The organism is Streptomyces sp. NPDC058796 (genome assembly GCF_042745235.1).
In the GTDB taxonomy this organism is placed as follows: Bacteria; Actinomycetota; Actinomycetes; order Streptomycetales; family Streptomycetaceae; genus Streptomyces.
On record NZ_JBHYOP010000013.1, the window covers coordinates 179,323 to 235,929 of the forward strand.

Annotated in this window: 48 protein-coding genes (2 of these 48 cut by a window edge); 24 read left to right on the forward strand and 24 right to left on the reverse strand. The window is 72.7% G+C overall.

Annotated features, from left to right (window positions below):
• The 4 genes in view from ACFW47_RS29670 to ACFW47_RS29685 are tightly spaced (at most 10 nt apart) and all read right to left on the reverse strand, a layout consistent with a single transcriptional unit that may run on beyond the window.
• On the reverse strand, positions 1-1,365 hold the 5' portion of the coding sequence (locus ACFW47_RS29670; RefSeq protein WP_386307635.1) for a beta-glucosidase. 1,017 nt of this gene lie to the left of the window's left edge; only the first 1,365 of its 2,382 coding nucleotides appear in the window; it begins with the start codon at positions 1,363-1,365; its stop codon lies beyond the left edge, outside the window.
• On the reverse strand, positions 1,362-2,180 hold the full coding sequence (locus ACFW47_RS29675) for a carbohydrate ABC transporter permease (protein ID WP_386286553.1): 819 nt from the start codon (positions 2,178-2,180) through the stop codon (positions 1,362-1,364). Before ACFW47_RS29675 ends, ACFW47_RS29670 begins: the two co-directional genes overlap by 4 nt.
• Positions 2,177-3,133 (reverse strand): carbohydrate ABC transporter permease, encoded by a 957-nt coding sequence (locus ACFW47_RS29680; protein ID WP_386286554.1) that lies wholly within the window; start codon positions 3,131-3,133, stop codon positions 2,177-2,179. The genes ACFW47_RS29675 and ACFW47_RS29680 overlap by 4 nt, the downstream gene beginning before the upstream one ends.
• 10 nt (positions 3,134-3,143) lie before the next feature.
• On the reverse strand, positions 3,144-4,448 hold the full coding sequence (locus tag ACFW47_RS29685; RefSeq protein WP_386286556.1) for an ABC transporter substrate-binding protein: 1,305 nt from the start codon (positions 4,446-4,448) through the stop codon (positions 3,144-3,146).
• Between the two features lie 137 nt (positions 4,449-4,585).
• On the opposite strand from ACFW47_RS29685, the gene ACFW47_RS29690 reads away from it, so the two are divergent.
• Entirely contained in the window at positions 4,586-5,635 is a 1,050-nt protein-coding gene (locus ACFW47_RS29690; RefSeq protein WP_386307636.1) for a LacI family DNA-binding transcriptional regulator, read from the forward strand.
• Positions 5,636-5,665: 30 nt separating this feature from the next.
• On the opposite strand, the gene ACFW47_RS29695 is transcribed toward ACFW47_RS29690, so the two are convergent.
• The 3 genes from ACFW47_RS29695 to ACFW47_RS29705 all read right to left on the reverse strand — a co-directional run bounded on the left by ACFW47_RS29695 (position 5,666) and on the right by ACFW47_RS29705 (position 8,936).
• The gene (locus tag ACFW47_RS29695; protein ID WP_386307670.1) at positions 5,666-6,826 is read right to left on the reverse strand and encodes a TolB family protein; all 1,161 of its coding nucleotides are present in this window, start codon (positions 6,824-6,826) and stop codon (positions 5,666-5,668) included.
• 143 nt (positions 6,827-6,969) lie between these two features.
• Complete coding sequence (locus ACFW47_RS29700; protein WP_386286560.1) at positions 6,970-7,404, reverse strand: DUF2809 domain-containing protein; 435 nt, start codon at positions 7,402-7,404, stop codon at positions 6,970-6,972.
• On the reverse strand, positions 7,401-8,936 hold the full coding sequence (locus tag ACFW47_RS29705) for a fused MFS/spermidine synthase (RefSeq protein WP_386286561.1): 1,536 nt from the start codon (positions 8,934-8,936) through the stop codon (positions 7,401-7,403). Before ACFW47_RS29705 ends, ACFW47_RS29700 begins: the two co-directional genes overlap by 4 nt.
• Before the next feature lie 325 nt (positions 8,937-9,261).
• On the opposite strand from ACFW47_RS29705, the gene ACFW47_RS29710 reads away from it, so the two are divergent.
• The 6 genes from ACFW47_RS29710 (at position 9,262) to ACFW47_RS29735 (ending at position 18,343) form a co-directional block, all read left to right on the forward strand.
• Positions 9,262-9,726, forward strand: a complete 465-nt coding sequence (locus ACFW47_RS29710; protein WP_386307637.1) for a DUF6232 family protein — start codon at positions 9,262-9,264, stop codon at positions 9,724-9,726.
• Complete coding sequence (locus tag ACFW47_RS29715; RefSeq protein WP_386307638.1) at positions 9,723-10,064, forward strand: hypothetical protein; 342 nt, start codon at positions 9,723-9,725, stop codon at positions 10,062-10,064. The genes ACFW47_RS29710 and ACFW47_RS29715 overlap by 4 nt, the downstream gene beginning before the upstream one ends.
• A gap of 294 nt (positions 10,065-10,358) precedes the next feature.
• A complete protein-coding gene (locus ACFW47_RS29720) occupies positions 10,359-12,554 on the forward strand; it encodes a discoidin domain-containing protein (RefSeq protein WP_386307639.1) in 2,196 nt (731 codons plus the stop codon).
• Positions 12,555-12,591: 37 nt separating this feature from the next.
• Positions 12,592-14,757, forward strand: coding sequence for a discoidin domain-containing protein (locus tag ACFW47_RS29725; RefSeq protein WP_386307640.1), 2,166 nt, complete (start codon positions 12,592-12,594; stop codon positions 14,755-14,757).
• Positions 14,758-14,825: 68 nt separating this feature from the next.
• The gene (locus tag ACFW47_RS29730; protein ID WP_386307641.1) at positions 14,826-15,905 is read left to right on the forward strand and encodes a DUF1996 domain-containing protein; all 1,080 of its coding nucleotides are present in this window, start codon (positions 14,826-14,828) and stop codon (positions 15,903-15,905) included.
• Entirely contained in the window at positions 15,905-18,343 is a 2,439-nt protein-coding gene (locus tag ACFW47_RS29735) for a glycoside hydrolase family 3 C-terminal domain-containing protein (protein ID WP_386307642.1), read from the forward strand. The genes ACFW47_RS29730 and ACFW47_RS29735 overlap by 1 nt, the downstream gene beginning before the upstream one ends.
• Before the next feature lie 277 nt (positions 18,344-18,620).
• On the opposite strand, the gene ACFW47_RS29740 is transcribed toward ACFW47_RS29735, so the two are convergent.
• Positions 18,621-19,940, reverse strand: a complete 1,320-nt coding sequence (locus tag ACFW47_RS29740) for an ROK family protein (protein ID WP_386307644.1) — start codon at positions 19,938-19,940, stop codon at positions 18,621-18,623.
• A 180-nt stretch (positions 19,941-20,120) separates the two neighbouring features.
• Between ACFW47_RS29740 and ACFW47_RS29745 the strand changes: the two genes are divergently transcribed.
• Genes ACFW47_RS29745 through ACFW47_RS29760 form a run of 4 tightly spaced genes read left to right on the forward strand, consistent with a single transcriptional unit; the run spans position 20,121 to position 24,737 of the window.
• The gene (locus ACFW47_RS29745; RefSeq protein ID WP_386286573.1) at positions 20,121-21,437 is read left to right on the forward strand and encodes an ABC transporter substrate-binding protein; all 1,317 of its coding nucleotides are present in this window, start codon (positions 20,121-20,123) and stop codon (positions 21,435-21,437) included.
• 14 nt (positions 21,438-21,451) lie between these two features.
• Positions 21,452-22,456 (forward strand): carbohydrate ABC transporter permease, encoded by a 1,005-nt coding sequence (locus tag ACFW47_RS29750; RefSeq protein ID WP_386307646.1) that lies wholly within the window; start codon positions 21,452-21,454, stop codon positions 22,454-22,456.
• A gap of 28 nt (positions 22,457-22,484) precedes the next feature.
• A complete protein-coding gene (locus tag ACFW47_RS29755; protein WP_386307672.1) occupies positions 22,485-23,324 on the forward strand; it encodes a carbohydrate ABC transporter permease in 840 nt (279 codons plus the stop codon).
• Between the two features lie 57 nt (positions 23,325-23,381).
• Positions 23,382-24,737 carry a GH1 family beta-glucosidase gene (locus ACFW47_RS29760; protein WP_386286577.1) on the forward strand — a complete coding sequence of 452 codons (1,356 nt, stop codon included), beginning with the start codon at positions 23,382-23,384 and terminating at the stop codon, positions 24,735-24,737.
• A 21-nt stretch (positions 24,738-24,758) separates the two neighbouring features.
• On the opposite strand, the gene ACFW47_RS29765 is transcribed toward ACFW47_RS29760, so the two are convergent.
• Entirely contained in the window at positions 24,759-25,778 is a 1,020-nt protein-coding gene (locus tag ACFW47_RS29765; RefSeq protein ID WP_386307648.1) for a LacI family DNA-binding transcriptional regulator, read from the reverse strand.
• Positions 25,779-26,424: 646 nt separating this feature from the next.
• Here ACFW47_RS29765 and ACFW47_RS29770 point away from each other — a divergent pair.
• Positions 26,425-27,816: an MFS transporter gene (locus ACFW47_RS29770; RefSeq protein ID WP_386307649.1), complete on the forward strand. Its 1,392-nt coding sequence runs from the start codon at positions 26,425-26,427 to the stop codon at positions 27,814-27,816.
• 42 nt (positions 27,817-27,858) lie between these two features.
• On the opposite strand, the gene ACFW47_RS29775 is transcribed toward ACFW47_RS29770, so the two are convergent.
• From ACFW47_RS29775 to ACFW47_RS29800, 6 genes are all read right to left on the reverse strand, one after another.
• A complete protein-coding gene (locus ACFW47_RS29775; protein WP_386286582.1) occupies positions 27,859-29,829 on the reverse strand; it encodes a helix-turn-helix domain-containing protein in 1,971 nt (656 codons plus the stop codon).
• Positions 29,830-29,929: 100 nt separating this feature from the next.
• Positions 29,930-30,730, reverse strand: a complete 801-nt coding sequence (locus ACFW47_RS29780) for a 3-hydroxybutyrate dehydrogenase (RefSeq protein WP_386307650.1) — start codon at positions 30,728-30,730, stop codon at positions 29,930-29,932.
• 54 nt (positions 30,731-30,784) lie between these two features.
• On the reverse strand, positions 30,785-31,264 hold the full coding sequence (locus ACFW47_RS29785) for an NUDIX domain-containing protein (RefSeq protein WP_386307651.1): 480 nt from the start codon (positions 31,262-31,264) through the stop codon (positions 30,785-30,787).
• Positions 31,265-31,331: 67 nt separating this feature from the next.
• Positions 31,332-32,945: an apolipoprotein N-acyltransferase gene (gene lnt / locus ACFW47_RS29790; RefSeq protein WP_386307652.1), complete on the reverse strand. Its 1,614-nt coding sequence runs from the start codon at positions 32,943-32,945 to the stop codon at positions 31,332-31,334.
• 83 nt (positions 32,946-33,028) lie between these two features.
• Positions 33,029-33,571: a hypothetical protein gene (locus tag ACFW47_RS29795; protein ID WP_386286590.1), complete on the reverse strand. Its 543-nt coding sequence runs from the start codon at positions 33,569-33,571 to the stop codon at positions 33,029-33,031.
• Between the two features lie 78 nt (positions 33,572-33,649).
• Positions 33,650-34,435 (reverse strand): glutamate racemase, encoded by a 786-nt coding sequence (locus ACFW47_RS29800; RefSeq protein WP_386286592.1) that lies wholly within the window; start codon positions 34,433-34,435, stop codon positions 33,650-33,652.
• A 39-nt stretch (positions 34,436-34,474) separates the two neighbouring features.
• On the opposite strand from ACFW47_RS29800, the gene ACFW47_RS29805 reads away from it, so the two are divergent.
• Positions 34,475-35,719 (forward strand): glycosyltransferase, encoded by a 1,245-nt coding sequence (locus tag ACFW47_RS29805; RefSeq protein WP_386286594.1) that lies wholly within the window; start codon positions 34,475-34,477, stop codon positions 35,717-35,719.
• Between the two features lie 40 nt (positions 35,720-35,759).
• Here ACFW47_RS29805 and ACFW47_RS29810 read toward each other — a convergent pair whose 3' ends face one another.
• Complete coding sequence (locus ACFW47_RS29810) at positions 35,760-37,022, reverse strand: TerD family protein (RefSeq protein WP_386286638.1); 1,263 nt, start codon at positions 37,020-37,022, stop codon at positions 35,760-35,762.
• 296 nt (positions 37,023-37,318) lie between these two features.
• Between ACFW47_RS29810 and ACFW47_RS29815 the strand changes: the two genes are divergently transcribed.
• The 4 genes from ACFW47_RS29815 (at position 37,319) to ACFW47_RS29830 (ending at position 41,922) form a co-directional block, all read left to right on the forward strand.
• Positions 37,319-37,765, forward strand: a complete 447-nt coding sequence (locus tag ACFW47_RS29815) for a DUF6643 family protein (protein ID WP_386286595.1) — start codon at positions 37,319-37,321, stop codon at positions 37,763-37,765.
• 42 nt (positions 37,766-37,807) lie between these two features.
• Positions 37,808-38,635, forward strand: a complete 828-nt coding sequence (locus ACFW47_RS29820; RefSeq protein ID WP_386307654.1) for an MOSC domain-containing protein — start codon at positions 37,808-37,810, stop codon at positions 38,633-38,635.
• A gap of 131 nt (positions 38,636-38,766) precedes the next feature.
• Positions 38,767-39,372 carry a hypothetical protein gene (locus tag ACFW47_RS29825; RefSeq protein ID WP_386286599.1) on the forward strand — a complete coding sequence of 202 codons (606 nt, stop codon included), beginning with the start codon at positions 38,767-38,769 and terminating at the stop codon, positions 39,370-39,372.
• A gap of 108 nt (positions 39,373-39,480) precedes the next feature.
• The gene (locus ACFW47_RS29830) at positions 39,481-41,922 is read left to right on the forward strand and encodes a right-handed parallel beta-helix repeat-containing protein (protein ID WP_386286600.1); all 2,442 of its coding nucleotides are present in this window, start codon (positions 39,481-39,483) and stop codon (positions 41,920-41,922) included.
• Here the strand turns inward: ACFW47_RS29830 and ACFW47_RS29835 are convergent.
• Positions 41,919-44,348: a hypothetical protein gene (locus tag ACFW47_RS29835; protein WP_386307656.1), complete on the reverse strand. Its 2,430-nt coding sequence runs from the start codon at positions 44,346-44,348 to the stop codon at positions 41,919-41,921. The genes ACFW47_RS29830 and ACFW47_RS29835 overlap by 4 nt on opposite strands.
• A 288-nt stretch (positions 44,349-44,636) precedes the next feature.
• On the opposite strand from ACFW47_RS29835, the gene ACFW47_RS29840 reads away from it, so the two are divergent.
• Together ACFW47_RS29840 and ACFW47_RS29845 are read left to right on the forward strand one after the other, a co-directional pair.
• Positions 44,637-45,464 carry a DeoR/GlpR family DNA-binding transcription regulator gene (locus ACFW47_RS29840; RefSeq protein ID WP_386286603.1) on the forward strand — a complete coding sequence of 276 codons (828 nt, stop codon included), beginning with the start codon at positions 44,637-44,639 and terminating at the stop codon, positions 45,462-45,464.
• A gap of 240 nt (positions 45,465-45,704) precedes the next feature.
• Positions 45,705-46,178, forward strand: a complete 474-nt coding sequence (locus tag ACFW47_RS29845) for an SRPBCC family protein (RefSeq protein ID WP_386286605.1) — start codon at positions 45,705-45,707, stop codon at positions 46,176-46,178.
• Between the two features lie 21 nt (positions 46,179-46,199).
• Here ACFW47_RS29845 and ACFW47_RS29850 read toward each other — a convergent pair whose 3' ends face one another.
• The gene (locus ACFW47_RS29850; protein WP_386286606.1) at positions 46,200-47,324 is read right to left on the reverse strand and encodes a PLP-dependent cysteine synthase family protein; all 1,125 of its coding nucleotides are present in this window, start codon (positions 47,322-47,324) and stop codon (positions 46,200-46,202) included.
• A gap of 351 nt (positions 47,325-47,675) precedes the next feature.
• Between ACFW47_RS29850 and ACFW47_RS29855 the strand changes: the two genes are divergently transcribed.
• Together ACFW47_RS29855 and ACFW47_RS29860 are read left to right on the forward strand one after the other, a co-directional pair.
• A complete protein-coding gene (locus ACFW47_RS29855) occupies positions 47,676-47,999 on the forward strand; it encodes a hypothetical protein (RefSeq protein WP_073731154.1) in 324 nt (107 codons plus the stop codon).
• A gap of 183 nt (positions 48,000-48,182) precedes the next feature.
• The gene (locus ACFW47_RS29860; protein WP_386286608.1) at positions 48,183-48,731 is read left to right on the forward strand and encodes an ATP-binding protein; all 549 of its coding nucleotides are present in this window, start codon (positions 48,183-48,185) and stop codon (positions 48,729-48,731) included.
• A gap of 113 nt (positions 48,732-48,844) precedes the next feature.
• Here ACFW47_RS29860 and ACFW47_RS29865 read toward each other — a convergent pair whose 3' ends face one another.
• Positions 48,845-49,129 carry an SHOCT domain-containing protein gene (locus ACFW47_RS29865; RefSeq protein ID WP_386286610.1) on the reverse strand — a complete coding sequence of 95 codons (285 nt, stop codon included), beginning with the start codon at positions 49,127-49,129 and terminating at the stop codon, positions 48,845-48,847.
• 207 nt (positions 49,130-49,336) lie between these two features.
• On the opposite strand from ACFW47_RS29865, the gene ACFW47_RS29870 reads away from it, so the two are divergent.
• Positions 49,337-49,735, forward strand: coding sequence for a VOC family protein (locus ACFW47_RS29870; RefSeq protein ID WP_386286612.1), 399 nt, complete (start codon positions 49,337-49,339; stop codon positions 49,733-49,735).
• Between the two features lie 18 nt (positions 49,736-49,753).
• Here the strand turns inward: ACFW47_RS29870 and ACFW47_RS29875 are convergent, their stop codons facing one another.
• Both ACFW47_RS29875 and ACFW47_RS29880 read right to left on the reverse strand, forming a co-directional pair.
• Positions 49,754-50,992, reverse strand: coding sequence for an ROK family protein (locus tag ACFW47_RS29875; protein WP_386286614.1), 1,239 nt, complete (start codon positions 50,990-50,992; stop codon positions 49,754-49,756).
• A 37-nt stretch (positions 50,993-51,029) separates the two neighbouring features.
• On the reverse strand, positions 51,030-51,680 hold the full coding sequence (locus tag ACFW47_RS29880; RefSeq protein WP_386286615.1) for an alpha-ketoglutarate-dependent dioxygenase AlkB family protein: 651 nt from the start codon (positions 51,678-51,680) through the stop codon (positions 51,030-51,032).
• A gap of 77 nt (positions 51,681-51,757) precedes the next feature.
• Here ACFW47_RS29880 and ACFW47_RS29885 point away from each other — a divergent pair, with 77 nt between their 5' ends.
• Positions 51,758-52,891: a methyltransferase gene (locus ACFW47_RS29885; protein WP_386286640.1), complete on the forward strand. Its 1,134-nt coding sequence runs from the start codon at positions 51,758-51,760 to the stop codon at positions 52,889-52,891.
• 29 nt (positions 52,892-52,920) lie between these two features.
• Here ACFW47_RS29885 and ACFW47_RS29890 read toward each other — a convergent pair whose 3' ends face one another.
• Complete coding sequence (locus tag ACFW47_RS29890) at positions 52,921-53,805, reverse strand: ketose-bisphosphate aldolase (RefSeq protein WP_386307658.1); 885 nt, start codon at positions 53,803-53,805, stop codon at positions 52,921-52,923.
• 59 nt (positions 53,806-53,864) lie between these two features.
• The gene (locus ACFW47_RS29895) at positions 53,865-54,746 is read right to left on the reverse strand and encodes an SIS domain-containing protein (RefSeq protein WP_386307659.1); all 882 of its coding nucleotides are present in this window, start codon (positions 54,744-54,746) and stop codon (positions 53,865-53,867) included.
• Positions 54,747-54,878: 132 nt separating this feature from the next.
• Here ACFW47_RS29895 and ACFW47_RS29900 point away from each other — a divergent pair, with 132 nt between their 5' ends.
• Positions 54,879-55,658: a DeoR/GlpR family DNA-binding transcription regulator gene (locus ACFW47_RS29900; protein ID WP_386286621.1), complete on the forward strand. Its 780-nt coding sequence runs from the start codon at positions 54,879-54,881 to the stop codon at positions 55,656-55,658.
• A 234-nt stretch (positions 55,659-55,892) separates the two neighbouring features.
• Here the strand turns inward: ACFW47_RS29900 and ACFW47_RS29905 are convergent, their stop codons facing one another.
• Positions 55,893-56,607, reverse strand: partial view of a hypothetical protein gene (locus tag ACFW47_RS29905; protein ID WP_386307660.1) — the 3' portion only. 260 nt of this gene lie beyond the right edge of the window; 715 of the gene's 975 nt are visible here — the last part of the coding sequence; its start codon lies beyond the right edge, outside the window — the gene reads right to left on this strand; the stop codon is at positions 55,893-55,895.

Genomic DNA, 56,607 nt, shown 5'->3' on the forward strand with positions numbered 1-56,607 from the left:
GATGTGCTGCGGGAAGGAGTAGCAGCCCAGTACGGCGGTGGGCTCGTCGGCGTTGGGGCCGACCAGCGCGATGCGGCGCGGCCGGTCGAGCGGCAGGGTGCCGTCGTTGCTCAGGAGGACGACCGCCTCCTCGGCGACCGTGCGGGCCAGCTCCCGGTTCTCCGGGCCGTCGAGGTCGATCCGGCCGCGCAGGGCTTCCGGGTCGTCCAGGGCGGCGCCGTCGAGCGCGGACGGCACGGGGTCCCAGTCCCGGTCGAGCAGGCCGAGTTCGGCCTTCTGCGTGAGCACCCGGCGCAGGGCGCGGTCGATCACCTCCTCGGGGACGCGGCCGGCCGTCACCGCCTCGGCCAGGGGAGCGCCGAAGGTCTTGACGGTGGGCAGTTCGACGTCGACGCCCGCCCCGAGCGCGGCCGAGGCGGCGTCCGCCCAGTCGGCGGCGACGCCGTGCAGGGTCTTGAGGAAGGCGATGCCGAAGTAGTCGGCGACGACGGTGCCCTCGAAGCCCCAGGTGTCCCTGAGCAGTCCGGTCAGCAGTTCCCCGTCGGCCGCGGCGGGCACCCCGTCCATGTCCGTGTAGGCGTGCATCACGGACCGGGCGCCGCTCTCGCGGACCGCCATCTCGAAGGGCGGCAGCAGGACGTCGGCGCGCTCGCGCGGGCCCACCGGGGCGGGCGCGAGGTTGCGTCCGGCGCGGGAGGCGGAGTAGCCGACGAAATGCTTGAGGGTGGCGACGATCCCGGCGGACTCCAGGCCTCGGACGTAGGCCGTGCCGATGGTGCCGACGAGGTACGGGTCCTCGCCGATGGTCTCCTCGACCCGGCCCCAGCGGGCGTCGCGCACCACGTCCAGGACGGGCGCGAGGCCCTGGTGGACGCCGACGGAGCGCATGTCGCGTCCGATCGCGGCGGCCATGCGGTGGACCAGGGACGGGTCGAAGGTGGCGCCCCAGGACAGCGGGACGGGGTAGGCGGTCGCGCCCCAGGTGGCGAAGCCGGCCAGGCACTCCTCGTGCGCGAGGGCGGGGATGCCGAAGCGGTTCGCGGCGGCGATGCGTGCCTGGGTGCGCAGCAGGGAGAGCGCGCCGAGTGCCGGGTCGACGGGCGCGGTGCCGAACGGGCGGGTCAACTGGCCCAGTCCGGTGGGCAGGAGTGCGTCGAGGTCGACGGCCTCCTCCATGTCGTGCTGGTGGGGGGCGACGTCTCCGCCCTCGTCGGACGCGCCGACCCAGACGCCGTACAGCTGGGCGATCTTCTCCTCCACGGTCATCGCCTTGATCAGCGCGGACACCCGGGTGGAGACGGAGTGGGCGGGGTCGTTCCAGAGGGGGACTTCGGGGGTGGTCTCAACGGCCACGTCGGCGATCACTTTCCTCCGACGCCCATCAGGCCCTGGACCAGGGCGCGACGGGCGAACAGGTAGACGAGCAGGATGGGCGTCATGGACAGCACCACGGCCCCCAGCAGACCGGGGATGTCGATGCCGTGCGCGGTCTGGAAGTTGTACAGGCCCAGCGTGACCACCTTGGTGGAGTCGGACTGGGTCAGCACGAGCGGGAACAGGAAGCCGTTCCACGCCTGCAGCGCGGAGAACACCACGATCGTGGAGAGCCCGCCTCGGGACAGCGGCAGGACGAGCTGGAAGAACATGCGCCGTGGGCTGGCGCCGTCCATCGCCATGGCCTCGTACAGCTCCGGGGAGATGTCGCGCATCGCTCCGCTGAGGATCAGGGCGGACATCGGCAGGCAGAACGCGGCCGTGGGCAGGATGACGCCGAGCAGGTTGTCGTACAGCCCGGCTTCACTGATCAGGTAGAACATCGGCACGATCACGGCCTGGGCCGGGATGGCGAGGCCGAGCAGGAACAGCCGGAAGATCGCCGACGTGGCCCGGCCGCGGCTGCGGACGATCGCGTAGGCGAGCGGCGGGACCAGCAGCAGCACGATGCCGATCACGCAGGCGGTGACGACGAGCGTGTTGAAGAAGTACTGGCCGAAGCCCGAGTCGAAGGCGCCGGTGTAGTTGTCCAGCGTGAAGCTGTCCGGGAAGGAGACCGGGCCGTTGTCGGCGTAGTCCTGGCGGGTGCGCAGGGTCGCGGCGAGCATCACGTACAGCGGCAGGCCGACCAGGACCAGCCAGACGAGCGAGCCGGCGCCTGCCACGTAGTTCGGTCGGCGCCTCATGACACACCCTCCATGGAGCTGCGCATCTTGTCGTAGCCGGAGACCCGGACGACGATCAGCGAGATGATCGTGGCCGCGACGACCAGCGCCAGGGCGATCGCGGAACCGGCGCCGTAGTCGAAGCTCTTGAAGGCCTTGTCGTACATGTAGTAGGCGCTGATGGTGGTGTCGGTACCGGGTCCGCCCTGGGTCAGGATGAGGACCGTCTCGAACGTGGTCAGACCGCCGACGATCATCAGGATCATCGAGGTGATCATGGAGGTGCGCAGCTGCGGCAGGGTGATGTGGAAGAACTGCCGGTAGCGGCCCGCCCCGTCGATCTCGGCCGCCTGGTACAGCACCGGCGGGATCGCGCGCGCGGCGCCCTGGTAGATCAGCGTGTGGAACGGCGTGAACTGCCAGGTGCTGACGAACGCCAGCACCCCGATGGCGGTGGCCTGTTCACCGAACAGGTTGCCGTCGCCGAACAGCCAGGTCGCCTCGGCGGGGATGCCGAAGTTCGGATCGAGCAGCGCCCGCCACAGCACGGACACGGCCGTCGCGGACAGCAGCAGCGGGATGAAGTAGACGACCGACAGGACGGCGCGGTTGCGCTGGTGACCGGCGGCCCAGACGCCGAGCAGGATACTCAGCGGCGTCTGGAGGACCACGCCGAGCGCGGTCAGCAGCAGGGTCAGCCAGACGCTCTTGAGCATGACCGGGTCGTCGATGAGGCGCGACCAGTTGTCCGTGCCGACGAACTCGGGCGAGCTGAGCCCGTCCCAGCTCATGAAGGACAGCACCGCCACCATGATCAGCGGCACGATGGCGAAGAGGGCGAAGAACACTGCGGCGGGCAGCGCCCAGGCGAAGCCGGGGCGGCCCACCTTCGTCGTGGACGAGGCGGGCGGCCGCCGCCGGGACTCCTTGCGGGGTCCGGCGGCGGGCCGGGCGCTCGTGATCTGTGTGGTCATGAGCCGTTCGTCACTCGGTCGGGAGGGCCTGCATGGCCTGGATGAAGCCGTCCGTGTCGAGCTGTCCGTTGAAGAACTGCTGGACGGCCTTGTGCATGTCCGAGCTCGCCTTCTGCGGGTACGCCTGGTCCCATGACAGCTGGAACGACGGGGCGTCGGCGACGAGGTCGTACTGGAAGCGCGAGTACTCGGGGGTGCCCGAGGTGTCGATGAACTGGTCGGTGTTGGTCGTGGTCGGCAGGTTCCCGATCTCCAGCTGCGCCTTGACGAACTCGTCGGAGTACATGAGCTTCAGGAACTCGGCGACGGCCTCGGGGTGCTTGGTCTTCTTCATCACCGAGTAGTAGTTGTTGGTGTTGCCGGCGACCGCGGCCGGGTCGCCCTTGCCGCCCTCGACGGCCGGGAAGGCGGTGTAGCCGAGGTCCTGCTCGGCGAAGTCCGGGTGGTCCGTGAGCTGCTGGGAGTAGTACCAGGAGCCCATCAGCTCGAAGCCGGCCTTGCCGGAGGCCACCAGCTGGACCGAGCCGCCGTTGGTGTACTTGACGGAGTCGTAGTTCTTGCCGAAGGCGCCGGAGTCGACGAGCTCCCTGATCATGTCGAGGGCCTTCTTGCTGTCCGGGCTCTCCCAGGCGCTCTTGTCGCCCCCGATGGCCTTCGCGAACAGCTCCGGTCCGGCTATGCGGTCGTAGAGGTACTGGAACCACATCTGGGTGGGCCAGACGTCGCCGCCGCCGAGTGCGATCGGCGTGACGCCCGCGTCCTTGAGCTTGTCCACCGCGTCGAGCAGTTCGTCCCAGGTCTTCGGCGGCTGGACGCCCGCCTCTTCGAGGACCTTCTTGTTGTGGAAGAGCAGGACGGGCTGGGTGCCGCGCATCGGGATGCCGTACGGCTTGCCGTCGACGACGGCGTTCTCGAAGACCGTCGGCAGGAACTTCTTCTCCAGGTCCGGGTTCTTCTTGATCATGTCGTCCAGCGGCATCAGCAGGTCCGCCTTGACGAACGGCTTGATGCTGCCGCCGCCCCAGTTGAAGAAGACGTCCGGAGCCTGGGGGGTGTTGATGATCGTCTGGAGCTTCTTCTGGTAGTCGGCACCGGGGATGGTGTCGAGCACCGCCTTGACGTCGGACGTCTTGTTGAAGGTGTCGACGATCTGCTGCTCGACCTTGTTGGTGGCGTCCCCGTAGACCAGGACATGGATCTTGCCGTCGTCCGACGACGCCCCGCCGTTCCCGTCACCGCAGGCCGCAAGGCTCAGCGCCAGGGCGAGCGTCGCGCCGGTGGCGACCAGTCTGGGCAAGCGCGCACGTGTCTTCATCGTTCGCCTTTCGAAAGTTTCGGCTCCATCACCGAAAGTCCATGCCGTCGGACAGTAAAGTCAGTCGGGATTTACGGTCAATGGCCGTGCGCGGGACGACCCAAAACGTTATCGATCGCATGACCTATCCTCCTTGCATGCACGGTGAAGTTGGGGTGGGCGCCAGGGTGACGCTGGCCGAGGTGGCGAAAGAGGCGGGGGTATCCCCTCCGACAGTTTCGAAGGTCCTCAACGGTCGTTCGGATGTCTCACGCGACACCCGGTCGCGGGTCGAGCGGCTGCTGGAGGTGCACGGCTACCGCCGGCGGACCTCGGACCGGCCGCGCTTCCCGCTCGTCGAACTCGTCTTCCACGAGCTGGACAGCGTCTGGGCGGTGGAGCTCGTGAAGGGGGTGGAAAACGTTGCCAAGGCCAACGGGGCGACCGTCGTGCTCACCAGGAGCGGCACGCGGCACGCGCCCGCCGCCGACTGGATGGAGGGGGTGCTCCGGCGCAGGCCGCTGGGGGTCGTGCTGGTCTTCTCCTCGCTCCCGGCGGAGGTGAAGCACCGGCTCCGCTCGCGTGGCATCCCGTTCGTCATCGTCGATCCGGCCGGCGACCCCGATCCCGACGTGCCGTCCGTGGGCTCCGCCAACTGGGCCGGGGGGCTGGCGGCGACCCGCCATCTCACCGACCACGGGCACGAACGCGTCGCCATCGTCACCGGCCCCGAGGACATGCTGTGCTCACGGGCCCGCCTCGACGGCTACCGTTCGGCGATGACCATGGCGGGCCTGCCGATCGATCCCCGTCTGATCCGCTTCGGCGACTTCCAGGTGCGCGGCGGCTTCGAGCACGCCATGGACCTGCTGGACGGCCCCGGCCGGCCCACCGCCGTCTTCGCGGGAAGCGACCTCCACGCCCTCGGCGTGCTGGAGGCGGCCCGGCTGCGGGGCCTGAGCGTCCCCGCGGACCTCTCGGTGGTCGGCTACGACGACGTTCCTCTGGCCCAGTGGTCGAGCCCGCCGCTGACCACGGTCCACCAGCCCCTCCAGCACATGGCCGAGGAGGCGACCCGCATGCTCTTCGGCCCGGACGGCGCCGGCGGGGCGGCCCGGCGCATCGAACTGGCCACGCGCCTGGTCGTACGGCAGAGCACCGCGCCACCCGGAGGAGCCGTCGGCGCCGCCGCACCGGGGACCGGGTGAGGTGCCAAAGTGCCCGTGCCGGGACCCGGGTCAGCGCGGGCGCGTGACGAGGACCTGCCGCTCGGTCGCGGTGGACGACTCCCCCAGCAGGTCGAGCGGTTCGGCGTCGTACGCCACCGCCCGGCCGTGCGCGTCCGTGGACGGGCCGGACGCCGGCCGCTGGTTCACGGTGCCGTCGGGCCGGGCGGTGACCGTCGTGGTGCGGCCGGTCCGCAGCTCCATCAGGTAGATCACTTGGAGCGGACCACGGGGCGCCCGCTCCTCGGCCGCCACGTACACGACGTGCCGGCCGTCGGCGCTCAGCCGCCCGGAGTGCGTGGCGAACTGCGGCCTGGGCCCCAGGACATGGCGCAGCGACCCGTTCCTCAGGTCCTTGACGAAGACGTCACCGGTGGCGTTGGTGCCCCGGGGCGGCAAGGTCCGGCAGTTGAGGCGGAACGACACGTGCCGGCCGTCCGCCCCCATCACCGGGTCGGTGACCCAGTGCTCGGACGGATCGTCCACGCACTCGGGGTCGACGCGGGTCCGCCGGTCGGCCCGCCGGTCGAGCACGTAGACGTGAGTGGCAGAGTCGGCCGCCGCGGGGTCGGAGGCGAGGTAGGCGAGGTGCCGGCCGTCGTGGCTCAGGGTGGGTCGCGCGACCTGCTGTCCGTCCCCGGCCTTCGGGTCGTCGGCCCACTCGCCGGTCCCCCGCCGAAGGTCGCGCACGCGGATGCGGGGATTCGCGTCCGGCTCCCGCTCCGCCCGCGCCGTGAAGGTGACGTACCGTCCGTTCCCGCTGATCGCGGGAGTGTTGGCACTGCTGAACCGTGCGTCGGTGCCGTCACTGACCAGTTCGGTGCGGCCCGTGCGGACGTCGTAGACGTGCGCTTCGGTCCCGTCGAGCGTCGGGTAGGCGACCCGGGTGCCGTCGGCGCTGATGGACGGGGCGACGGCCGGCGCACCCCGGCTTATGCCCTCGGCCAGGTCACTGGCCCAGTGCACCCGTCCGGTCCGCAGGTCCTTCACGTAGACGTCAGCGGCTTCGTCGGTGTCGCCGGGCGCCAGGTTCGAGGCGTACGACCAGAAGGCCACGTAGCGGCCGTTGGCGCTGATCGCGGCGTACCGGCTCCGCTCGTTCCCCATCACGTCGCCGGACGTGACGTTCACGTGGTCCGTGCCGGGCTTCAGTTCCAACGCCCCCGCGGGCATCGTCTGCACGGCGGCGCACACCGCTGCCACAGCGGCGACGGCGGCCGCTCTTCCCCCAAGACGCATGCTTCCCCCCGGTCGACACGTCTCCCCGGCCCCGCAGCCGGGACCACCAGCCATGGAAGCCGCTCGCGGAGGTCCGGTCAATGCGCTCGACGGCGTACGAGCGACGCGGAACGCCCACCACCGACCGCTGCCGAGGACGTGACGACGAGCCACCCGGCCAGCGCACCGACCGCGTACCAGAACAGGTCCGGCGCGTTGAAGGTCGAACCGAGCACCAGGCGGGCGGCGGTGCTGTGCCGGGAGAGCTCCGCCGGCACGCCACTGAGCTGCAGGAACTCGACGCCCCAGCTCACGGCCAGCGCGAGCGCGGCGGCCTTCGCGGCCGACGTGCGCGGCGCCACCAGGAGGACGAGGGTGAAGATGAGCAGGGTGTACAGGCTGTCCCCGCCGTACTTGGCCACGTCTCCCGCCGCCACGGAACGCAGCCCCAGTCCCGCGCCGACGACCGAAAGGGCGGCCACGGCCGCCGGCAGACGGATCCGGCTCGCCCCGCCGCCGCGTGTGCCCGTCACCGGCCGCCCCGCGAGTCGTAGGGCTGGAGGAGCTGGTCGACGGGGGCGTGGTCGTCGGTGAGCGGCCGGGCGTCGCCGATCCAGGAGCTGAGGTCGTCGCCGGTCGCGAGCTGCCATCCGACGTCCCGGACGTCGAGTGCTTCCTGGGTCGCACGCAGGTCGACCGGCCGGTCGGAGGCGAGCACCACCAGGTTGCCGCCGTCGGGGGCGGCGGACCGGTCCGAGCCGATGTCGACGGGGTCGCCGACGAGGACGACGTGCTCGAACGTCTCGTCGAGCGTGGCGACTTCAGCGCGCGCGAAGGCCAGGTCACCGTGGTCGATCAGGTTGGCGGCGTACAGGCCGTCCTCGTCCAGCACCCGCCGTACGTCCCTCATCGCCTCCGCCGTCGTGAGGTGCCACGGCACGCTGACGCCCCCGAAGGCGTCACCTACGACCAGGTCGCGACTGTCCGTCTCCAGCCGCCGCAGACCGAGCCGGCCGTCCTCCGTGCGCACCTCGATCCCGGAATCCGGGCTCAGCCCGAACCGCTGGCGGTCGATGCGCACGACCCCGCCGTCGATCTCGGACACCGAGCTGCGCGTGCCCGGCCGGGTCGCCGCGAGGTAGCGCGGAAAGGTGAGCCCTCCGCCGCCCAGGTGATGGGCGGTGATCGGCTCGCCCTCGGGAAAGGCGGTGTCGGCCACCGACGCCAGGGCGCGCACATAGGTGAACTTCAGGAATGCCGGGTCGTCGACGTCGACGTAGGAGTGCCGCACGCCGTCCAGCACCAGCGTGTGCCCGCCGTCCCGGTCCGGGTCCGCCACGACCCGTGCGCAGTGGTACTTGGTCTCCGCGTCGCAACCGCCGGGCGCGGGTACGGTGGCGAGTCCGCCGGCCACGACCATCAAGGTGAGGGCGGGCGTGCCGGTCCACCCGCGCGCTCGCCAACCCACGAGAGCCGAGCCGGCCATCAGCAGTGCGCCGAGGCCGATGAGGATGCCGCTGACCGGCAGCCGCGAGATGAGGACGAAACCGGTGAGGACGGTGCCGACGATGGCGCCGACGGTCCCGACGCCGGACAGCCGGCCGACGACCGTCCCGGTCTCGGCGAGGCTCGTGAGGCGCAGCTTGGTCACCATCGGCGTCACGGCGGAGAGCAGCGCGCCCGGGACGAGGATGGTCAGGCCCGCGACGATCAGAAGCAGCACGGGGGCCCACTCGGCGGTGCTGCGCAGCACGGCGGGGGTGAGCGCCACGACCGCGCCCGACACCCCGAGCGAGGGGCCGATGAGCCGGCGCGGGTCGACCTGGTCCGCGAGGCGCCCGCCCAGCCAGGAGCCGAGGGCGATCGCGGTGAGGGCGATACCGATCACCATGGTGCTGGTTTCCAGGGTGAGGCCGAGGTAGGGAGCGAGCAGCCGCAGGGCGACGATCTCGACGACCAGGACCGCGGCCGAGGACCCGAAGACCAGCGCGGCGGCGGAGCGGGACCCCAGGCCGCGGTGGCGGGGAGCGTCTCCGGCGGCGGGCGAGGAAAGCGGTCCGGTCACGGACGACATCCTCGCACGGGGCTCGTCGGCCGTGTCGCGGCTGACGCGGCGGCGTGGGGTCGCCCACCGGCCATCAGCCGGTGAGTTGGCCATTTCTCGTCTGCCTCACGACCATCTCCCGGCGCTTAACGGTGCTCCCGCGTCATTCGGGTGGCAGCGACGGCATGGGGGAGCGATGGACCGCACGGAAGGCACCGGCGCGTCACCGCCCGAGCCGCCGCTCCGGCCTCCCGCGCCTTCGCAGCCGCCCGCGTCACACCTGCCTCCTCCGCTTCCGCCGGCGCCTGCCAAGGGAGACCCCCTGGTCCTCCGCGTCAGCCGCCGGATGCTCTGGGTGGGGTCGGTCGCCATCCCGCTGCACAACATCACCTGGGTGGACGCCTTCCGGCTCAAGCCCGCCTGGGGTGTGGCCGCCGCCCGCGTCCTGGCGTTGCTGATCGGCGCCGTCCTGGTCTACGCCGCGCTCAACTCCGCGGGTGACGGCGAACCACGCGCCGGGGAGAACGGCAACCTCGTGGTCGTCATCGTCGTGATCGGCCTGGCCGTCGTCTGCAAGGGCCTGTTCACGTCGGCCAAGCCGGTCCTGGCGGTCGAGATGGCGAGCGGCTCCAAGGTGATCGTGACGCTGCCGAGCATGGACGAGCTGCGCCAGATCGCCGGACGGATCGTGCACGCGATCGACAACCCGGAAGCCGAGTTCACCGCCCTGGTGCAGCAGTACAACACGAACAACTACGGTCCGGTCGTCAACATGAGGGACGGCCGGGGGAACACGGGGTTCAAGCTGTGAGCGACGCGACGAACCACTACGGGCCCACGGTCAACATGAACGGCGGCAGGGGCAACGTAGGCATCAACTACGGCACCGTCGGCGGTGCTTCCCAGGATGCCGAGCTCCGCGCCGCCGTCGGGGACCTCACCCGTCTCCTCCGGGAGCTGCGCCCCCACCTCAGCGCGGAGCAGGCCCGGACCGTCGACGACGCACTGCCCGAGCTCACTCCCGACGGAGGCGCCCTGCGCGAGCGCGGCCTCGTGCTGGCGTCCGTCGCGCAGATCGCGGCCGCCGTCGGCGCGGTGGGCCGGCCTGCGACGGAGGCGGCCGGGCGTCTGCTGGCGCTGCTGGGCTAGGGACCGTCCCCTCCGAGGCCGAGCAGGGACCGGCCTCGGCGATGCGGGCAGTGTGACGGAGTCCGCGGTTTCGAAGGGCGGGCACCAGCCGTAGGCCGGGGCAGGTATGCCGCGCGGGGCACAGGTTCCCGCGCCGTCGGCGGCCCAACACCGGGGCACGGGCGGCAGCGCACTCCAACCGCCCCTTAATGCAAGTCGAAAGAAAAGCCGTGCGCAGAACCTTGACCGCGACTTGCACCACGGGCAAGGTGCCGGAGAGCGCTCTCCCATCCCTCCCGCACCCAGGAGTTCCCCATGCCCACTGTCGGCACAGCCCCTGCGGCGCCGGCGCCCCGCAGACCCGGTCGCCGCGGCCTCGTCGGCGTCCTGGTCACCGCCCTGGCCGCCGCCCTGCTCGCCGTCGTCCCCGCCACACGGGCCCAGGCCGCGCCCGTGCTGCTGTCCCAGGGCAAGCCGGTCACCGCCTCCAGCCAGGAGCACTACGGCACCCCGGCGACCGCGGCCGTCGACGGCGACGACAACACCCGCTGGTCCAGCGCCGCCGCCGACCCTCAGTGGCTCCGCGTCGACCTCGGCGCCCCCGCCTCCCTCAACCGTGTCGAGCTGCGCTGGGAGGCCGCCTACGCCAGGTCCTACCGGATCGAGACCTCCCGGAACGGCACTGACTGGTCGACTGCCTACTCCACCACCAACGGCACCGGCGGCACGGAGACGTTGGAAGTCTCCGGCACCGCCCGCTACGTCCGCATGCTCGGCACCGCCCGCGCCACCGGATACGGCTACTCCCTGTGGGAGTTCAAGGTCTACGGCACCTCCGGCGACGACCCCGGCCCGGTCATCCCCGGCGGCGGCGACCTCGGCCCGAACGTGCACGTCTTCGACCCGTCCACGCCCGGCATCCAGGCCAAACTGGACCAGGTCTTCCAGGAGCAGGAATCGGCGCAGTTCGGCTCCGGCCGACACGCCTTCCTCTTCAAGCCGGGCACCTACGACGGCCTCAACGCCCAGATCGGCTTCTACACCCAGGTCCTCGGTCTCGGCCTGCGTCCCGACGACACGACGATCAACGGTGACATCACCGTCGACGCCGGCTGGTTCAACGGCAACGCCACCCAGAACTTCTGGCGCGGGGCGGAGAACCTCGCCGTGAATCCGGTCAACGGCACCAACCGGTGGGCGGTCTCGCAGGCCGCCTCGTTCCGCCGGATGCACGTCAAGGGCGGCCTCAACCTCGCGCCCAACGGATACGGCTGGGCCAGCGGCGGCTACATCGCCGACAGCAAGATCGACGGCCAGGTCGGCAACTACTCGCAGCAGCAGTGGTACACCCGCGACAGCTCCATCGGCGGCTGGTCCAACAGCGTGTGGAACCAGGTCTTCTCAGGTGTCGAGGGCGCTCCCGCCACCAGCTTCCCCGAGCCCCGCTACACCACACTCGGCACGACGCCGATCTCCCGCGAGAAGCCCTTCCTCTACCTGGACGGCGACGAGTACAAGGTCTTCGCCCCCGCCAAGCGGACCAACGCCCGCGGCACCACCTGGGCGAACGGCACCCCGCAGGGCGAGTCGATCCCGCTGGACAGGTTCTACGTCGTCAAGCCCGGCGCCACCGCCGCCACCATCAACGCCGCCGTCGACCAAGGTCTGCACCTGCTGTTCACCCCCGGCGTCTACCACGTCGACCAGACCATCGACGTCGACCGGGCGAACACCATCGTGCTGGGCCTCGGCCTCGCCACGATCATCCCGGACAACGGGGTGACCGCCATGAAGGTCGCCGACGTGGACGGCGTGCGCCTCGCCGGCTTCCTCATCGACGCCGGACCGGTCAACTCCCCCACCCTGCTGGAGATCGGCGCGCAGGGCGCGTCCGCCGACCACGCGGCCAACCCCACCACCGTGCAGGACGTCTACATCCGCATCGGCGGCGCGGGCGCGGGCAAGGCGACCACCAGCATGGTGGTCAACAGCCACGACACGATCATCGACCACACCTGGGTGTGGCGGGCCGACCACGGCGAGGGCGTCGGCTGGGAGACCAACCGGGCCGACTACGGCGTCCGCGTCAACGGTGACGACGTCCTGGCCACCGGGCTGTTCGTCGAGCACTTCAACAAGTACGACGTCGAGTGGTACGGCGAGCGCGGACGGACGATCTTCTACCAGAACGAGAAGGCGTACGACGCCCCGAACCAGGCCGCCATCCAGAACGGCTCGGCCAAGGGGTACGCCGCCTACCGGGTCGACGACTCGGTCGACACCCACGAGGCATGGGGTCTGGGCAGCTACTGCAACTACAACGTCGACCCGAACATCCGCCAGGACCGCGGCTTCAAGGCGCCCGTCAAACCGGGGGTGAAGTTCCACAGCCTCCTCGTGGTCTCCCTGGGTGGCATGGGCCACTACAACCACGTCATCAACGACACCGGTGCCTCCACGGTGCCCGCCGGCACCACAACCGTGCCGTCCACCGTCGTGTCCTACCCCTGACCGGTCCGCCCATCGCCTCACCCCGCCAGGAGCAGACATGTTCCCAGCACTCCCGTACCGCGGACCGGCCGGCCGCCGCGCCGCCCCCCTGCTCGCCCTCGGCGCGCTGGTGGCGTCCTCGCTCGCCCTCGCCGGCCCGCGCGCCGAGGCCGCGGAGTCGCTGCTCTCCCAGGGCAGGCCCGTCACCGCCTCGTCCCAGGAAGGCGACGGCTACGCCCCCTCGGCGGCCGTCGACGGCGATCTCACCGGCACCCGCTGGGCCAGTCAGTGGAGCGACCCGCAGTGGTTCCAGGTGGACCTCGGACAGCGGGTCGATCTCAGTCGGGCCGTACTGACCTGGGAGGGCGCGTACGGCAAGAGTTATCAGATCCAGGCGTCCGACAACGGCACGGAATGGCGGACCCTCAAGACCGTGACCGGCGGTGACGGCGGCAGGGACGAGGTCGCCGTCACCGGTTCCGGCCGCTATGTGCGCATGCTGGGCACCGAGCGCTCCGGCGGCTACGGCTACTCCCTGTGGGAGTTCCAGGTGTACGGGAACACGGACGGCACCCCGCCCGCCTCGGGAGCGGTCGAGGTCACCGGCTCCCAGGGGGACTGGCAACTGACCGTCGGCGGCCAGCCGTACACCGTCAAGGGCCTGACCTGGGGCCCTGCCGTCGCGGACGCCCCGAAGTACATGCCCGACGTGAAGTCCATGGGCGTCAACACCATCCGCACCTGGGGCACCGACGGCTCCACCGAGCCGCTGCTCGACAGCGCCGCCGCCAACGGCATCCGCGTCGTCAACGGCTTCTGGCTGCAGCCCGGCGGCGGCCCGGGCTCCGGCGGCTGCGTCGACTACGTCACCGACACCACGTACAAGAACAACATGCTCACCGAGTTCGCCAAGTGGGTGGAGGCGTACAAGAGCCACCCGGCCACGCTCATGTGGAACGTCGGCAACGAATCGGTGCTCGGCCTGCAGAACTGCTACAGCGGGGCGGAGCTGGAGGCGCAGCGCAACGCCTACACCGGCTTCGTCAACGACGTCGCGAAGAAGATCCACAGCATCGACCCCGACCACCCCGTCACCTCGACGGACGCCTGGACGGGTGCCTGGCCGTACTACAAGCGCAACGCGCCCGACCTGGACCTGTACTCGATGAACTCCTACGGCGACATCTGCGGCGTCCAAGAGGACTGGGAGGAGGGCGGCTACACCAAGCCGTACATCATCACCGAGGGCGGGCCGGCCGGCGAGTGGGAGGTGCCCGACGACGCCAACGGCGTCCCCGACGAGCCGACCGACGTGCAGAAGGCCGAGGGGTACTCCAAGGCCTGGGACTGCGTCACCGGCCACGAGGGCGTCGCGCTGGGCGCCACCCTCTTCCACTACGGCGTCGAGCACGACTTCGGCGGCGTCTGGTTCAACCTCGTGCCCGACGGGCTGAAGCGGCTGTCCTACTACGCCGTCAAGGAGGCGTACAGCGGATCGACCAGCGGTGACAACACGCCGCCCGTCATCGCGAACATGGCGGTCGGCCCCGCTTCGTCCGCTCCGGCGGGCGGCGAGTTCACCGTGCGGGCCGACGTGCGCGACCCCGACGGCGACCCGGTCACGTACGAGGTCTTCCTCAGCGGCAACTACGCGAGCGGCGACAAGCGCCTGGTGGAGGCCGAGTGGCGGTCCACCGGCGACGGCACCTTCGCCGTGCGGGCCCCGGAGAAGCTGGGCGTGTGGAAGGTGTACATCCAGGCCGAGGACGGCCGCGGCAACGCCGGCATCGAGACGAAGTCGGTCGAGGTCGTCGCTCCGCCCGTGAACGGTACGAACGTGGCTCTGGACAAGTCCACCACCGCGTCCTCCTTCCAGCAGTCGTACGGCGACTGCCCGTGCGAGCCCGCCAAGGCGACGGACGGCAGGACGGACACGCGCTGGGCCAGTGACTGGAGCGATCCCCAGTGGATCCAGGTCGACCTCGGCGCCGCCACCCCCGTCCGCAAGCTCCAGCTCGTATGGGACCCCGCCTACGCCAAGTCCTACGACGTGGAGGTCTCGGACAACGGCACCACCTGGCGCACGGTCCACAGCACGACCGCGGGCAACGGCGACATCGACACCATCGGCGTCGCCGAGACCGCGCGGCACGTGCGACTGCGCCTGACGGCGCGTGGCACCGGCTGGGGCTACTCGCTGCACGAGTTCGGCATCTACAGCTGACGGCGGAGGGCGTCCGACGGCGCCCTCCGCACCACCCCCACTCGGCACCTCGGCGGGCAGGAGGCCCCATGAGACCACGTTCGATACTCCCCGCGCTGTTACTCGGCACCGCACTCGTCGCGAGCGTGCTCGGTGTCGGCACCGTCGCCACGGCGGCCGGTCCCGGGGGAGCCCCGGCCGCCTCGGCCGGCGCTCACGCCGGGCACACCATGGCGGTGCCGGCCCGGGCGTCCGCCGACGACCCCGACGGCGACGGGTACGTACCCGCCCTTCCCCCGGTCACCGGCGTGATTCCGTCCGGGGCCACCCCGCCGCCGCGCTACCACAAGGAGTTCCAGGCCAACTGCGCCGTCACGCACACCGCGCCGGACGATCCGATCGTGTACCCGGGGCAGCCGGGGAAGTCCCACGACCACACCTTCATGGGCAACAGGTCGACGAACGCCGGCAGCACGACGGCGAGCCTCTACGGCGGCGACACCACCTGTCTCGCACCGGCCGACGCCTCCGCGTACTGGATGCCCTCCCTGTACAGGGGAGACGAGAAGATCCTCCCCGTCGGCCCGCAGGTCATCTACTACAAGGCCGGCGTCACCGACTACACCAGCGTGCGGCCCTTCCCCAAGGGTCTGCGGTACGTGGTCGGCAGCCCCATGCAGAGTGCCGAGGAGTTCCGCGGCCACAGGGGTTTCGTCGAGGGCTGGGAGTGCGGTGACAGCTTCTTCAACGTCGACTTCCCGGCGAGCTGCCCGAGCCGGCCCGACGTCCAGCTCAACATCCGTTTCCAGGCGCCCAGTTGCTGGGACGGCAAGTACCTCGACACCCCCGATCACCAGAGCCACATGGCATACCCGGTGGTCAAGCCCGGCACCAACGACAGCATGTGTCCGGCCTCCCACCCGGTCGCCCTGCCGATGATCGAGTTCAAGATGGCCTTCCCGGTCAACGGCGACATGAGCGACGTGCGGCTGGCCAGTGGACGCGGCTACTCCTTCCACTACGACTTCTTCAACGCCTGGGAGGAGCGGACCCTGGAGGCGCTGGTCGACCACTGCATCGTGGGCGGTCTCCAGTGCGACACGCGCGGCTACGACCAGAACCATCCGGAGCGCGGCGCGGTGCTGGACGCGGACCACCGTCTGCCCTGATGGACGACGAGACGCTCGATCGGCTCATCGGCGGGCTGAGCCTCCAACAGAAGGTGCGCCTGCTCACCGGTGCGACGACCTGGCGCACCGCCGGTGAGCCCGGGATCGGGCTGCGGGAGATGGTGCTCTCGGACGGGCCCGCCGGGGTGCGGGGCGAGGCATGGGACGAGCGGCGCACCTCGGTCCTGCTGCCCTCCGCCTCCGCCTTGGGCGCCATGTGGGACGAGGAACTGGTGGAGCGGCTCGGCGGACTGCTCGCCACCGAGGCCGTCCGCAAGGGCGTCGACGTGGTGCTGGCGCCCACGCTCAACCTCCACCGGAGTCCGCTGGGCGGCCGCCACTTCGAGTGCTTCTCCGAGGACCCGGAACTGACGAGCCGCACCGGGGCGGCGCTGATCCGGGGCATCCAGGCCCTCGGGGTGGCGGCCACCGCCAAGCACTACGTCGGCAACGACTCGGAGACCGACCGGCTGACCGTGGACGTCCGGGCGTCCGAACGCACCCTGCGAGAGGCGTACCTGGCGCCCTTCGAGGCGGCCGTGGAGGCCGGCGTGTGGCTCGTCATGGCGGGCTACAACGCCGTCGGCGGCACGACCATGACGGCCAGCCCGCTCCTTACGGAACCCCTCAAGGGGGAATGGGGGTTCGACGGGGTCGCCGTCTCCGACTGGGCGGCCGTGCGCACCACCGAGGAACCCGGTCGTGCGGCCCTCGACCTCGCGATGCCGGGCCCGGACAGTCCCTGGGGCTCCGCACTGGTACGGGCGGTGAAGGAGGGCCTGGTCGCCGAGGAGGCGGTCGACGAAAAGGTGCGCCGGTTGCTCCGGCTCGCCGGCCGCGTGGGCGCGCTGGGGCCGCGTCAGCCGCCTCGACCGCGGCGGGTCCCGGCGACGGCGTCCCGCGACGCCCGGGCGCTGCTGCGCCGCGCCGTCAGTGCCGGGTCGGTCCTGCTGCACAACAGCGCCGTGCTGCCGCTCGACCCCGCCGGGCTGTCCACCGTCGCGGTCGTCGGCGTGCACGCCGCGTCCCCGCGCGTCCAGGGCGGCGGCAGCGCGGGGGTCTTCTGCTCCGGCGTGGTCACCCCGCTGGCGGGCGTCCGGTCCCGACTGCGCGGGCGGGCCCGGGTGGTGTACGAGCCCGGTCCGGCGCCGGTTTCGCCCGCCCCTCTCGGCACCGACCGGTGCACCGACCCCGTTTCGGGCGCCCCCGGCGTGCTCCTGCGGGTGCTGGACGCGGAGGGGCGGGAGCTGTGCGCGGAGCACCGGCTCTCGGGACGGCAACTGGAACCGGACCTGCCGCCCGGCGCCCGAACGGTGGAGATCCGCGCGGTGCTGTGTCCGCGCCGGCCGGGAGAGTGGACGTTCGGTGTCGGGGGCTTCGGACGCATGACGCTCACCGTCGACGGCCGCACCCTCCTGGACGGGGAGTTCCCCGGCGACACGGACGACCCGGCCGTCGTCCACGTCAACCCGCCCCTGCGGACGGCGCGGGCGGCGCTGACCGCCGGGCGGCCCGTGCACGTGGTGGCCCGGCGGGAACTGGTGCCCGGCCGCGGACGTGCCGTCGTCGTCGCCGCGGCGCCGCCGGCCCCGGACCCGGCGGTCGCGCTGGAGGCCGCGGTCCGGGCGGCCCGGGACGCCGATGCCGCGATCGTGGTCGTCGGCACCACCGAGTACGGCGAGACCGAGGGGTACGACCGCACCGCGCTGTCGCTCGGGGGGCGTCAGGACGAGCTGGTCCGTGCCGTGGCCGCCGCGAATCCGCGTACGGTCGTGGTCGTCAACAGCGGCGGCCCGGTCGAGCTGCCCTGGCGCCGGGAAGCGGGCGCCGTGCTTCTCACGTGGTTCCCGGGGCAGGAGGCCGGGGAGGGGCTGGCCGACGTCCTGTTCGGCCTCGCCGAGCCCGGGGGCCGGCTTCCCACCACCTGGGCGGCGTCCCTGGCGGACGCGCCCGTGACGTCCACCCGGCCGGTCGACGGCCTGCTCGACTACGCCGAGGGGCTGCACATCGGCCACCGGGCGTGGCTGCGCGCCGGAGCGGAGCCCGCCTACTGGTTCGGCCACGGACTCGGCTACACGACGTGGGAGTACCGGACCGTGGCGGCTCCCGCGCACATCGCGGCGGGCGAGCCGTTCACGGTTCGGGTGACGGTGCGCAACACCGGTACCCGAGCCGGGCGCGAAGTCGTACAGGTCTATCTGGCCCGCCCCGATTCGGCGGTGGAGCGTCCGGTGCGCTGGTTCGCCGGACACGCGGCTGTCCGGACGGAGGCGGGCGGGGCGGCGAGTGCCGAGGTGGTGGTGGGTCCGCGGGCCCTGCGGCACTGGTCGGAGAGGGACGGCGGCTGGGCCACGGAGCCGGGGCCCTACCGGGTCATGGTGGGCAGGTCGGCGGGGGACGTCCGGTGGGAGGGGGAGGTGACGGTCGACGGCGGCTGAGGGGGCGGCGGGGCGATCCGGGCAGCGCGTTCGCGGGGCTGCGAAAGAAGAGCCTGGGTCGCGGCCCTGGGCCGGGGCCGTGTGGTGCAGCGGGGAACTTCGCTGGGCGCCGCTTTCGCCCGGTGCCGGGCATCACGCGGCCCGCGGTGGTGGCCGGCCGCGCACGTGGCCCGGGCTCGGCCCCTGCGTGGGTCACCGCCCTGAGCGGCGGCCATGGGCCACGGCCGGTCCGGCCGCTGCCCCTGGAGAGCCCCGCCGAGGCGGCAGCCGCCGCTCGCTACACCGAGCGCCCCCGCAGGGCGGTCCGCCACGCCGGGTCCTGCTCCACCGCTTCGGCCTCCTCCGGACGACCGCCACGCGCGAAGAACCCTGCGAGCGGCAGCACGGCGGCGCCCACGGTGACGGCGTCCGGCCCCAGGGTGCCGAGGTCGATGCGGACGCGGGCGGCGGGGTAGGCGAGGGCGTACGAGGTGGCGTGGGCCGTCACCGCGTCCAGGAAGCGCCGGCCCAGCTGCAGTCCGGCCCAGCCGCCGACCAGGATGCGTTCGGGCTGAAAGAGGTTGATCAGGTCGGAGAACCCGGCGCCCAGGTACTCGGCGGTCTCCTCCAGGACGGCGAGGGCGGTGGCATCCGGTTCCGGGCCCGTGCCCGCCGCGCCCGGCTCGGGGTACGCGGCCGCGAGCATCGCGGTGAGCGCGGTCTCCTCGTCCACGCCCGCGGGCGGCTGTCCTCCCGCCTCCGCCCAGCGTTGGAGCAACGCCTCCGCGCCCGCGTACGCCTCCAGACAGCCGAGGGCGCCGCAGCGGCACCGGCGCCCGCGCACCCGCACCGTCAGGTGCCCCCACTCCACGGCCCGGGCCGGGCCCATGTCGTCGTCGACGACGCAGGCGCCGACTCCGGAACCGAAGAGCACCACCGCGACGCTCTGCGCGCCCCGTCCCGAACCGAACCACATCTCCGCCTGGCCCAGCGTCCTGGCACCGTTGTCGATGTAGTAGGGCACCGTCTCCGGCACGGTCCGGGACTCGCGCAGCAGCCGCTCCAGGGGGACGGCGTCCCAGCCGATCGTCTGGCCGTGCACGACGGCACCGTCTTCCGGGGTCCTGGCGACGATGCCCGGCACGCCGATCCCGACGCCGAGCAGCCGCTCCGCCGCGATGCCGGCCTCGTCCAGCACCTGGCGGATGCCCTCGCGCACGTGCGTGACGACGACACCGACCTCGTAGCGGTCCAGACGGTTCGGGCCGTCGGTCTCCAGCGGACTCTCGACCCGGGCCAGTTCGGTGAGGGCGAGGTCGAAGAGTTCGACCCGTACCCGGGTCTCTCCGATGTCGACGCCGATCATGTAGCCGCTCCGCGCGCTGACGCGCAGCAGCGTGCGGGGACGGCCACCCGCCGAGTCGACGCTGCCCGCCTCCTCCACCAGCCCTTCGGCGACCAGCTCGGAGACCACGTTGCTCACCGAGCCCGAGCTCAGCCCGGTGGCCGGTCCCAGGGAGAACCGGCTGAGCGGCCCGTCGAAATACAACCGTTGCAATACCGCGGTGCGGTTCTCCCGCCGCAGGTCACGCACTGTACGGCCACTGCGCACTTTCACCCTGTCCCCTCGTTCCGAAGTAGTCACCGCAATCTACCTGTGGCCGAGCCCTTGACGCTCCCTTCCACCTGAAGCTTAACTCACAGCCTAAATTAAGCCCTGGCCGGGCCGGGCGCGGGACGCTGCCCCGGCCGCCCGCGACCACGGGCGACTCGTCATCTCCCGGAAGGCCTCTGGAGCATGCGCAGAATCAGAGCCGCAGCCGTCGGCGCCGTCACCCTCTCGTTCGCCCTCACCGTGGCCGCCTGCGGCGGGGGGTCGTCCGGCACCGAGGGTTCCAACGAGCAGCCGAAGACCCTCACCTACTGGGCCTCCAACCAGGGCGCGAACCTGGAGGTGGACAAGGAGGTCCTCCAGCCGGAGCTCGACAAGTTCGAGAAGGAGACGGGCATCGAGGTGAAGCTGGAGGTGGTGCCGTGGTCGGACCTCCTCAACCGCATCCTCACCGCCACTACCTCCGGCCAGGGCCCGGACGTCCTCAACATCGGCAACACCTGGAGCGCCTCGCTCCAGGCCAGTGGCGCCCTGCTGCCCTGGGACGCGGAGAACTTCGAGGCGATCGGCGGCAAGGACCGCTTCGTGGAGTCCGCACTCGGCTCCACCGGCGCCCAGGACCAGGACCCGGCCGCCGTACCGCTGTACTCCATGGCCTACGCGCTCTACTACAACAGGAAGATGTTCGCCGACGCCGGCGTCGAGAAGCCGCCGGCGACCTGGGAGGAGCTGGCCGAGACCGGCAAGAAGCTCTCCAAGGACGGGAAGTGGGGCCTGGGCGCCGAGGGCTCCAACCTGTCGAACAACATCCACCAGGTCTTCGTCCTCGCCAAGCAGCACGGCGCGGACTTCTTCACCGCGGACGGCAAGGCCGACTTCACCTCCGACGGCGCCGTGGCGGCGGTGAAGCAGTATGTCGACCTGATGGCCGAGGACAAGGTCATCGCGCCGGGCAACGCCGAGTACGCGCAGAACCAGTCCCTGAGCGACTTCGCCAAGGACAAGACGGCCATGGTGCTGTGGCAGACCGCGTCGGCCACCTTCGAGGCGCAGGGCATGAACGAGGACGAGTGGGGCGTGGCGCCCGCCCCCGTGCAGTCCGGCGAACCCGGTCAGGGCAAGGCCGCCAACTCCATGGTGGCCGGCATCAACATGGCCGTCTTCAAGAACACCAAGAACATCGACGGCGCCAAGAAGTTCGTGAAGTTCATGACCAGCGACGAGGAACAGGTCATCCTCAACAAGGCGTACGGCTCCATCCCGCCGGTCAAGGCAGCCCAGCAGGACCCGGCCTTCGACACCCCGGCACTCGCCGTGCTCAGGGACACCCTCGCCAACAGCGCCACCGCGCTGCCGCAGGTTCCCCAGGAGTCGCAGTTCGAGACCGTCGTCGGCACCGCCGTCAAGGAGCTCTTCGCCGACGCCGCGGCCGGCCGTGAGGTGACCACCGAGTCGGTGCGGGCAAAGCTCGAGAAGGCCCAGCAGCAGATGCCCGAGAAGTGAGCACGGACACCGCCATGACCACCACCGCTGCCCTCGACACCGGTGAGCGGACGGTACGGAAGGACGACCCCGGGGCGACGCCGCGCGGCCGCCGCCCCGGGCGGCTGCGCCGCGTCGGGCTTCCGTACCTGCTGCTGCTCCCCGCCCTGCTGCTCGAACTGCTGGTCCACCTCGTGCCGATGGTGATCGGCATCGTCGTCAGCTTCAAGGAGCTGACCCAGTTCTACATCCGCGACTGGGGCACCGCCCCCTGGGCCGGCCTCGACAACTACTCCCTGGCGGTCGACTTCGACGCCCCCGTCGGCGAGGCGCTGCTGAAGTCCTTCCTCACCACCTGCCTGTTCACCGTCCTGTCGGTCGGCCTGTGCTGGCTGCTCGGAGTCGCCGCGGCGGTTTTCATGCAGGAGACCTTCCGCGGCCGGGGCGTCCTGCGCACGCTGTTCCTCGTCCCGTACGCCCTGCCCGTCTACGCCGCCGTCATCACCTGGGCGTTCATGTTCCAACGGGACAACGGCCTGGTGAACCACGTGCTGCACGACCAGCTCGGTCTCACCGGCAGTCCCCCGTTCTGGCTGATCGGCGACAACAGCTTCGTCGCCCTGCTCGTCGTCTCGGTGTGGAAGGGCTGGCCGTTCGCCTTCCTCATCGTCATGGCCGGGCTGCAGAACATCCCGAAGGACCTGTACGAGGCGGCGGCCCTCGACGGCGCGGGCGTGTGGCAGCAGGTCCGCCGCATCACCCTGCCTGCGTTGCGTCCCGTCAACCAGGTCCTCGTCCTGGTGCTGTTCCTGTGGACCTTCAACGACTTCAACACGCCGTTCGTCCTGTTCGGCAAGGCGGCCCCCGAGGCCGCGGACCTGATCTCCATCCACATCTACCAGTCCTCGTTCCAGACCTGGAACTTCGGGACGGGCTCCGCGATGTCGGTGCTGCTGCTCCTGTTCCTGCTCGTGGTGACGGGCGCCTACCTCTGGTTCACCTCCCGAGGCCCCCGCGGAAGGAAGGCCACCGATGCCTAGCCCAGCCGTCCGCCGGCCCCGCTCCCCGATGGCCGCGCCGCGGTCCTTCCTGTGGAGCCGGCGGATCTTCCTGACGCTCCTCACCGTCTTCGTGCTGCTGCCGGTGTACGTGATGGTCTCCAGCTCGCTGAAGCCGCTGGAGGACGTGTCGGGGAAGTTCACGTGGGTCCCCTCGGGCCTGACCGTCCGTCCGTACTTCGACATCTGGGACACGGTCCCGCTGGCCGACTACTTCATGAACTCGCTGATCGTGGCCGGCGCGGCGACCGTCTGCTCCGTCACCGTCGCCGTGTTCGCCGCCTACGCGGTCAGCCGCTACACCTTCCGCGGCAAGCGCGTCTTCACGGTGACGGTCCTGTCGACGCAGATGTTCCCCGGGATCCTGTTCCTGCTGCCGCTGTTCCTCATCTACGTCAACGTCGGCAACGCCACCGGCATCGCGCTCTTCGGCTCCCGCGGCGGCCTGATCCTCACCTACCTCACCTTTTCGCTGCCCTTCTCCATCTGGATGCTGATCGGGTACTTCGACTCGGTGCCCAAAGACCTCGACGAGGCCGCCAAGGTGGACGGCTGCGGGCCGCTCGGCGCCCTCTTCCGGGTCATCGTGCCGGCCGCGGTCCCCGGCATCGTCGCCGTCGCCGTCTACGCGTTCATGACCGCCTGGGGCGAGGTGCTCTTCGCCTCCGTCATGACCAACGAGACGACCCGCACCCTCGCCGTCGGCCTGCAGGGCTACTCCACCCAGAACGACGTGTACTGGAACCAGGTCATGGCCGCCTCACTCGTCGTCAGCCTGCCCGTCGTCGCCGGCTTCCTGCTCCTGCAGCGCTACCTCGTCACCGGCCTCACCGCCGGCGCCGTCAAGTAGCCGCCGGGCCACCGCCGGCACCTCCGTCCCACTCGTCCCGCCCCTGAGAGGCCCCCTGTGTCCGAATCGCTCGACCTCGCCGCCTTCCCCGCCGACTTCGCCTGGGGCACGGCCACCTCCGCCTACCAGATCGAGGGCGCCGCCACCGAGGACGGCCGGGCACCGTCGATCTGGGACACCTTCTCCCACACCCCCGGCAGGGTCGCGGGCGACGACCACGGCGACGTGGCCTGCGACCACTACCACCGGTGGCCCGAGGACATCGCCCTGATGAAGCGGCTCGGCACCGACGCCTACCGCATGTCCGTCGCCTGGCCCCGCGTGCTGCCCGCCGGTGACGGCCCCGTCAACGCGGCCGGCCTCGACTTCTACGACCGCCTCGTCGACGCCCTCCTCGACGCCGGCATCACCCCCAACATCACCCTCTACCACTGGGACCTCCCCCAGACCCTCCAGGACCGCGGCGGCTGGACCGTACGCGAGACCGCCGAACACCTCGCCGACTACGCCTCCGTCGTCGCGGCCCGGCTCGGCGACCGCGTCACCCGGTGGGCCACCCTCAACGAACCGCTCTGCTCCGGCTGGATCGGCCATCTGGAGGGCCGCATGGCGCCCGGCCTGACCGACCTGACCGCCGCCGTGCAGGCCTCGTACCACCTGCTGCTCGCCCACGGCCTCGCCACCCGGGCGATCCGCGCGGCGGCCCCGGACGCGCGGGTCGGCCTCGTCACCAACCACTCCACCATCGAGGCCGGGTCGACCCGCCCGGAGGACATCGCGGCGGCCGGCCGCATGGACGGCCACACCAACCGCTGGTGGCTCGACCCCGTCTACGGCCGCGGCTTCCCCGCCGACATGCGCGAGCTGTACGGCGTGGACCTGCCGGAGCGCGCGGGCGACTTGGACACGATCGCCGCGCCGCTCGACTGGCACGGCCTCAACTACTACTTCCCGGCGACCGTCACCGACGACCCCCGGGGTCCCGTCCCGTACGCCCGTGAGATCCGGCTGCCCGACGTACCGCGCACCGGCATGGACTGGCAGATCGACGCCGGCGGCCTGGAGGCCCTGCTGCTGCGCCTGACCGACGACTACGGGGTCCGCGAGCTGTACGTCACCGAGAACGGCTCCGCCTTCCCGGACACCGTCTCACCCGACGGCACCGTCCACGACCCCGACCGCGCCCGCTACCTGGAGCAGCACGTGAACGCCTGCGCCCGGGCACTGCGCAAGGGCGCGCCGCTGGCCGGCTACTACGCCTGGTCCCTCCTCGACAACTTCGAGTGGGCCTACGGCTACGACAAGCGTTTCGGTCTGGTCCACGTCGACTACGCGACCCAGACCAGGACCGTCAAGACCAGCGGCCTGCGGTACGCGGAGATCATCCGCGCCCACCGGGAGTCCCACGCCTGACCGTAGCCACCCCCGGGGGGGTCAGGCGGACTCGCGTACGACCAGCTCCGGTTCGAAGACGAGGGTGCGGTGCTCGGTGCGGGTGCCCTCGACCTGTTCCCCGAGCATCCTGGCCATGGCCGCCGCCATGTCCTCCACCGGCTGGCGCACGGTGGTCAGCGGCGGCCGGCACGTCACGGCGATGCTCGAGTCGTCGAACCCGATGACGGCGACGTCCTCCGGTATGCGCCTGCCCAGTTCCCGCAGGACCTGGCAGGCGCCCTGGGCCATCAGGTCGTTGGCCGCGAACACGCCGTCCACGTCCGGGTGGTCGCGCAGCAGCGCGGCCATGGCCGCCGCCCCGCTGTCGAGGGTGAAGGCACCCTCGGCCACCGGCGGTCCGTCACGCCCGGCGCGGACCAGCGCGTCGCGGAACCCGGCGAGGCGTTCCCGGCCGGCCCGGAGCTCCGGCGGCGCGCCGATCACCGCGACACGGCGACAGCCGCGCGCCAGCAGGTGCTCCCCGGCCAGGCGTCCCCCCTCGTAGTGGTCCAGATCGACGCAACCGACCGGTGTCCGACGGGCCGGACATGCGAACAGCACCGTGGGGACACGGGCGGCCAGGAGCATGCCCGGCAAAGGGTCGTCCGGTTGCACGGAGACCACCAGCGCACCGTCCGTACTGCCCTGCCCCACGTAGTCGACCACCTGCCTCCTGGCCGCCTCCGACTCGGCGAAGAGCAGGACCGGCTGCAGCGTGCGTGCCCGGAGGTACCCCACGACCCCGTTGACGACGCGGCCGAAGAACGGGTCGGCGAACACGCGCCCGGCGAAGGCGTCACCCGCGCCGGAGACGATGAGGGCGACGGCTCCGGTGCGCCGCGTGGCCAAGGCCCGCGCCGCGCGGTTCGGGGTGTAACCCGTCCGTTCGATCGCGCTGCGGACCAGGTCCTGGATGCTGGGATCGACGTTGCGCACGCCGTTCACGACCCGCGACACGGTGGCGCGGGAGACCCCCGCCTCCCGCGCGACATCCTCCAGCGTCGGGGCCTGCCTGTTCATACGGGGAACTCTAACGCCGGGCGCTTCCACATCAATCGGCACGGTGGCCACACGCACAGCCGACCCTCGAACTTTGTTGCCCCACCACATGTGCGCCTGAGCTGCGGAGCCAAGGGGGCCCGCCGCGCACGGCTGGGAAGACCAACCCTGGACCGCCCTTTCGATCCGTGACCCTCTGAGCCGCCAGCGGGTCGGCGAGCACCGTACCTTTTGTGGGACTTCCGGCCCCATCAACTCAGCCGGCACGAGCGTGAAGCAGCTGAAGAGCATTCGTGCGGGTCAGCGACGCAATCCCTCGTATCGCCGCAAATCACCGCGCTGGCTGGTCTCTTCCGGGACAAGTGACCGCAGTGATCCACCGCTCGGTCCACTGCGACTCCGCATGGTGGTGCCGCAAGGCGCGGAACACCAAGTCAGCACGGGGGTCAGGACGGCACCGTCAAATCGTGCTGAGGCACGCGTGCCGGGGCGGCACGCGTTTCGACCGCCGCCGATCCCTGAGACGCCTGTCCATGAGCCGGCATGGTGGCCGCGCGCATAGCTGACCCCCGAACTATGTTGCCCCACCACATGTGCGCCTGACCTGCGGATTCCTACGGTATGGCGACACGCAAACGTCCCCGTCACACCCCAGGAAGTGGTGCCGATGTCGTCGCCCGCAACCGCTCCACCAGCACCGAACAAACTCAAGCGCATCGTCGCCGCGTCCCTCATCGGCACCACCATCGAGTGGTACGACTTCTTCCTCTACGGTTCCGCCGCCGCGCTCGTCTTCAACAAGCTGTTCTTCCCGGACTCCGACCCGCTGGTCGGCACGCTGCTGTCGTTCCTGACCTACGCCGTCGGGTTCGCCGCCCGACCGCTGGGGGCCCTGGTGTTCGGGCACTACGGTGACCGGCTCGGGCGCAAGAAGCTGCTGGTGCTGAGCCTGTTGATGATGGGCGGGGCGACCTTCGCGATCGGACTGCTGCCCACGCACGCGACCATCGGCACGGCCGCTCCCGTGCTCCTGACCGTGCTGCGGCTGGTCCAGGGCTTCGCCCTCGGCGGCGAGTGGGGCGGCGCCGTCCTGCTGGTGTCGGAACACGGGGACGCGCGGCGGCGCGGGTTCTGGGCGTCGTGGCCGCAGACGGGGGCGCCGGCGGGGCAGCTGCTGGCGACCGGTGTGCTGTCGCTGCTGACGGCCGTGCTGTCGGACTCCGCGTTCAACAGCTGGGGGTGGCGGATTCCCTTCCTGCTCTCCGGCGTACTGGTCATGGTCGGTTTGTGGATTCGTCTGTCTGTCGACGAATCGCCGGTGTTCAAGCAGGCGTTGGCCAAGGCCGAGACGCGGAAGACGAAGGCCGAGCCCATACCGCTGGTCTCCGTGCTGCGGCACCACTGGCGCGACGTACTGATCGCGATGGGCGCGCGGATGGCGGAGAACATCAGCTACTACGTCATCACGGCCTTCATCCTCGTCTACGCCACCACCGCCGCCGACGTCTCCAAGCAGACGGCGCTCAACGCGGTGCTGATCGCCTCGGCCGTGCACTTCGCGGTGATCCCGGCCTGGGGCGCCCTGTCGGACCGGATCGGCCGGCGTCCCGTGTACCTGCTGGGGGCGGCCGGGGTCGGGCTGTGGATGTTCCCCTTCTTCACGCTGATCGACTCCGGTCACTTCGGCAGCCTGCTGCTCGCGGTGACCGTGGGACTGGTGCTCCACGGTGCGATGTACGCGCCCCAGGCGGCCTTCTTCTCCGAGATGTTCGCGACCCGGGTTCGCTACTCGGGTGCGTCCATCGGCGCCCAGTTCGCCTCCGTGGCGGCCGGTGCGCCCGCCCCGCTGATCGCCACCGCCCTGCTGTCCGAGTACGACAGCTCCACCCCGATCTCCCTCTACGTCATCGCCTCGGCCGTGCTGACGCTGATCGCCGTGGGTGTGGCCAAGGAGACGCGGAACCGGGACCTCGCCGAGGTGGCGGCCTCCCGTGAGGACGCCGGTCCGGACGGGACCGAGGCGGCTGCCTCCCGAGCACCGGGGGCCCGCGCCGTCTGATCCGGCTCCCCGCTGACCCCCGTACGCCCGAGCGTACGGGGGTCAGTGCTGTGCCGGCATCGACAGGCGGTGGAGCCTGAGGGCCAGTTGTATCTCCAGTGCGCGCTCGGGGCTCTGCCAGTCGTCGCCCAGGAGACGGCCGACGCGTTCCAGGCGCTGGGCGACCGTGTTCACGTGGACGTGGAGCTCGTCCTTGGTGCGGGCGGGGCTCATGCCGCAGGTGAAGTACGCGTCGAGGGTGCGCACCAGTTCGGTGCCGCGCCGCTCGTCGTAGGCGACCACCTGGCCGATGGTGCGGTCGACGAAGCCGGAGACGTTCTGGTCGCCGGCCAGGAGCAGGCCCAGGAAGCCGAAGTCCTCGGCGGCGGCGCCGTCTCCGGAGCGGCCCAGCAGCCTCAGGGCGTCGAGGCAGCGCCTGGCCTCGGCGTAGGCGGTGGCCACGGCGTCCGGGTGGGCGGCGAGGTCCTCCACGGGGGCGGAGGCGCCGACGGTGACGGCCTCGTGCACGGCCGTGCCCAGGTGCCGGGCGGTGCGGCGGGCCAGGTCCGCGGCGCCGTCCCCGGTGGTGAGGGGAAGCAGCAGTACGGTGCCGCCGTCGCGCGCGGCGGCGAGGCCGTGCCGGGTCGCGGCGAGGTGGGAGGCCGCGGCCCACAGCCGTCTGCGCGCGTCCGCCTCCTGGTCGGCGTCGGGCGCGGTGGCGTCCAGGCGGGCGGCGAGCACGACGTGGGTGGCGGCCAGGTCGGCGCGCAGCCGTCGGGCGCGGTCTCCCAGCAGGCGCGGGTCGCGGTCCCGGGCGTCGAGCAGGTCGTCCAGGAGCTCGCCGCGGACGCGCTGCTCGGCTTCGGCGGCGGAGCGGCGGGCGAGCAGGAGGAGGGAGGTGACCATCGCGGCCCGCTCCAGGGTGAGCTGGTCGACCGGGTCGAGCCCCGGGTGACCGCGGAGCACCAGGGCGCCGAGCAGCTCGTCGCCGGCGGTGACGGCGGCGATCCAGTCGTCCTCGTGGCGCACCGCGTGACCCTCGGCGCGGGACGACTCCAGGGCGCGCGCCGGTGCGGCCGCGGCCTCGGTGAACTCGACGGTGCCGTCCAGCACCTGGGAGACGGCGGCGGCCACGTCGTGGACCCCGCCGCCGCGCAGCACGAGTTCGGCGAGCCGGTCGTGGACGTCGGAGGCGCGCTCGATGACGCCGCTGCGGTCGCGGATGATCTCGTTGGCCCGCTCCAGGTCGGCCAGGGCCGAGCGGGTCTCGGCGAGCAGGTTCGCGGTGTCGATGGCGGCCGCCGCCAGGGCGGCGAAGGAGCCGAGCAGGGCGATCTGCTCGCGTTCGAAGACCCGGGCGCGCCGGTCCGCGGCGAAGAGCACGCCGATGACGTGGTGGCCGAGCATGAGCGGGACGCCGAGGATGGCGACCAGCCCCTCGTCGCGTACGCCCGCGTCGATGGTGCGGGTGTGCTGGAAGCGGGCGTCCTTGAAGTAGTCGTCGGTGACGTAGGGGCGGGCGGTCTGGGCGACGAGGCCGCCGAGTCCCTCGCCCATGCCGAGCCGCAGCTGCTGGAAGCGGGCGGCGACCGAGCCCTCGGTGACCCGCATGTAGGTGTCGCCGCGGGCCGGGTCGTTGAGGCTGAGGTAGGCCACGTCGGTGCCGAGCAGGGAGCGGGCCCGCTGCACGATCGCGCGGAGGACGGCGTCCAGGTCGCGCAGCCCGGCCAGGTCGTGGGCGGTCTCGAAGAGCGCGGACAGCTCGGCCTCCCGCCTGCGCCTGCCCTCCAGCTCGGAGCGGACGCGCAGGGCGAGGTTCTTCGCCCGTTCGAGCGCGGCGATCCGCTCGGCCGGGCCTCCCTCCGCGCGGGCGAGGAGCACCGGCTGCTCGTAGGCGTCGGCGGAGGCGCCTCTGGCCAGCAGCTCCAGGAAGGGGGTCTCGACGGCTGCGGGCGCCGGTCGCGCCGCGGCACCGGCCGGTGCCGCCACGTCGTGGGCGTGGCGCTCGGCGGACTGCACGTGATCGCGGGACATGCTCACAGGATTCCCCATCGTGCGGCCGCCCCGGCAGCCCTGTGGAAAACCCGGGCCCGCCGGGGCGCCGCCGTGTTCGGTGCGCGGGCCGCCGCCCCGGTCAGTGGGCGGTCCAGCCGCCGTCCAGGACCAGCGACGTGCCGGTGACGAAGGAAGCCTGCGGGCCGCACAGGTAGGCGACGGCCTCGGCGACCTCGCCGGGTTCGATGAGCCGCCGCAGCGCGCTGTCCCTCAGCAGTACGTCGTTCAGCACCTGCTCCTCGGGGACGCCGTGGGCGCGGGCCTGATCGGTGACCTGCTTCTCCACCAGCGGGGTGCGTACGTAGGCGGGGTTCACGCAGTTGGACGTGACGCCGTGGGCCGCGCCTTCGAGGGCGGCGGTCTTGGAGAGTCCCTCCAGGCCGTGCTTGGCGGCCACGTACGCCGCCTTGTAGGCCGAGGCGCGCAGGCCGTGGACGGAGGAGATGTTGACGATGCGCCCCCACTCCTGCCCGTACATGTGGGGAAGGGCACCGCGGATGAGGCGGAAGGGGGCCTCCAGCATCACGGTGAGCACGGTGTGGAAGACGTCCGGCGGGAACTCCTCGATGGGGCGCACCAGCTGCAGGCCCGCGTTGTTGACGAGGATGTCGGTGCCGGCCGCGGCGCGTTCGGCGGCGTCCAGGTCGGTCAGGTCCAGGACGTGCGGTTCGACACCGCCCGCCAGGTCACCGCAGCTCTCGGCGAGCGCGTCCAGCCCGGCGGCGTCCCGGTCGACGGCTCTGACCTCGGCCCCGGCGGCGGCGAGCCGCTGGGCGCAGGCCCGGCCGATGCCGCCGGCGGCACCGGTGACGAGGGCGGTGCGGCCGCGCAGGTCGAGCGAGGAGGCGTGGGGGGCCGGGAGGACGCTGGGCGAGGTCATGACCCGACCCTAGGCAGGCCACCCCGCTCACCACATGTGGGCGGGCTCCATACTTCAGAGTGAACCAGTGGTGTCGAACCATGTGGGGGCGTCGGACAGTGCCTGCTTGATCCGGAACTGCCCGAACTCCCCGAGGTCCGGCAGGGCGTCCACCTCGAACCAGCCCACCTCCAGCGACTCGTCGTCGTTGACCCTGGCCTCGCCGCCGACGGCCCGGCAGCGGAAGGTGATGTCCATGAACTGGCAGACGTCCCCGTTGTCGTACGTGACGGGGCTGAGTGCCTGTGCGAGGACCAGCCGTTCGACGACGCACCGTACGGCGGTCTCCTCCTCCACCTCGCGCACGGCGCAGGCCGCGGGCTGCTCCCCCGGATCCGGGATCCCGCCGACCAGGGACCAGCGTCCGTTGTCCGACCGCCGGCCGAGCAGCACTCTGCCCTCGTCGTCGAAGACGACGGCGGTGACCCCGGGGAGCCACAGCAACTGGTGTCCGGCGGTGACGCGCAGGTCGCGGATGAAGTCGGGAGTAGCCATGGGTACGACCCTAACGGGCGGCCCGGACGCTCCCGCCGGTGTCGCGGGGCGTGCGGCGGGCGTACGGCTACACGCCACCGGCGCGCCGGTGGCGCACACCCGCGCCGACGGCCCAGCCGAGCCCGCCGGCCGCGATCAGCACCAGGGCGATCTCGGGGGCCACGCCCAGCCGGGTGGCGGGCGTCTCGGAGGAGCGCAGGGGCACCTCCTGGACCAGCGAGTCCGCCACGAACATACCGGTCTTCTGGGTGATCCTCCCGTCGGGCATGATGACCGCGCTGACGCCGCTGGTCACCGGCACGGCGACGGTCCGGCTGTGCTCGACCGCCCGGACGCGGGACATGGCGAGCTGCTGGTAGGTCATCTCGCTGCGGCCGAAGGTCGCGTTGTTGCTGGGCACCGAGATCATCTGGGCGCCGTCGGTGACCTCGGAGCGCACCGCCCAGTCGAAGGCGGCCTCGTAGCAGGTGACGAGCCCCACCTGGGTGCCGGCCATGGTGAACACGCCCGGCTCGGTGCCCCGGCTGAAGTCCTGGCTGACCATCGAGGTCCACTCGTCGTTGATCGCCCCGATGATCGGGCGCAGCGGCAGGTACTCGCCGAACGGCTGGATCTGCCGCTTGTCGTAGGTGTCGACGGGGCCCTTGTCCGGGTCCCACAGGATCTGCTCGTTGAGGAGCTTGCCGTCGCGTTCCACGACGCCGCCGACCGAGATGGGCACGCCGATCGCCTTGGCGGCCCGGTCGATGACCGCGCGGGCGTCGGGGTTGGCGAAGGGGTCGATGTCGGAGGAGTTCTCCGGCCAGAGCACGAAGTCGGGCCGGTCCATCTCGCCGGCCGCGACCTCGGCGGCCAGGCGCCGCGTCTCGCGCGCGTGGTAGTCGAGTACGGCTCGGCGCTGGGCGTTGAAGCCGAGGCCCGCGCGCGGCACGTTGCCCTGGACCACGGCGACGGTCGCGGTGCCGTCCTCCGCCTCGTCGCTGACCAGCGGGCGTGCGGCGACGGCGCCCAGGGCGGGTACGGCCACGCTCAGGAGGGCCACGGCCGCCGCGCTGCGGCGCACCCCGCCGGTGCGCCGTGCCCGGACGGCCAGGCGGACGGCCTCGTGGAGGCCGAAGCCGCAGAGCACCACCGCGAAGCCGAGCACCGGTGTGCCGCCGACCGCGGCGAGCGGCAGGAACACCCCGTCCGCCTGACCGAACGCGATCTTGCCCCAGGGGAAGCCCTCGAACGGCGCCCGCGCGCGTGCGGCCTCCCCGGTGATCCACAGCGCGGCCGCCCAAAGGGGCCACCCCGGCAGCCTCGACACCGTCGCGGCGCCCGCGCCGACCAGCGCCACGAAGACCGCTTCGATCGCGGCCAGGGCCAGCCAGGGGCCGGGACCCACCTCCACTCCGGTCCACACCAGCAGCGGCAGCAGGAAGCCGAGGCCGAAGAGATAACCGAGGCCGAGGCCCGCCTTCCAGCCGCGGCCGCGCAGCGCCCAGCCGAAGCCGGCGAAGGCGGGCAGGGCCAGCCACCACAGGGTGCGCGGCGGGAAGCTGACGTAGAGCAGCACTCCGGAGAGCGCGGCGACGACGGCCGGGAGGAGGCGCTGGAGCCGCGCGGCGGCGCGCGAGGAGCGTGTGTCCTGGGGTTGGGTCCGGTCCGACTCGCCGACGGAGGTTGCGGTGGCTGTCACCCCCCGGAGTGTACGGCGAGTGACCGCGCGGCCGACAGCACGGTCCCCGGCCGGCGGACGGCCCTGACGCCGGGACGGTGTGTTCAGCGCGCCGAGCCGGGGGCCTTCGGCCGCAGGCGGTCCTTGATGACCTGGACGGCCGCTTCCGCGTCGTCGACGGTGACGGTGAAGGTGTGGCCGTCCCACAGGCGCAGGACCAGGCCCTCCCCGCGGCGTACGACGACCGCGGTGCCCTTCTCCGGTCGCCAGCGGTAGCCCCAGCCGCCCCAGTGGCGCGGGGTGACGTGCGGGGCGAACTCGGCGCCGGCGACCTGGGAGAGGGGGATGCGGCGACGGGGCACGCCGATGTGGCCGCAGCGCACCTCGAGGCACTCCTCGTCGACCCTCAGCGCGACGTGTACGAAGGCGAGCGTGCCGAAGAGGACCAGCAGTCCCGCCGCGATGCAGCCGACGACCGCCATGGCCAGCGGGGCGCCGCCGGACTCCCAGGCCGATTCGACGGCCAGGGCGATGCCGAACGCCAGGCAGGCGGCACCGATGAGGGCCAGCAGCCACTGGACCCGGTTGGTGGCACGTCCGGTCCAGACGTGCGGTGGGGGGATGCTCTCGCCGTGGCGACGCCTCATGGATATGAGGTTACTCAGGTTTCGCCGCGCCGGTACCTCGTCGCGCAGGGTGACTGGGCCGACCGGGCGGCCCGACGGTCAGCGCGCCGGCGTGACCGCTCGCAGCAGCCGGCCCTCGTCGTAGGCGAGTGCGGCCGCGGGCAGCGTGCCCTCGCGTCCGCTCAGGAGCACGGTGAGGGTGCCTTCGGCCGGCGCGCCGGGGTCGGGACCGGCCCCGATCCGGCGCAGCGCCTGGGTGGCGACCGCGCCCGCGGAGCCGTGCAGGACCAGGCGCGGCCCGTCGGGGCGCTGGACGGCGGCCCGGATGCGTTCGGCGACCAGTTCGTAATGGGTGCAGCCCAGGACGACGGTCGTGACGTCGTCGGGCGTCAGGGCGGCAGCGGCGGCGACGGCCGCGTCGATCGCCGTCTCGTCCGCGTGCTCGACGGCGTCGGCGAGCCCCGGGCACGGCACCTCGGTGACCTTCGCGTCCCCGGCGAACTCCTTGATCAGGTTCCGCTGGTAGGCGCTGCCGGTCGTGGCGGGTGTCGCCCAGATCGCCACGGGGCCGCCGCCGGACGCCGCGGGCTTGATCGCCGGGACGGTGCCGATGACCGGCAGTGCGGGTTCGAGGCGGGCGCGCAGCGTGGGCAGCGCGTGCACGGTGGCGGTGTTGCAGCCGACGATGAGGGCGTCCGGGCGGTGCGCGGCGGCCGCCTCGGCGACGGCGAGGGCCCGTCCGGTGAGGTCCTCGGGGGTGCGCGGGCCCCAGGGCATGCCGTCGGGGTCCAGGGAGAGGATGAGATCGGCGTCCGGTCGCAGGCGCCGTACCGCGGCGGTGGCCGCCAGCAGACCGATTCCGGAGTCCATGAGCGCGATCTTCACCCGGCCACCATAGTCGATGGGCCGTCGCGGGCCCCTGCCGTGGGGCAGACTGCGCACGTGAGCGCCGATGTGTGGACTGCCGTCGTGACCGTCGTATCCGCCCTCTCGTTCGCCGCCTGGCTGTGGCTGCTGCTCGCCCGGGGCTTTTTCTGGCGTACCGACGTCCGGCTGCCGCCCCAGGAGGAGCCGGCGGTGTGGCCCTCCGTCTGCGTCGTCGTGCCGGCGCGCGACGAGGCGGCCGTCCTGCCCGCGAGCCTGCCGTCCCTGCTCGCCCAGGACTATCCGGGGCGGGCGGAGGTCTTCCTGGTCGACGACGGCAGCACGGACGGCACGGCGGACCTGGCGTGCGAGCTGGCCCGGCGGCAGGAGGGGCTGCCGCTCACCGTGGCCTCGCCGGGGGAGCCGCCGGCCGGGTGGACCGGCAAGCTGTGGGCGGTGCGGCACGGCATCGGTCTGACCCGGGCGCGTGAGCCCGAGTACCTGCTGCTGACCGACGCCGACATCGCCCACGCGCCGGACAGCCTGCGCCGGCTGGTGGCGGCGGCCCGCACCGGTGGTTTCGACGTCGTCTCCCAGATGGCCCGGCTGCGGGTGGAGAGCGTGTGGGAGCGGCTGGTCGTGCCGGCCTTCGTCTACTTCTTCGCGCAGCTGTACCCGTTCCGGTGGATCGGCCAAAGCCGGGCCGGGAGCGAGGGGACGGACGGGCAGAGGAGGACGCGCACGGCCGCCGCGGCGGGCGGCTGTGTGCTGCTGCGCGCGGACGCCGCCGAGCGGGCCCGGATCCCGGACGCCATCCGGCACGCCGTCATCGACGACGTGGCCCTCGCCCGGGCGGTCAAGGGCGTCGGCGGGCGGGTCTGGCTGGGCCTGGCGGACGGGGTGGACAGCGTCCGTCCGTATCCGCGGCTGCACGACCTGTGGCGGATGGTCTCGCGCAGCGCGTACGCGCAGTTGCGGCACAACCCGTTGCTGCTGGCCGGGACGGTGGCCGGGCTGGCGCTGGTGTACCTGGTGCCGCCGGCGGCGGTGGTCGTGGGCGCGGCGACGGGCGGCACGGCGGCGCTCGTCCCGGGCGCCGCCGCCTGGCTCGTGATGGCGGGGACGTACGCGCCGATGCTGCGGTACTACCGGCAGCCGCTGTGGCTCGCCCCGCTGCTGCCGTTCACCGCCTTCCTCTATCTCCTCATGACGGTCGATTCCGCGGTGCGGCACTACCGGGGGCGCGGCGCGGCCTGGAAGGGCCGGACCTACGCCCGTCCGGACGCCGTGGCCGACGAGGGCTGAGCGTCCGGGCGGTGCGGGCCGAACGTCCGCCCGAGGGATGTCACTTCCGGCCGGGGGTCCAGTTCATGCCCCACCCGTAGGCGTGGTCGACGGTCCGCTGCGGGCTCACCCCGCGCTCCGGCACGAGGTAGCGGGCTTCGCGCTGGACGACCAGGTCGTTGCCGTCGGCGGTGATCAGCGCGAGGGCGCACACCGTCGAGGGGACCGTGCACTCGTCGAGCGAGAAGTCGATCGGGGCGCCGTACTGCGGCTGGAGGGTCACCGTGGCGTGCAGGTCGGCGAAGGAGCGGGCGCCCTCGTAGATGGTGACGAAGACGAGGACGCGCCGGAAGTACTGCTTGTGGTCGAGGTTGATCGTGAGGTTCTCCCCGGTCGCCACGGCCCCGGTGCGGTCGTCGCCGTCGAGGTGGATGAACGGCGGCCGGTCGAGGGCACCGTAGGCGTTGCCGAGCGCCTGGACGACGCCCTTGCTGCCGTCGGTGAGTTCGTACAGGCAGCACAGGTCGAGGTCGAGGTCGTCGTGCATGGCGACCGGGCGGCCGAGTTTGCGGGCCCATCCGGAGAACTGCTTGCGCACCTCCCAGTTGAGGTTGACGCGCATGGCGCCCGAGGTGCCTCCCTGCTTGGTCAGCGAGACGGAGGGAGCGGCCTTGGTGAGCGTGACCTTGGTCAGGCGGACCGGCTCGGCGGGGGGCGCCGTCGGCGGGGTGGCGGCCGGCCTGGACGCGGGCGGCGGCGCCTGCGGGGCGGCCGGTGCCTGCGGGGCGGCCGGGGGCGCCTGCTGCGGCTCGTCCACCGAGATGCCGTAGTCGGTGGCCAGGCCTTCGAGTCCGCTGTCGTAGCCCTGGCCCACGGCACGGAACTTCCAGGCGCCCTGGCGGCGGTAGAACTCGCCGAGCACGAAGGCCGTTTCCACGGTCGCGCCGGGATTGTCGAAGCGGGCGGCCACGGTGTTCCCGGCGGCCTCCCGGACCTCGATGTACAGGTCGGGGACCTGCCCGAACGCCCCGCCGTCGGTGGAGGCGGCCAGGATCACCGTCTCGATCGTGGGCTCCACGCGCGCGAGGTCGACGAGCAGGCTGTCGGTGACCCGGCCGCCGGAGTCCCGCTTGCCCTCGTGGCGTACCGCGCCGGAGGAGTGCGCCGGCTGGTTGTAGAAGACGAAGTCCGCGTCGGACCGGACCTTACCGCCCACCAGGAGCAGCGCCGAGGCGTCCGCGTCGGGTACTCCGGGGCCGGTCCGCCAGCCCAGTTCGACCCGGAGCGCCGTCGTGGGCACCGGGGTGTTCGAGCCTTTCGACATTGACATGTCCGCCCCCATCACGTGGAACCGAGCCGGGCCGAGTCCCGGCGGTTCGCCTGGTTTTCCGCGCCCAACCTATTCCCCGGCCGTCCGTCCTTCACGAGAGGTACGGGAAGAGGTCGGGACAACCGCCGGTAACCCGCCCGGAACTCGGCCTTTACCCCAAGATCACGCGGCGTGTCGCCCCGTTTTCGCCAAATTCGCTCGCATTGGTGATGCCAGGTCACTGCGGACACGGAAAACAACCCTCTTATCGGTCTCCCCAACCAGCACATCGTGGGCTTAACTTATGTGCCATGACCTCCCCCCGCTCCACTTATGGTGGCGGCTACTACTCCGCCTCCTTCCCGGACACCCCGATCTACGACTCGCTCGTGGCCGAGCGGGGCACCCCGCAGATCGCCCCGATCCGGGTCCCCGCCGCGTACGACGCGCCGGGCAGCCACCTGCCCGCGCTCCCGTCGGCTCTGCCCGCCCTCCCGGCCGGTCCCTCCCAGCCCTCCTACGGATATCCGCAGCAGGCGCCGCAGCCCGCCCCGCTGCAGCAGGCGCCCGCCGCGTACATCCCGCACCAGGCGACCGCGCCGCGTGGGTACCCCGGGCCCCAGCAGCCTCAGCCTCAGCCTCCGCGCCCGGCCGCGCCCGGCCCCGCCGGGTACGAGGCGATGCGCCCCGCGGCTCCCCGGCCGGCCCCGGCGCCGTACCAGGACCCGTACAACCAGCAGCAGTACCGCGGCTACTGAGCCGTCCCCGGGACTGTCGGTGCCACCTGGCACGATGGCTCCATGGGGAACGCGCGACTTCAGTCGATTCACGTCCACCCGGTCAAGGCGTCCCGGAGCCTGTCGCTATGGGAGGCTGTCGTGGAGCCCTGGGGGCTGGCCGGAGACCGCCGCTGGATGATGGTCGACGACGGGGGAAGGGTCGTCACACAACGCGGGCGGCCGCGCATCGCCCTGGCCGCCGCCGAGCCACTGCCCGGCGGCGGCGTCCGGCTGTCCGCGCCCGGCCGGGAACCGCTGACGGTGCCCGTTCCGCGTGCGGGGGCCACCGTGCCGGTGCAGATCTTCCGGGACAAGGTGGAGGCGGTTCCCGCCGAGGACGAGGCGGTCCACGCCTGGTGCAGCGACTTCCTCGAAGCGGACGTCCGGCTGGTGCATCTCGACGATCCCGCCACGCGCCGTCCGGTCGACCCGCGCTACGCCCTGCCGGGCGAGACCGTCACCTTCGCCGACGGCTTTCCGCTGCTGCTGACCACGACGGCCTCCCTCGAAGCCCTCAACGCCCTGATCGCGCGGGGCGAGCACGCCGGGGAGGGCCCGCTGCCCATGGACCGCTTCCGGCCCAACGTGGTCGTCTCCGGCACCGAGGCCTGGGCCGAGGACGGCTGGTCCCGCGTCACCGTGGGCGACGTGGCCTTCCGGGTCGCCAAACCGTGCGGGCGCTGCGTGGTGACGACCACCGACCAGGGCACCGCGGAGCGCGGCCGGGAGCCCCTGCACAGCCTCGGACGGCACCGCCGCGTGGACGGCAAGCTGGTCTTCGGGCAGAACCTGGTCCCGCTCGGCCGGGGCACGATCCGGGTGGGTGACCCGGTGCGGATCTCCGGATGACGTTCCGTTCGTCGGACGACCGGTTCCGGTCACTGGCCGGGGAGGGGGAACCCGGTCCGCGACCCGCGCGTTGGGCTTCGTGAGAGGTTCGTGGGAGAAACCCGGCGGGGAGCGGGAAGGGGGCGCGGATCGTGCGGGCGATCGCAGGGCTCTGGCGCTGGCGGCACAATCCGCTGTGCCGTCCGACGGACCTGGCCGAGGGGTGGGTGGCCCTGGCCGGACTGCTGCTGATCCTGACCGCGGCTCCCCTGGCCGGTGCGCTCGTGGGCGGCTCGGTCCAGGACACGCTGCAGCGGTCGGTCCGCGAACAGCACGAGTCCCGGTACCGGGTGACGGCCACCGTGGTCCGTCCCCTGGAGCGTCCACCACTGACCGTCGATCCGGAGGGTGCCTCCGGCGGGGGCCTGCGCAGCCGGGTGCTCGCCGACTGGACCGCGCCGGACGGCTCGCGGCACGAGGCCTCCCTCACGGCGGGCCTCGACGACCCGGCCCCCGGCGACCACTTCGCGATATGGACCGACGGGCAGGGCAGGGCGGTGCCCCGCCCGCTGGACGCCGCGACCGCGACGACGCACGCCGTGCTCGCCGGGACCGGCGCCGGACTGGCGGCCGCGGCCCTGGTCGAGGCCGGCCGGCGGATCGCCGTCCGCCGCATGGTCCACCGCCGCCACGCCCGCCTGGAGCGCGAGTGGGAGCGGGCCGGTCCGGACTGGGGCAGGACCGGCGCGGACAGTTGACGGGCTTCCGCCTCCGGTCAACTCACCACCTGCGCGCACGCTACGGTGGACCGGCCGAACCGAATCGGCGACGACCCGCGTACGACGAGGTGGGGGCACAGCAACGCCATGGCACAGGGCACGGTCCAGGTGACGCACACCGGCACCTCGCGGTGGCGGCGCCGCACGGGTGAGTACGCATCGCTCGCCGCCGCCCTGGAGGCCGCGGCCGACGGTGACGTCCTCACCGTCGCCCCCGGGACCTACCGGGAGAATCTCGTCGTCCACCGGGCGGTGACCCTGCGCGGGCCCGAGGGCGGGCAGGGTTCGGTCCGGATCGCCCCCGTGGACGGCGTCCCGCTGACCGTGCGTGCCTCGGCGGTGATCCAGGACCTGCACGTGGAGGGTCAGGACGCGGCGGCGCCCGCGGTGCTCGTCGAGGACGGTGTGCCGGAGCTGCTGGGGCTGAGGGTGGTCGCGCGTTCCGCGTCGGGGATAGAGGTACGCGGCGGCGCGCGGCCCACGGTGCGGCGCTGCGTCGTCGACAACCCGGCCGGTGCCGGCGTCGCCGTCCTGGACGGCGGCGGGGGCGTGTTCGAGGAGTGCGAGATCGTCTCCGCGGGGCAGGCGGGTGTCGCGGTGCGCTCCGGCGCGCATCCCCGGCTCGACCGCTGCCGGGTGCACCACGCCTCGGGTTCGGGCCTGACGGTGACGGGCGAGGGTTCCGCGCTGGAGGCCGTGGGCTGTGAGGTCTACGAGGTGCGGGGCAGCGGCGTGCAGGTGACGAACCGGGCCACCGCGCACCTGACCGACTGCGACGTGCACCGCACCACCGGCGACGGCGTCACCCTCGACACGGACGCGGTGCTCACCCTCGCCGACTGCCGTATCCACGACGTCCCGGAGAACGCGGTCGACCTGCGCTCCCGCTCCGTCCTCACCCTGACCCGCACCAGTGTGCGGCAGTTCGGGCGCAACGGACTGTCGGTGTGGGACCCGGGCACCCGCGTGGACGCCAACCAGTGCGAGATCTTCGACAGCACCGGTGACTACCCGGCGGTCTGGGTCAGCGACGGCGCCACCGCGGTGCTCGACTCCTGCCGGGTGCACGACGTGCCTGACGCGTTGTTCGTCCTGGACCGCGGCTCGCGAGCGGACGTCGTGGACAGCGACCTGTCGCAAGTGCGCAACACGGCCGTGTCGGTGAGCGACGGCGCCACCGCCCAGCTCGACGACTGCCGTATCCGGGACGCTGCCACGGGCGCCTGGTTCCGCGACCACGGCAGCGGCGGCACGCTGAACAACTGCACCCTGGACGGAAATCGCACCGGTGTGATCGTCACCAAGGGCGCCGACCCCACCATCGAGCGCTGCACGGTCGACTCCCCTTCGGAGGCCGGCGTCTACGTGTCGGCCGGGGGCCGCGGGAGTTTCCTGAACTGCCGCGTGACCGGGAGCGCCGGGTACGGCTTCCACGTGATCGACGGCTGTCGTACGACGCTCCGGAAGTGCCGCACGGAGCGGTGCGCGCGGGGCGGGTACGAGTTCGCGGACGGCGGCGCGGAGGCGGGACGCGATGCCGGTCCGCTCGTCGAGGACTGCACCAGCGACGAGAGCGCCGGCCTGACCGCGCCGGCCGCGCCGGAGCCGGCCGTGCAGACGGTGAGCCAGTCCCCCGGCCTGCTGGGCTCCATCCCCGGGCAGCGCAGCGCCGAGCAGGAACCCCTGCTCGGCGGTACGGAACCGCGGGAGCCGGCGCGGACCTCCAAGGCCGTACTGGGTGAACTGGACGCCCTCGTCGGCCTGGACAGCGTCAAGCGCGAGGTGCGGGCACTGACCGACATGATCGAGGTGGGCCGGCGGCGGCAGCAGGCCGGCCTGAAGGCCGCCTCCGTCAAGCGCCACCTGGTGTTCACGGGCTCCCCCGGCACCGGCAAGACGACGGTCGCCCGCCTGTACGGCGAGATCCTCGCCTCCCTCGGGGTGCTGGAGAAGGGGCACCTCGTCGAGGTGTCCCGGGTGGACCTGGTCGGTGAGCACATCGGCTCCACGGCGATCCGCACCCAGGAGGCGTTCCAGCGGGCGCACGGCGGTGTGCTGTTCATCGACGAGGCGTACGCGCTCTCCCCCGAGGACGCCGGCCGGGACTTCGGCAAGGAGGCCATCGACACGCTGGTGAAGCTGATGGAGGACCAGCGGGACGCGGTCGTGGTGATCGTCGCCGGATACACCGCGGAGATGGAACGCTTCCTGTCCGTCAACCCGGGCGTCGCCTCCCGTTTCTCACGGACCATCACCTTCGGCGACTACGGGCCCGAGGAGCTGCTGCGGATCGTGGAGCAGCAGGCCGACGAGCACGAGTACCGGCTGGCGCCGGGCACGGCCGAGGCGCTGACGGAGTACTTCGCGGCGCTCCCGAAGGGCCCGGCCTTCGGCAACGGCCGTACCGCCCGCCAGACGTTCGAGGCGATGGTGGAGCGGCACGCGAGCCGGGTCGCCCAGCTCGCCGACCCGAGCAAGGACGACCTGACCCTCCTCTACGTCGAGGACCTGCCGGAACCGCGGCCCTAGCAGTCCTCCGTCCCGTCGTCCGCCGCCGGGACGGAGGACGGGCGACCGGTGTGGCGGGGTGCCGGTACCTCCGGGCGCAGGCGGGCGAGCAGCCGCTGCCGTTCCTCGGCGAAGGCCGGGTCGGCCTGGTATTCGGAGTGGCCGAGGATCGGGGCGGGCAGCGGGTGGAGTTCTGTGCGGCCGTACGTCAGCGGGTCCTTGAGGGGTGGGCGGTCCACCGCGGGGCCCGAGTCGCCGGGCAGCCGCATCGGGCCGCCGATGGGGTCGGTGCGCCGGTACAGGTTGCGCCAGCAGTCGATCTCCTCGTGCAGGGAGCCGAGCGCGGCCGGTCCGAAGTGGGCCGGGAACCAGCGGCCGTACAGGCGCTCCAGCGGGGAGCCGTAGGTGAGCAGGGCGACCCGTCTGCGGGCGGGCGGCTCCAGTTGCCAGGCGGCCGAGGCGGCGAGGACGCTGCCCTGCGAATGCCCGGAGATGACCAGCCGCCCGCCGGTGGCCCGGGTCCAGGTCGCCATCCTCCAGGTGAGGTCGGGCACCGCGCGCTCCGCGTAGCAGGGCGGCGCGAAGGGGTGGGCGGCGCGCGGCCAGAAGGTGCCGACGTCCCACAGGATGCCGATGGTGCGCCGTGCGGAGGCGTCCTTGTAGGCGCGCCTGCCCCAGGTGACGAACAGTATGAAGCCGAGGCCGACGAGCCAGGAACCCAGTGCCTGCGCCGTCTGGACGGCGCCGTGCACGACGGCGTACGTCCCGCGCGCCGCGTCGGCGGGCGTCCGGTCGGTCACGAGGGCACCGGCCAGGGCCGCGGCGCCGAGCAGCAGCGTGGTCGCGGAGACGAGGGCGACCAGGAGGGGCGCCCGGTCGGTGAGGGTGGCCAGGGCCCGGGTGAGCGCGATGCGCCGGGTGCGCCCGGAGTCCCCGGCCTCACCGGGGTGGTCGTCCTCGATGTCGGCCCGTTCGGCGCGGGCCAGGCGCCAGGTGTGGCGGGCGAGTACGGCGCAGAGCAGCAGGACGACGACGAGCAGCGCCGGGATGACGGACGCCTGCCAGGTCAGCAGGACCGGCGGCCCGTCGATGGAGGTACCGGTGCCGTCCAGCCAGTCGGCGACGCGCTGGGCGACGCCGCCGGACATCACTCCGCCCAGCGCGCAGGCCAGCATCGCGACGGACGGTCCGCCGAGACCGCGGATGGCGGCCCGGGCGTCGGGGCTGCTGCGGTGCAGCACGTGGGCGACCACGGCGAGGACGATGACCAGCAGGCCCTGGACGAGGGTGATGCCACCGAAGGTCATGTCCCCGGGCAGCCGCCCGGCGGACGACCACTGCGGGCGTGACCAGCCGCCGTACAGCAGGGCGAGGACGACAAGGACGAGGGCGCCCAGCGGCAGCAGCCGTACGAGGCGCTCGTCCAGTTCCCGGTCGAGGCGCCGCTCGCTGCGGCCCCGGCGGCAGACCACCGCGACCACGGCGACCGCCCCGGCGGACAGTGCCGCCAGCAGGAGCCAGCCCAGTGTGTCGAGCGGCGCGGGCCCGCCCGGCCGTCGGTCGAAGCGGGCCGCGGGCGCGCCGACCGCCGCGGCGACGGTCAGGAGGGCGGCGGCGGTGTGCGCGGCGCGCAGCCGGGCCACGAGGCGCCGCCCGTACCAGAACCCGGGCCGGCCGAGGGCGGTGCGGGCGGGGTCCTCCCCGGGAACCGGCTCCGGGCCGGACTCCGGGCCGGACTCGCGGTCCATCGGCTGCTGGGACTCGTAGGCCCGCCAGGTGCGCAGCGACAGGTACCACAGCAGGCCGGTGAGCACCGCCGGCACCGCGGCCGCGAGGGCGAGCCTGCGGCCGGGCGTGCTCCACCAGCCGCCGTCCGACATCACCGGCGACAGGAAACCCAGCCAGGAGTGCCGCTCGGCACAGGCGCGCGTGCCCGCGCACTGCCAGGCCACGAGGTCGAGCGCGACCTCGCACGCCCCGGCGACCAGCAGCACCGTCAAGGTCAGCCCCGCCAGCCGCACCAGCAGCCCGTAGAGGCGGATCGTCCGGGTCCGGCCGCGTGCGGTGGGCCGCATCCAGTGGGCGAGGTTGACGACCATGAAGGGCAGGAGCAGCAGCCACAGGGCGCGGGTGCCGTTGCCGGAGGTGAGGTTGCACCAGACGTACGCCTCGGGCACCGGCCGGCCCCGGTAGTCCTCGGGCCGGGACTCGGCGTCGGCGTCCTCGGTGCGCCGGAAGACGGCCGCGATGTGGTCGCCGGTGACCCGCACGGTCCGCGGGTCGTCCAGCATCTCGGCGGGCGTGGTGCCGCCCACTCCGTGGACCAGGAGTTCCAGGGCGGTGCCGCTCCTCCCGTCGCTGCTCCCGTCGTCTCTCCCGGCTCCCGCGTCACGCGGTCCGGGAGCGTCCCGCCCGCCCGTCCCGGCCCGCTCCTGCGCCTGTTCCACTGTCCGCACTCCCCCGGGTGACGTGCCGTCGGCTGTGTACGTGCGGGCACAAGGATCTCCGCTCGGCGGGGGCCGTGCACCCCTGGGCACGGAATCTCCCCGAACTGTGTGACAGGTGATGCCAGGACGAGACTGTCGTGACATGTGCGCGACGGGCAGGCGGTGGCGCGGCCCGTGCCGGGGCGTGCGAGGATGGGACGTCCGCGCACCGGAGCCGGGAGAGCCCCCGGTCGGAGCGGGTGCGCCGGGCGTGTCGGGCGGTTTCGCGGCGAAAGGACCGGAGCGTACGTGAGTGAGAATCCGAACCTCCTCGCGGAGCAGCGGCGCGCCCTGATCCTGGACGAGGTGCGCCGCCGGGGCGGGGTCCGGGTCAACGAGCTGACCCGCAAGCTCGGCGTGTCGGACATGACGGTCCGCCGCGATCTGGACGCGCTGGCCCGGCAGGGCGTGCTGGAGAAGGTGCACGGCGGCGCGGTCCCCGTGGTGGAGGCGAGCACACACGAGCCGGGGTTCGAGGCCAAGTCGGGCCTGGAGCCGACCGCCAAGGAGGACATCGCGCGGGCGGCGGCGGAACTGGTCGCGCCGGGTGCGGCGATCGCGCTGTCGGGCGGTACGACGACGTACGCGCTGGCGCACCGGCTGGTGGAGGTGCCGGATCTGACGGTGGTCACCAACTCGGTGCGGGTGGCCGACGTGTTCCACGTGGCGCAGCGCACCTCGGGGGCGCGGCAGGGCGCGGCCACGGTGGTGCTCACCGGTGGTGTGCGCACTCCGTCCGACTCGCTGGTGGGGCCGGTCGCCGACCAGGCGATCGCGACGCTCCACTTCGACGTGCTGTTCCTCGGCGTGCACGGCATATCGGCCGAGGCCGGCCTGTCGACGCCGAACCTCGCGGAGGCGGAGACCAACCGGCGGCTGGTGCAGTCGGCGCGGCGCGTCGTGGTGGTCGCCGACCACACCAAGTGGGGTGTCGTGGGCCTGAGTTCGTTCGCCGCGCTGGAGCAGGTGGACACGCTGGTGACCGACGCCGGTCTGCCGGCGGACGCCCGTGCGGAGATCTCGGAGCATCTGGGGCTCGTGGTGGCGGGCGAGCCGGAGACGGACGCGGCCGACTGACCTCGGGCGGCGGCGGGCCGACGCGTACGTAGCCCGCGCCCGGTCCCCGGCCTGTGGCCTGCTCGGCGAGGACGGACCGCCCGGACCCGGCTCGCGAGCGCGGGGTGCGCTCCCGAGTACGGCTCGCCCGCGCCGTTTCGTCCTCCGGCACCGCTGACACCCGGCGTGCCCCCGGCTATCGTGGCGCCACCCGTCCGACCGTCCGCGTCCGCGGCTTCGCTCAAGGGGGTTGTTGCGTCCATGGCTCACCGTCTGCGTCCGGTGGGAGCCGGCTTCGTCGAGACCGCGCCGGTACGGCTGGTCTTCGCACGCGAGATCTCCGCCGCCCCGGACCGGGTCTTCCGCGCGCTGGCCGAGGACGTGCCGGGCTGGCCGGCCTGGTTCTCGGCGGTGACGTTCGCCAGGCCCATCGGTGAGGGAGCGGGGCGCGAGATCCGGCTCAGGGGCGGTACGCGCTTCCTGGAGACGGTGCTGACGGCCGAGCGGCCCGAGGTGTACGCGTACCGCGTCGACGTCACCAACGCGCCCGGAGCCCGGGCCATGGTCGAGGAGTGGCGGCTGGCGCCCGCCGGGAACGGCACGCGCGTGCAGTGGACGTTCGCCGCGGACGGTACGCCGCTCTTCCGTTTCGTGCTGAACCGTGCGCGTCCAGGGCTGGGACGGGCCTTCCGGGACGCGGTCACCTCGCTGGACAGGCGGCTCGCCCGCCCGTAGGCGGTCCGGCTCCGCTCGCCGTCAGCCGGGCCAGGCACCCGTCCGCAGCAGGGTTTCGATCGTCGCCGTGTACGGCCCGATGTCCAGACCCTGTTGGGCGAGCCAGGCGTCCGAGTAGTACTTGTCGAGGTACCGGTCCCCCGGGTCGCACAGCAGCGTCACCACGCTGCCCTGCCGTCCCTCGGCCACCATCTCGGCGACGATCTTCAGCGCGCTCCACAGCCCGGTGCCCGTGGAGCCGCCCGCCTTGCGGCCGATGGCCCGCTCCAGGGCCCGGACGGCGGCGACGCTCGCGGCGTCCGGCACCTTCATCATGCGGTCGATCGCGCCGGGCACGAAGCTCGGCTCCATCCGGGGCCGGCCGATGCCCTCGATCCGCGAGCCGCGGTCGCAGACGACGCCCGGATCCGCGGTGGTCCAGCCCTCGAAGAAGCAGGAGTTCTCGGGGTCGGCGACGCACACGCGGGTGTCGTACTGCATGTAGTGCACGTAGCGTGCGAGGGTCGCCGAAGTGCCGCCCGTGCCGGCCGTGGCGACGATCCACGCCGGCTCGGGAAAGCGCTCCAGCCTCAGCTGACGGAAGATCGACTCGGCGATGTTGTTGTTGCCGCGCCAGTCCGTGGCGCGTTCCGCGTAGGTGAACTGGTCCATGTAGTGACCGCCGGTCTCGGCCGCGAGGCGTGCGGACTCCTCGTACATCCGGCGGGAGTCGTCCACGAAGTGGCACTGTCCGCCGTGGAATTCGATCAGGCGGATCTTCTCGGTGCTGGTCGTGTGCGGCATGACGGCGATGAAGGGGACGCCGACCAGCTTGGCGAAGTACGCCTCCGAGACGGCGGTGGAGCCGCTGGACGCCTCGATCACGGGGCGACCCGGCCGGATCCAGCCATTGCAGAGGCCGTACAGGAAGAGCGAGCGGGCGAGCCGGTGCTTGAGGCTGCCGGTGGGGTGGGTCGACTCGTCCTTCAGGTACAGGTCGATGCCCCAGTGCTCCGGCAACGGGAAGAGCAGCAGGTGGGTGTCGGCCGAGCGGTTGTTGTCGGCCTGGACCTTGCGCACGGCTTCCTTCAGCCAGGCCCGGTAGTCGGCGTCGCTGTGGTCGACGTCGAGGGTGGCGCCGGTGCGGGTTGGCCGGTGGGTGCTCACGACGGGGCTCCTTACGCTCGCGCCGACGGCGCTTCGCGCGGCCGACGCCTCGATCATATGCATCTTCAACACGCTTCTCACCTGCATAAACACACCTTTGGGAGCCTCAAAGGCACCACTGGGGCGCGTCCGGCGGCCGGACGGGGGCGCATTCGCGCGAGTGCTCCGGCCGCCTTCGGAAAGGGGCGGCGCGTACTGGTGCTCGGCGCGCGGTGCGGGCAGACTGCCAGCGGGCGGGACGGGATTCCCGGGGGTTCCCGCCGCGGGCGCACACTGGAGCACGACACGAGCCGGTACCGGGCCCAGCGAGGAGCACGGTCCGGCGACCGACGGGCACGAGGGGGCGACGGCATGGCGGAGCCGGAGTTCAGGGCCACGGGGGTGCGGATCGGCAAGCGGCTGCGTTCACTCACCCGGGCCGGGACGGTCCGGATCAGCGGTGGCCGGGTGGAGTTGCTGACCAGCTACGGCAGTGAGATCGACAGCGCCCCGGTGCAGGCGGTGCGAGCCTCCAGGCCTTGGTTCGCCCCCGAGGACCGCGCCCTCGCCGACCTCAACGGCAAGCGGTACCTGCTCACGCTCGGCGAGCGGGACCCCGCGCCGGGTGAGCCGGGTCCGCCGGCGGCCCGCCGTTTCATCGAGGCGGTGCGCAGGGCGGCGGGGCGACGCGCTTGAGATGGCCGTAAGTTGCGGTGCCTCACCCCTTGCGTCACGCTGGTCTCACGTCACTCTGGGTTTACCGGCGATAACGCTGCGAACCAGCCCGCCGGCCATGACAGCAGGCGGCGGCGCGCCGCGTGCGCCCTGCTGGATCCGAACTCCGTGTTCTTCCGGACCTCTAGTCGGGGAGTCGCAGCCGTGATCAGTCACCCAAGCAGACACTGCACGGTGGAGCTCCAAGCCCTGCCGTCGCGGATCGGCCAGGTCCGCAGAATCGTATCTGCGCAATTGCGCTACTGGCATATGGATTCCCTGATCGACCGGGCAGCGCTCGGCGTGACGGAGTTGTTGACCAACGTCCACCTGCACGCCCGTCCCGACAAGACGTGCACCGTGGAGATAGAGCTGCTCCTTGACCGGCTCACCGTCTCCGTGCGCGACCACGATCCGAGGCTGCCCGTGGTGGACGACGCCGCACCGCTGGCGACGTGCGGGCGCGGGCTCTCCATGGTGGCCGCGATGAGTGAGAGCTGGGGCGCCCGGCCGGACGGCGAGTCCGGCAAGGTCGTCTGGTTCACGCTCCCGACGGCCGTCCCCGCCGCGCAGGTCACCGCTCCCCCGGCCACCGCGCGCCCGCCCCGGCGTCTGGTCGAGGAGGTGCCGGCCGCCGCGTTCGCGGAGGTCGAGCACGCGGTCGACGTCGGCAGACCCCAACCCGCTCCCGCCCGGTCGGCCGTTGCCGGCTGACCGGGCGGTGACCTTTCGCTGCCGCGGGCCCACGGCTCAACCGAGCCGGGCGGGCCCCACCGCGGCCGGGGCGCCGAAGCGGGCCTCGCCGTCCCGGGCGGCGTTCGCCGCGGTCAGGCCGCGCCGCCCTTGTCCGTGCGGCCGAACCGCTCGTCCAGCACGGACAGCCGGCGCCAGTATTCGTCCTCGTCGATCTCGCCGGTGGCGAAGCGGTGGCCGAGCACGGTGATCGGCGAGTTGTCCGGGGCGGCGGGCGGGCGGCCGGGGCCGCGGCGGCCGCGCCACACGGTGCGGCGCAGCAGCGTGACGCCGCCGGCGATCACCAGTGCCCAGAGCAAGGGGAAGAACAGGATCCACGGCCCGGGTGCGCCGTCGCCGAAATGTGCCAGGGTCTGCATGTCGTCCAACTCCTCGGTCGCGGTGTTCTCGGTGTCGCTTCCGAGCGTCGCTCCGTCCGGGACCCGTGGCGTCGTACGGCCGGTGGCAGTGCGGGTACCGCGCGGGGAGTACGGGGGCCGTCCACCCGTGCTTCCCGCGCCGCCGGGCCACGGTCCCAGTACGTGTCATGATCGCGCCGCCCGGGACAACGGCTTAGGCTGGCGGGCATGTTGAGACTCGGCATCCCTGTCATCGGCGTCACGGACGTGCCGCGTGCCGTGGAGTTCTGGACGGCGGCTCTGAACCTGGTCGTCTCCGAGGAGTGGACGAGCGAGACCTGGCGGACGCTGGATCACGCGGACGGGTCCGGGCGGGCCCTCGGGCTGCTGTACAGCGAGTCTCCTGCCGAGCCTCGTCCCCGGCTGCACCTGGACCTCTTCGTGGACTCGGCGCAGGAGCAGCAGGCGGAGGTGCGGCGGCTGATCGGGCTCGGTGCGCGGGCCGTCGACTGGGAGCTGTATCCGCCCGACCCGGACTTCGTCGTCCTCGCCGACCCGGACGGCAACATCTTCTGCGTCGTCGACCTCAGCCACGCGCCGAGCGGCGGTGACCGCCCGACGGCCTGAGGAGGGCGGAGGCCGTCCTCAGGAGAGCGCGCCCAGCGGGTCGTCCAGGACCGGCTGCCAGGCCAGTTCGGCGGCGCCGACCAGGCTGTTGTGGTCCAGACCGCAGGGCAGGATGGGCACGCCGCCGCTCTGGCCCCACAGGCTGCGGTCGGCGACCACGGCGCGCAGCCGCTCGGGGTCGGCGTCGAGGAGCGCGCGGTGGAGTCCCCCCAGGATGATGCGGTCCGGGTTGAGGATGTTCACCAGGCCGGCGAGGCCGAGTCCGAGGCGGTCGATGAGGGTCTCGGTGGCGGTGCGGACGGCCGGGTCGGCGTAGTGGCCGCGGATCAGGTCGTACGACTGCTGGAGCAGGGAGACCTCCGGTCCCGGCTCGCGGCCCGCCGCGGTGAGGAAGGCCAGCGGGTCGGTCTCCACGTCCAGGCAGCCCCGGCTGCCGCAGTGGCAGGGGCCGCCGTCGGGGTTGACGGTGAGGTGGCCGACCTCCAGGGCGAGGCCGGAACTGCCGCTGTGCAGACGGCCGTCGAGGACGAGGGCGCCGCCGACGCCGCGGTGACCGGTGGCCACGCACAGCAGGTCGCGGGCGCCGCGCCCGGCGCCGTGCCGGTGCTCGGCGAGGGCTGCGAGGTTGACGTCGTTGGCGGCGAAGGCGGGGCCGTCGAGGCCGGCGGCGCGCACCTGTTCGGCGAAGATCCGGCGCACGGGGGCGCCCGCGGGCCAGGCGAGGTGGAGAGGGTTCAGGGCCAGGCCCTCGGGCTCCGCCACGGCGGAGGGCACGGCGAGTCCCGCGCCCACGCAGCGCCGGCCGGTCTCCCGCAGGAGTTCCGCCCCCGCCTCGACGACGGAGCCGAGCACCTTCGCCGGGTCGGCGTCCACGACCTCGCAGCCGGGGGCGGTGGCGACGATGCGGCCGCCGAGTCCGACCAGGGCCGCGCGGAACCCATCGGCGTGGACCTGGGCGGCGAGGGCGACCGGTCCGTCCTCGGCGACCGCGAGGCGGTGCGAGGGCCGGCCCTGGGAACCAGCGGCCGCGCCGGGCCGGGCGTCGACCCGGATCAGGCCGAGCGCCTCCAGTTCGGCGGCGACCGCGCCGGCGGTGGCCCGGGTCACGCCGAGTTCCGCGGTGAGGACGGCCCGGGTGGGGGCGCGTCCGGTGTGCACGAGCTCCAACGCGGGTCCGAGCGCGCCGCGCCCCCGGTCCAGCCGCGTCCTCGAGGTGGTCCCTTCCCCCGCCGCCCGGGGGTCCGCCTTGCCGCTCATGAGGGGGAGTCTCCCATGATCCGCGGGTGCGGTGGTCCTAGAGCCCGCTGACCCGGAGCGTGATGTTCAGCCGCCCGGTGAGCCCCAACTCGGGCGGCGCGGTGCCCGGGTGCACGCGCGGTACCCCGTGGTACGCGAGCCGGGACGGCCCGCCGAAGACGAAGAGGTCACCGCTGCGCAGCTCGACGTCGGTCCAGGGGCGGGTCCGGGTCTCGGGGTTGCCGAAGCGGAAGACGCAGGTGTCGCCGAGGCTCAGGGAGACGACGGGCGCGTCGGACCTCTCGTCGGCGTCGCGGTGCATGCCCATCCGGGCGTCGGCGTCGTAGAAGTTGATCAGCGCGATGTCGTAGGGCGCGTCCGCCGCCGCGTCGGCGCCCAGCGCGTCGGAGACCGCCCGCCGGGCGAGGTCGCCGAGCCGGGCGGGGAAGGGCTTCACGGGGGCGCCGTCGCCGTCGACGACGGTGCGGGCGTAGCCGTACGGGTACCAGTGCCGGCCGAGGCAGACCTGCCGGGCGGTCATGGTGCCGCCGCCGGGTGTGCGGACGGTGCGCAGCCCGGCCGGCGGGCGGGCCCACTCGCGGCAGGCGGACAGCAGCTCGCGCTGCCGTGCGGGCTCCAGCCAGTCGGGGACGTGCACGGCACCGGGCGCGGTCTCGGCGCGCGCCCTGGGAAACAGCTCGGCCTCCATGCCCCCCATCCTGCCCGACACGGCCTGAGCTGCGGCTCGGCTAGCCTGGACGCACGATGAACGACCGCAGCGACCGTATGACGACCCCGTGGGGGGAGCAGGTGCTCACCCGCTTCCCCGAGGACCCCCGCGACCGGCTCCGGGCCTGGGACGCCTCCGACGAGTACCTGCTCGGGCACCTCGCGGAGCAGGACGTGCCGCTGTCCGGCACGGTGGTGGTCGTCGGCGACCGCTGGGGCGCGCTGGTGACGGCGCTGGCCGCGCACCGTCCGGTGCAGATCACCGACTCCCACCTCGCCCGGGAGGCGACCCGCGTCAACCTGGAGCGGGCGGGCGTCGCACCGGACGCCGTACGGCTGCTCACCACGCGGGACACGCCGCCGGACCGGATCGACGTGCTGCTGGTGCGGGTGCCCAAGAGTCTGGCGCTGCTGGAGGACCAGTTGCTGCGGCTGGCGCCCGCGCTGCACGAGGGCACGGTGGTGGTCGGCACCGGGATGGTGAAGGAGATCCACACCTCGACACTGCGGCTGTTCGAGCGGATCGTGGGGCCGACCCGTACCTCGCTGGCCGTGAAGAAGGCCCGGCTCATCCTGGCCACGCCGGACCTCTCGCTGAAGCGGCCCGCCAACCCCTGGCCGCTGAGCTACCGGCTCCCCGAGGGCGTCGGTCCGGTCTCCGGGCGGACCGTCGTCAACCACGCCGGTGTCTTCTGCGCGGACCGGCTCGACATCGGCACCCGATTCTTCCTCGGGCACCTGCCGGACACCGGCGGTTTCCGTCGGGTGGTGGACCTCGGCTGCGGCAACGGCGTGGTCGGTACGGCGGTGGCGCTGGCCGACCCGGACGCCGAGGTGCTGTTCACCGACGAGTCCTACCAAGCCGTGGCCTCGGCGCGGGCCACGTGCGAGGCGAGCGGGGCGGCGGGGCGGGCCGAGTTCCGGGTGGGCGACGGGCTGACCGGAGTGCCGGACGGCAGTGTCGACCTGGTGCTGAACAACCCGCCCTTCCACTCCCACCAGGCGACGACCGACGCCACCGCCCGGCGGATGTTCACCGGGGCGCGGCGCGTGCTGCGCCCCGGCGGTGAGCTGTGGGTGGTCGGCAACCGGCACCTGGGCTACCACGTCGCGCTGCGGCGGCTGTTCGGCAACAGCGAAGTGGTCGCGAGCGACCCCAAGTTCGTGGTGCTCAGAGCGGTCAGGAAGTAGGACACGGGCTCAGGAAGCAGGGCGGGCGGTCACCCCGTACTACAGGCGATCACCTCGATGAGCGTCGACACCGTCCGGACCATGGCCTCCCGTCCCGCGGTGAGGTAGCCGCGGGAGTCCGCCGCCTCGGGGCGGGCGGCCAGGTACTCCCGGATCGCGCCGGTCATGGCGAGATTGAGCGCGGTGCCGACGTTGACCTTGGCGATGCCGCCGGCGACGGCCGCGGCGAGTTCGTCGTCCGGGACCCCCGAGGAGCCGTGCAGGACGAGCGGCACGTCCAGGGCGCCGGACAGGGCCTTGAGCAGGTCGTGGTCGAGGGCGGCGGTGCGCGTCGTCATGGCGTGGGAGCTGCCGACGGCCACGGCCAGGGCGTCCACGCCGGAGTCGGCGACGAAGGCCCGCGCCTCGGCGGGGTCGGTGCGGGCGCCGGGCGCGTGGGCGTCGAGCGGCGGCGCGACGGCTCTCCCCCGCCCGCCCGGCCCGGCCTTGCCGCCGACCTCCCCCAGCTCCGCCTCGATCCACAGTCCCCGGGCGTGCGCCCAGTCGGCGGCGGTCCGGGTCGCCGCGAGGTTCTCCGCGTACGGCAGCCGGGAGGCGTCGTACATCACGGAGCTGAACCCGGCGTCCGGGGCCTGGCGCAGCAGGCCGTCGCTCTGGACGTGGTCCAGGTGCAGGGCGACGGGCACGGCGGCGCCCTCGGCGGCGGCCACGGCCGCGCGGGCCAGCGGCAGCAGGCGGCCGTAGCGGTACTTCACGGCGTTCTCGCTGACCTGGAGGACGACGGGCGTGCGCACGGCCTCGGCGCCCGCTATGACGGCCTCGACGTGCTCCAGGGTGATGACGTTGAAGGCGGCGACGGCGGAGCGCGCGGCTGCGGCACTGCCCACCAGGTCGCCGGTCTTGGCGAGGGGCACGGTCTCTCTCTTTCCCCGGGATCCTTCCCGGGCGCCGGAACATGGTTGTCGGGCGGACGTCAGGGGGCGAGGATCACCGAGCGGGTGAGGTGGCGGGGCCGGTCCGGGTCGAGGCCGCGCAAGGCGGCGACGGCGACGGCGAGCCGCTGGGCGCGGACCAGTTCGGCGAGCGGGTCGAGGTGGCCGGGCACCCACATAGCGCCGGTGTCCCGGACCTGCTCGGCCAGCCCTTCGGGCGCGTCGCCGAACATCCAGGTGGCCGTGCCCTCGGTACTGATGCTGATGGGGCCGTGTCGGTACTCCATCGCCGGGTATGCCTCGGTCCAGGACAGGGAGGCCTCGCGCATCTTCAGGCCGGCCTCGTTGGCCAGTCCGACGGTCCAGCCCCGGCCGAGGAAGGTGAACTGGGTGCGCTCGACGAGCCCTTCGGGCAGTTCGGCAGCGAGGGCGGTGCGGGCGTCGGTGACGACCGTGTCCGTGTGCAGGCCGAGGTGGGCGCGGAGCAGGGTCAGGGCGGTGGTCGCGAAGCGGGTCTGCACGACGGACCGTTCGTCGGCGAAGTCGAGCACGACCACGTCGTCGGCGGCGGTCATGACCGGCGTGGCCGGGTCGGCGGTGAGCGCCACTGTCCGGGCGCGGCCCTTCAACTCGGCCAGCAGTCCCAGTACTTCGGTGGTGGTGCCGGAGCGGGTGAGGGCGACGACCCGGTCGTACGCGCGGCCCCGCGGGAATTCGGAGGCGGCGAACGCGTCGGTCTCGCCCTGGCCCGCGCCCTCGCGCAGCGCCGCCGCCGACTGGGCCATGAAGTACGAGGTCCCGCAGCCGACGATCGCCACCCGCTCCCCCGCCGCCGGGAGCGCCGCCGCGTGCCGTGCCGCCTCGGCTGCGGCGCGTGTCCAGCACTCGGGCTGGCTGTTGAGCTCGTCTTCGACATACGTCATGCCGCACACTCCCCGATCACCGAGCGGTCTGATTATTCCTGCAAGATATAGCCATCTTTCGAGCACAATCAAGCAATCTTGGGAAGTGTGCGGTGCGCTAGGGTCGGCGGGGAACGAGGAACGGAGGCGCGGATGTCGCGCGACGCCCGCTGGAAGGCACTGCTGGAACTGCTCGTCGAGCGCGGCCGGCTGGACGTCGAGGAGGCTGCGGCCGAGCTGGAGGTCTCGGCCGCGACGATCCGCCGTGACTTCGACCGGCTGGCGGAGCAGCAGATGCTGGTGCGCACCCGCGGTGGCGCGGTCGTGCACGGGGTGTCGTACGAACTGCCGCTGCGGTACAAGTCGGCGCGCCACGCCTCCGAGAAGCAGCGCGTCGCCCAGGCGGTCGCCGCCCTGGTCGCGCCCGGCGAGGCGGTGGGCCTGACCGGCGGCACGACCACCACCGAGGTGGCGCGCGCGCTGGCCGTGCGCGCGGACCTGGCCTCGGGCACCCCGGCGCTGACCGTGGTCACCAACGCGCTCAACATCGCCAACGAGCTGGCGGTCCGGCCGCAGTTCAAGATCGTGGTGACGGGCGGGGTGGCCCGGGCTCAGTCGTACGAGCTGATCGGCCCGCTCGCGGACGGGGTGCTGGGCCAGGTGACGGTCGACGTGGCGGTACTGGGGGTCGTCGCCTTCGACGTCACGCACGGCGCCGCGGCCCACGACGAGGCGGAGGCGGCGATCAACCGGCTGCTGTGCGAGCGCGCCGAGCGCGTGGTCGTCGCCGCCGACTCCAGCAAGCTGGGCCGTCGGGCCTTCGCCCGGATCTGTGCGACCGAGTCGGTGGACACGCTGGTCACGGACGGTTCGGCCGACCCGGACCTGGTGCGGCGGTTCGAGGAGAGCGGGGTCCGGGTCGTGCTGGCCTGACGGGCGACCGCCGCGGGCCGCGGCCGTCGCCCGCCGGGAATCCCGCCGGTCGCCGGTGGCGTCTGCCGACCATCCGACGGCTCCCGCCGGTCACCCGGCGGGACGGTGACCTCGCCGCACGCGGTCGCCCCGGGAGCCTGATGGGGACCGTCGTTCGCCCGTCCGGGACCAGCGGCCGCCCGCAGCCCGCCGACCACCCGACGGCCGCCTGACGGCGTCCGAGGGCGTCGGGCGTCAGTGGCCGTGCCCGTCGGAGTGTTCCGTCGTCGCGGTCGGGGCCGGGTCCCGGTCCTGCGTGCTCGGTGCCGATCCGGCCCGTACGGTGAACGCCGCGGTGTGGACCTCGCCCCGGTGCTGGAAGTCCAGGAAGAGACGGTAGGTGCCGGCGGTCGGGGCGGTGGCCGTGAAGGAGATCTCCGGGCCGGGGCTGGTGGTGCCGTCACCGGGTTCGCCGTTCGGGTGGACGTGGAGGTAGGCCAGGTCGCCGGAGCGCAGGGCGACCAGGTGACCGTAGGCGCCGAGGTAGGGCTGCAGGTCGGTCACGGGTTCGCCGTCGCGGGAGACCACCAGCCGCAGCTCGCTCGGGCGCCCGGGGCTCAGGGAGCCGGCGAGCTCGACCTGGTAACCGTGGGTCGCGGCCCTGCTGTTCGGAGCCGGCAGTGGTGCGGGCTCGTAGCGGCCGGACGCGGCGAGGTCGGCGCCGAGCGTGAGGTTCTCCGCGCCCTTCTTCGCCGGGGTGAAGTCGGCGAAGACGCGGTAGCCGCCCGCGCCGGGCAGGTCGACGGGGGTGCTCCAGGTGCCGTCCGCGGCTCGGACGGGGTGCAGGTGGCGGTAGGTGACCAGGTCGCGCGAGGCCACGATGAGGTGCAGTTCCTTGTCGTGCTCGCGCTGGTACGCGGTGACGGCTTCGCCGTCGGCGTCCTGGACGGTGAAGCGCAGCTCGCTGCGT

Excerpts from the sequence above, each read along its gene's own strand:
- ACFW47_RS29795 (WP_386286590.1), bottom strand. The coding sequence starts at position 33,571 with ATGAGGCGTCGCCACGGCGAGAGCATCCCCCCACCGCACGTCTGGACC.
- ACFW47_RS29765 (WP_386307648.1), bottom strand. The coding sequence starts at position 25,778 with ATGAACAGGCAGGCCCCGACGCTGGAGGATGTCGCGCGGGAGGCGGGG.
- ACFW47_RS29770 (WP_386307649.1), top strand. The coding sequence starts at position 26,425 with ATGTCGTCGCCCGCAACCGCTCCACCAGCACCGAACAAACTCAAGCGC.
- ACFW47_RS29865 (WP_386286610.1), bottom strand. The coding sequence starts at position 49,129 with ATGCAGACCCTGGCACATTTCGGCGACGGCGCACCCGGGCCGTGGATC.
- ACFW47_RS29685 (WP_386286556.1), bottom strand. The coding sequence starts at position 4,448 with ATGAAGACACGTGCGCGCTTGCCCAGACTGGTCGCCACCGGCGCGACG.
- ACFW47_RS29885 (WP_386286640.1), top strand. The coding sequence starts at position 51,758 with ATGACGACCCCGTGGGGGGAGCAGGTGCTCACCCGCTTCCCCGAGGAC.
- ACFW47_RS29870 (WP_386286612.1), top strand. The coding sequence starts at position 49,337 with ATGTTGAGACTCGGCATCCCTGTCATCGGCGTCACGGACGTGCCGCGT.
- ACFW47_RS29815 (WP_386286595.1), top strand. The coding sequence starts at position 37,319 with ATGACCTCCCCCCGCTCCACTTATGGTGGCGGCTACTACTCCGCCTCC.
- ACFW47_RS29895 (WP_386307659.1), bottom strand. The coding sequence starts at position 54,746 with ATGACGTATGTCGAAGACGAGCTCAACAGCCAGCCCGAGTGCTGGACA.
- ACFW47_RS29875 (WP_386286614.1), bottom strand. The coding sequence starts at position 50,992 with ATGAGCGGCAAGGCGGACCCCCGGGCGGCGGGGGAAGGGACCACCTCG.
- ACFW47_RS29755 (WP_386307672.1), top strand. The coding sequence starts at position 22,485 with ATGGCCGCGCCGCGGTCCTTCCTGTGGAGCCGGCGGATCTTCCTGACG.
- ACFW47_RS29830 (WP_386286600.1), top strand. The coding sequence starts at position 39,481 with ATGGCACAGGGCACGGTCCAGGTGACGCACACCGGCACCTCGCGGTGG.
- ACFW47_RS29820 (WP_386307654.1), top strand. The coding sequence starts at position 37,808 with ATGGGGAACGCGCGACTTCAGTCGATTCACGTCCACCCGGTCAAGGCG.
- ACFW47_RS29735 (WP_386307642.1), top strand. The coding sequence starts at position 15,905 with ATGGACGACGAGACGCTCGATCGGCTCATCGGCGGGCTGAGCCTCCAA.
- ACFW47_RS29710 (WP_386307637.1), top strand. The coding sequence starts at position 9,262 with ATGCTCTGGGTGGGGTCGGTCGCCATCCCGCTGCACAACATCACCTGG.
- ACFW47_RS29785 (WP_386307651.1), bottom strand. The coding sequence starts at position 31,264 with ATGGCTACTCCCGACTTCATCCGCGACCTGCGCGTCACCGCCGGACAC.
- ACFW47_RS29880 (WP_386286615.1), bottom strand. The coding sequence starts at position 51,680 with ATGGAGGCCGAGCTGTTTCCCAGGGCGCGCGCCGAGACCGCGCCCGGT.
- ACFW47_RS29775 (WP_386286582.1), bottom strand. The coding sequence starts at position 29,829 with ATGTCCCGCGATCACGTGCAGTCCGCCGAGCGCCACGCCCACGACGTG.
- ACFW47_RS29780 (WP_386307650.1), bottom strand. The coding sequence starts at position 30,730 with ATGACCTCGCCCAGCGTCCTCCCGGCCCCCCACGCCTCCTCGCTCGAC.
- ACFW47_RS29720 (WP_386307639.1), top strand. The coding sequence starts at position 10,359 with ATGCCCACTGTCGGCACAGCCCCTGCGGCGCCGGCGCCCCGCAGACCC.
- ACFW47_RS29745 (WP_386286573.1), top strand. The coding sequence starts at position 20,121 with ATGCGCAGAATCAGAGCCGCAGCCGTCGGCGCCGTCACCCTCTCGTTC.
- ACFW47_RS29855 (WP_073731154.1), top strand. The coding sequence starts at position 47,676 with ATGGCGGAGCCGGAGTTCAGGGCCACGGGGGTGCGGATCGGCAAGCGG.
- ACFW47_RS29690 (WP_386307636.1), top strand. The coding sequence starts at position 4,586 with ATGCACGGTGAAGTTGGGGTGGGCGCCAGGGTGACGCTGGCCGAGGTG.
- ACFW47_RS29845 (WP_386286605.1), top strand. The coding sequence starts at position 45,705 with ATGGCTCACCGTCTGCGTCCGGTGGGAGCCGGCTTCGTCGAGACCGCG.
- ACFW47_RS29810 (WP_386286638.1), bottom strand. The coding sequence starts at position 37,022 with ATGTCGAAAGGCTCGAACACCCCGGTGCCCACGACGGCGCTCCGGGTC.
- ACFW47_RS29695 (WP_386307670.1), bottom strand. The coding sequence starts at position 6,826 with ATGCCCGCGGGGGCGTTGGAACTGAAGCCCGGCACGGACCACGTGAAC.
- ACFW47_RS29725 (WP_386307640.1), top strand. The coding sequence starts at position 12,592 with ATGTTCCCAGCACTCCCGTACCGCGGACCGGCCGGCCGCCGCGCCGCC.
- ACFW47_RS29730 (WP_386307641.1), top strand. The coding sequence starts at position 14,826 with ATGAGACCACGTTCGATACTCCCCGCGCTGTTACTCGGCACCGCACTC.
- ACFW47_RS29680 (WP_386286554.1), bottom strand. The coding sequence starts at position 3,133 with ATGACCACACAGATCACGAGCGCCCGGCCCGCCGCCGGACCCCGCAAG.
- ACFW47_RS29750 (WP_386307646.1), top strand. The coding sequence starts at position 21,452 with ATGACCACCACCGCTGCCCTCGACACCGGTGAGCGGACGGTACGGAAG.
- ACFW47_RS29675 (WP_386286553.1), bottom strand. The coding sequence starts at position 2,180 with ATGAGGCGCCGACCGAACTACGTGGCAGGCGCCGGCTCGCTCGTCTGG.
- ACFW47_RS29900 (WP_386286621.1), top strand. The coding sequence starts at position 54,879 with ATGTCGCGCGACGCCCGCTGGAAGGCACTGCTGGAACTGCTCGTCGAG.